This window comes from Brucella rhizosphaerae, assembly GCF_002252475.1.
GTDB lineage: Bacteria > Pseudomonadota > Alphaproteobacteria > Rhizobiales > Rhizobiaceae > Brucella > Brucella rhizosphaerae.
Window position 1 is genome coordinate 1 of record NZ_NNRK01000013.1, and the last position, 57,671, is coordinate 57,671.

The window sequence follows — 57,671 nt, forward strand, 5'->3', positions numbered from 1 at the left end:
GACATGAGTGTGAAGGTTGCGGGGACCACGTTCGGGACCGGTAATGACAAGACCTGGGGCGGGCTTGGAGCCGGTGGCACCTATGCCTGGGCGGATGACAAATACGCGCTTTATGGTGAAGGCTCCATCAACACCAGCCTCACCAACTTCGCCGACAGCTATGCCCTCAAAGCAACAATCGGCTTCAGAACAAAGTGGTGAGCGGATAGTCCCCAGAAATTGAGGCCCTGCGACTTCACCCGTCTCAGGGTCTTTAAATTGAAATAGCAGTCAGAACCGACATGAACGGAGAGGCGCAATACTCTGGTACTTCGCTGCGCACCGAGTTCTATTGCCTTTTTTAAATGGAGCACTACCCTTCAACTTTGTCTGATTATGACGCGGAGGGCAGTATGCAGTGGCTTCAGTCGATATTTCAGCAGGCACCGGAGATAGCGTTGTTTCTTTCTCTGGCTGGTGGTTACGCGCTTGGAAAAATACAATTTGGAAAATTTCAACTGGGCGGGGTCGCCGGCTCACTGCTCGTAGCGGTTCTGATTAGCCAGGTGGGCGTTCAGATAGACAATGGGGTGAAGGCAGTACTCTTCGCCCTTTTCATTTACGCCGTAGGTTTTGAGAGCGGCCCGCAATTCTTTCGGTCCCTTGGACGGCAATCTCTTCGAGAGATCGCAATGGCTGCAGTCCTTGCCATCAGTGGCTTGGTGACGGTTGTTGTTCTGGCGCGCATGTTCGGCCTTGATAAAGGACTTGCAGCGGGAATCGCCGCAGGCGGACTAACGCAATCTGCGATTATTGGAACCGCCAGCTCGGCCATTTCAAAACTGGGTCTTGCTGCTGATGAAGTTCAACGGCTGCAGGCTAATGTCGCCGTAGGTTATGCGGTTACCTATATCTTTGGATCGTTTGGCGCAATCATCGTTTGCGTTAATCTGCTGCCGAAGCTCATGGGACGCAGCATACGCGACGACGCAATAAAAGCAGAAGCAGAGCTTCTTGCCGGTATTCGATTGCTCGGGCCGAATGAACAAGAGGCCGCGCCTGATCTGGTCGGCCGCATCTATCGGATAGACAAGGCGGCTGGAAAAACCATTGCAGAAATCGAAGCGAAGACATCCGTCGATAATGCAATCACGATTGAACGTGTCAAACGTGCGAATGAGATTATTGGCGTTGCACGAGATTTGAGGCTCGAGGCCGACGACATCGTTTTGATCGCCGGGCGCCGCAAAGGCGTCGTAGCAATTGGAGGTGATATCGGGGTCGAATTGCAATCATCCGATGGCATGGAGGTCGTTGTCGCAATCCGTGACGTAACGATTACAGCCCCTGAGTTTGCAGGAAAAACAGTTGCGGCTATAAAACAGCATATCAGTTCAGACCTTAGGCATGGTATCTATGTGGTAGGTGTGAAGCGTGCCGATAAGCCGCTCCCGCTAGATCCCGACACTGTTATCAAGGCTGGCGATGTGGTCTCTCTTTACGGAACGGATCAAGATCTGCAGCGTGTTGCACAGTCGATCGGTCCTGTAATCGTCGCCAGCGACAAGACGGACTTTGTCTTCCATGGACTTGGAATTGCTATAGGTCTTCTGATCGGTCTTGCCGTTGTTCGGGTCGGCTCAATTCCACTTACTTTGGGAAGTGGAGGGGGCGCACTTTTATCTGGCTTGTTGTTTGGCTGGTACCGAAGCCGAAACATGACAATCGGTAATATGCCGACCGGAGCCTCGACTCTTTTAAGGGATCTCGGCCTTGCCGGGTTCGTAGCCGTTGTTGGCCTTCAGTCAGGATTACAGGCCGTTCAGACGATAGCCAGCAGTGGCTTGTCTATCTTCCTGATTGGTGTCGTTGTGACCATTCTTCCCCTCATCATCACGATGTTGTTTGGGCGCTATGTTCTCAAATACGACAATGTTGCTGTTTTTGCCGGAGCTTTATCCGGTTCGCGCAGTGCGAATCCGGCCTTTGGTGAGATTCTTGATAAAGCCGGAAATTCCATACCGACCACCCCATTCGCAATCACTTACGCTCTTGCCAATGTGTTCCTGACCTTGCTCGGGCCATTGGTCGTTGCTTTTTCCTGAGGATGAGATCATGGCGAAAAATGATTATAATAAATATGCGAAACTGAGCCCGTTTGAGCTCAAAGACGCGCTTATAAGTCTCGCCTCCAGCAAAGCAAATCATGCGATGCTCAATGCAGGTCGCGGTAATCCCAATTTTCTGGCCACACTTCCACGTCGGGCCTTTTTACGGTTGGGTCTTTTTGCAGTCTCCGAAGCAGAACTTTCCTATTCATACCTGTCCACAGGTGTCGGCGGACTTCCCAAGATTGAAGGAATTGAAGGACGGTTCCAGCGCTTTATTTCCGACAACAGTGACCAGCCTGGTGTGCAGTTCCTCGGGCGCTCACTGTCCTATGTACGTGATCAGTTGGGGCTTTCTCCATCTGAGTATCTCCATGAAATGGTGGAAGGTATTCTCGGTTGCAATTATCCCGTGCCCCCGCGAATGCTGAAAATCAGCGAAGAGATTGTAAAGCATTATCTCGTGCGAGAAATGATCGGCGGCTACATGAGCTCCGACCAAATCGATCTATTCGCAGTCGAAGGCGGAACCGCCGCCATGACATATATTTTTGATACATTGAAGCAGAACAAAATTCTTACTGAAGGCGATACTGTTGCAATTGGCATGCCTGCCTTCACACCCTATATCGAAATTCCTGAGTTGAATAATTATCGGCTGAAAGAAGTGCACATAAATGCCGATCCAAAACAGGGCTGGCAATATCCCGAAGCAGAGCTCGACAAACTGCTTGATAAGTCTGTGAAAGTCTTCTTTCTGATCAATCCGAGTAATCCCCCATCTGTAAAAATGGATCAACGCGGATTGGAGCAGATTGCCAAAATCGTCAAGGAAAAACGCCCTGATCTCATTATTCTGACAGACGATGTATATGGTACCTTTGCCGATGATTTTAAATCTATCTTCGCGATATGTCCGTATAATACGATGCTAGTATACTCATTCTCAAAATACTTTGGTGCAACGGGTTGGCGCTTGGGTGCAATCGCTATGCATAAAGAAAACGTTCTTGATACAAAGCTGAAGGACCTTCCGTCGTCGGCAAAAAAAGAATTGGATGAGCGCTACTCGTCTCTGGTACCGAAAGTTTCCAAACTTAAATTCATCGACAGACTTGTAGCGGACAGCCGCACTATCGCTCTTAACCACACTGCAGGTCTTTCTACGCCGCAACAGGTACAAATGGTTCTGTTTTCCCTTTTCAGCCTTATGGATGAACAGGATGCCTATAAATCAGAGTTGAAGAAGTTGATCCGCCATCGCGAGGCAGCTCTTTATCGGGAGCTCGGTTTGCCGCCGCAGTCAGACGTAAATGACGTAGATTATTACACATTGCTTGATCTGGAAGACATTGCGCGTCGCCTTTACGGCGATGATTTCGCTGCCTGGGTTAAGAAGAATATATCGCCAACGGAGCTATTGTTCAGGATTGCCGATGAAACGGGTATAGTTTTATTGCCGGGTACAGGGTTTGGAACGCAGCAACCAGCAGGCAGAGCCTCTCTCGCTAATCTCAATGAGTATGAATATGCAGCAATCGGACGCGCGCTACGGCGAATGGCCGATGAAGTCTATCAAAAGGAATTTAAATCTCGTAAGTGATTAGATCGATGCATATGGTGATGGGCGAGGGCAATGATTGCTTCAATTGGACCATCACCAAATCAATATGTGCGTAGGTGTATTCCATGACGAGTTCCTTGCATTGGATAACCCATTGTTATCATTTGCAAGTCGCACTTCAACCCGGAATCCACCCGGCTACACACGTAAGTCACATAATCTATCTTATGGAACCATCTCTCAAATGACGACTACTCGAGCGGGAAAAGGCGCACATGACAGATGTGCGCACGTAAATTGTCCCAAATTGGCCATGCGAGACATCAGAAAGCCTACTTCGATTTCAGATAATAGCCTCTGCTCTATCAGAGGTTACGCTTAGATCGTACATACTGCTTACGATGCTTCTAATTGTCGAATTTCGCGAGCATCGTTTTCAGCTTTTCATTTTCAGACCGCAATTTAGCAATCATCAAGTTCTTCAAATGGATATTTTCAGCATGGAGCGATTGTAGAACGGCCGCATCTGGACGAGAAGTACTTGAAGGTAATGGTAAATCTATACGCTGTTGGCGTGCAATCTTTTTCACCCCTCGGTTGCCGGAAGGCTTCTTCTGAGAACGCAGATTTAAAGGCTTGTTTGGCTTATCAACATGATCAACCGGCTTCTCATCTTCTGCACTTAAACTTTCAGCCGAAGCTGATTGTTCTAATTCCAAATCGACTGGTTCTTCTGCTTTCACCTGATCAACACTTAGAGAACTACTGGACTGCTTGTCCACGTTTTGAGCCTCGGAGGCTCCAAGTTCGCTATCATCCTCAATCTGACGTGCAATGGATTTGAGATCCAAATTCCCCCACATAGAATTCGAATTTGTTCGAGCGCGTCGCCCCTTGTACTCGACAATCACGTTTCGAGTTGGGTGTTTCATTGATATCCATAATCCTTAGTGAGGTTGAAATTCCATGCCATCGATAGTTACTTTGGTTCGTTATAACATAGTAACAAAAGTTTCAATCTTTGCGTTATATAGTGCCGTAGACTTCACTGAATATCAAGTTATTGCGCAGTCCCTCATTGACTAACGATAACCCGTAATCAAAAATACCAAGCGACCAATTAAAGGAGAGATAATCGATGGCTATTGAAGATACCAACGAAATCGTGGAAACAGCTTCGCAAGATAGCATTGCTCCGGCTAAGCGAGCTAAATCCAAAACGCGGGCACGTAAAAGCGTACCAGCTCAAGAGGCCGCTTCTGCTAACACTGCAGCAAAATTGACGCGTAAGAAATACACCCTTGCCGAGCGCGCCAAATTACTGGCCTCAATCTCCAAAGATCTGAAGAATAGCGATACCACTGTTAAGACGGCCTTGACGAAAGTTGGCATCAGCGAACAGACATATTATAATTGGAAGAAAGCTTCCGAAACGAAGGACCATGTTGAACCCGTTCAGCAGAGTGACGAACTCAAAGCTTTGGTTGAACTGGAAGCTGAGAACCAGCGTTTGCGTAAGGCTTTAGCGACAAAGCTTCGGAATGAGAATGCGGAACTCCGTAAGCGCCTTGGATTATAAAGCGGAGTTTTGAGCGCTCACTTCCCAAATTGAAATGAGCCGCAATGACGACAGATAGTTCGTGTATCCGTCTTCGGGCGGAAATGCGAACTACCAGCCTCTTTATCGCCTTTATATACATTGTCTGCTAACTTGTTTCTATAAGCCCTATGATGACATTCTTGAGGAACAAGATTGTATTTTGAAATAATCACTGTCGTGCTGCTCACGCTTCTGAACGGCGTCCTTGCCATGTCGGAACTTGCAGTCGTTTCTTCGCGCCCCGCAAAGTTGCGAGTTCTTGCAGACAAGGGCAGCCGAGGAGCTCAGATGGCCATAACTCTGGCCGAAAATCCAGGGCGCTTCCTGTCGACGGTGCAAATTGGTATCACCCTGGTCGGCGTTTTGTCGGGAGCATTTTCGGGCGCCACTCTCGGTGCACGTCTCACAGGCTGGCTCATAACTCAAGGTGTGTCCCCATCTGTCGCTGACGCTTTTGGCGTAGGCTCGGTCGTGGTGGCCATTACTTATCTCTCGTTGATCGTAGGGGAACTGGTTCCCAAACAGATTGCACTTCGCGAACCTGAACTTATGGCGAGCCGCGTAGCCCCCAGTATGGCGATCCTTTCGAAGTTTGCCGCGCCGCTGGTATGGCTCCTGGATACATCTGGTCGGCTTGTGTTGAGATTGCTTGGCCAGTCGGGAAAATCGAGTGACGGTGTCACGGACGAAGAAATCAAAACCGTACTTGCCGAAGCCCACAACGCGGGTGTGATCGAGACTGAAGAATCTCGGATGATCGCAGGTGTTATGCGCCTTGCTGATCGTACTGCACGCGGACTCATGACGCCACGTCTTGATGTGGAAATGATAGACATTGAGGACGATATTGAAGATATTCGGGATCAGCTGCAAAAGTCCAATCGATCTCGTCTCCCCGTTAGGGGTAAGAATTCGGACGAAATAATCGGCGTATTGCAAGCTCGGGATTTTTTCAATCAGCTTTCATTGCAAGGGAGAGTTGACCTTCGCAACCTCCTCAAGGAAGTGCCAGTTGTCTCTGACTTTTCCGATGCGCTCGATGTTGTCGAAGCTATCCGTGGCACACCAACCCATATGGTGCTCGTTTATGACGAATACGGTCATTTTGAAGGGGTTATTACGGCTGGCGATGTGATGGAGGCCATCATTGGCGCCATGCAAGAAGATCATATTGAGGAGCAAGCCATCGTTCGTAGGGCTGATGGCTCTTATTTGGTCTCGGGCTGGATGCCGATTGATGAGTTTTCGGAATTCATGCGCTTTCCGATCGAAGATGATGTCGAATACAATACGATCGCTGGCTTTGTGCTTGAAGAGTTGAAGCATCTGCCCGATGTCGGTGAAACTTTCAGCAGAAATGGCTGGGTTTTTGAGATTGTCGATCTTGACGGTCGACGAATAGATAAGCTGCTTATTAAATCTGAAGAGCCACAGACCGAGTAGTTCTTCGCGCGTGCTCAATAAACACGCGCGAATGCAATGAGCTATTTGGTATGGTGGACTGCCTGCAATTGATAGACAGGCGTTTCTATTCCCTCCATACGGGCTTTGAGCTGTAGCGACAGGTATTGGGAATAGTGGCGCGACTGATGCAGGTTACCCCCATGAAACCACAATGCTTCCTGTTGGGTGGGCTTCCACATGTTGCGTTGCTCTCCTTCCCAAGGGCCAGGGTCTTTTGGCGTTTCGGATCCCAATCCCCAGACTTTGCCAATCTTGTCCGCGGTCTCCCGGTCAATGATATCTTCGACCCAGCCGTTCATTGAGCCATAACCTGTCGCATAAACGATGAGATCGGCAGGTAACTCAGTGCCATTGGTGAGCTTGACCGCGCTTTCGGTAATCTCTTCTATCTGTCCGGATGCAAGCTTGATTTTACCGTCAATAATCAACTGCGAGGCGCCAATGTCGATGTAGTAACCTGATCCCCGCCGCAGATATTTAAGAAACAATCCCGATCCGTCGGCGCCGAAATCCAATTGAAAACCGACTTTTTCGAGTGCTGCATAAAAATCAGCATCGATCTCGCGGATCTTGTCATAGATGGGTTTCTGGAACTCATGCATAATGCGATAGGGAAGTGAAGCAAATATCAGATCAGCTTTGGCAGTAGTGACGCCGTTTTGCAAAGCCTCTTCGGAATAAAGCGCGCCGAGCCCGTGCTTCATCAGTGGCTCAGACCGGACGATATGGGTCGATGATCTTTGAACCATCGTTACATCTACGCCAGCTTCGCAAAGTGCGGCGCAGATATCATGAGCCGAATTGTTAGAGCCCACGACAACAACCTTTTTACCCTTATAACCATCGGGGCCCGGATGCCGGGAGGAATGCTGTTGCTCCCCCCTGAAGCGGTCTTGGCCTTTCATGCCTGGAATGTTCGGCTTGCCGGACATACCAGTTGCAAACACAAGCTGTTTAGGACGCAGAATGACCGTCTCGCCATCGCGATCAATGACGACAGACCATTCCTTTTTCGCTTCGTCCCATCGCGCAGACTTGACAGTGGAGCGTGTCCAGTAGTTCAGTTCCATCACTTTGGTGTAGAATTCCAGCCAATCGCCGATCTTGTCCTTCGGCGCAAAAACCGGCCAGTTTTTTGGAAAATCAATATATGGCAAATGATCATACCAGACCGGATCATGCAGGCAGAGTGACTTGTAGCGTTTGCGCCAAGAGTCCCCCGCGTTTTCGTTGCGCTCAACGATGATCGTCGGCACACCGAGCTGACGCAGACGCGCTCCCAGTGCAATGCCGCCCTGCCCTCCGCCTATAACCAGCACATAGGGCTGCTTCTCGTAACCAAGTGTTCGAGCTTCCTCTTCGCGCTCTTCCTTCCATGTCTTGGCTCCCAGGTCCTGACCGTGCTTTGCCCCAAGTGGTCGTGTAAAGCCAGATTTTTCCTCATGTCCTTTCAACTCCGACATGACCGTAAGAAGGGTCCATATCTTGCCACCCTTCAAGCGAATAAGACCATATCCGCGTGCAACATCAGTCTCGAAAGTTATCCAGCTTTCCGTAACGCCATCGGCCTCCGTTGCGGCTTCGCCAGCGGCCACGAGCCACTTGGTTGGCTTAACCAGCTGCAACTGTGATTGCAGCATGTCACGCACCTCATCGTGCCCTTCTACAGTCTTGATGTTCCAGGTAAAGGCGACGAGATCGCGCCAGTAGCAATCATCAGCGAACATCAAAACGGCGTCATCGACCCGCCCCTCTTCAAGTGCTGCGCCGAACTTATCAAGAAAGGTCTGAACCAGCACGGTTGGTGTTTTCTCAAGCATTATAATTTCCTCCCATGGAAGTTGGTGTCAGGCTCTCCCAAGCCCGACAGTGAAATAATGTTATCTTTTCAGATCGATCAGGATTTTCAGCTGGGTACCCGCTGGATCAAGCAACCGGTCAAAGCCTTCAAAAACTGCATCCTCCAACGCGATTGTTTTGGTCACGATCTTGCTTGCTGGTATCTGACCGCTTGCAATCAGTCGGGCTACACGCGGCCAGTAATGGGTGGGATAAGCCCACGAGCCTCGAATATCGATGTCCTTGAATGTAACATCGAACCAGTTGAGTGGGTTCTCATGAGGGTGCAAGCCCGTCTGGACCACAACGCCTTGTTTACGGACGGCATCAGTGCAATTCTTCAATGCGTGCTCATTGCCGACGCACTCAATAGCAACGTCACAACCGACATTACCTTCGGTTTCCGCGCGAACCACCTCACCTACATTTTCTGATTTTGGATTAATGGTGCGAACATCACCAAGTTTTTCACGTGCCAGCTGCAAACGTGTGTCGTTCAGGTCGGAGAGGAATATTTGTGATGCACCTGCGGCGCGCGCTGCCATTGCTACCAAAAAACCAATTGGCCCAGCACCAGTGACAAGGACGCTGTTACCAGCCGTAACGCCGCCTCGATCACAGGCATATACCGCCACTGCGGTTGGCTCAATGAGCGCTGCTTCTTCGTCACTAAGATCGTCAGGGATTGGCTGAACATTGTAAGCGTTCAACAACGCCATTTCAGCCATGCCGCCCGAGTGCCACGAAAGACCCGCCAGTGCCAGACTGGTACTGAGGTGATAAAGGCCACGATCAGCAAAATAGTCGCCCGCGCGAGGCATGATGAGTGGCTGTACTGATACACGGTCGCCAACTTTTACGTGCGTTACATCACTTCCCACGGCTTTAACCACGCCGCCAAATTCATGCCCCAGAATTTGTGGGGCGACCGCCTTGGTGAACGGATGTGGTTCGGTTGGAATAAAAATTGGGCCATAAGCATATTCGTGCAGATCGGTCCCACATATCCCACAGAAGCGATTTTCGATCAGTACCTGATCGGGCTCGATATCGGAACCGGCTGGCGCCGACACGTTTTCAACACGCAGATCCTTGGCAGCATAAAAGCGCAAAGCACGCATACATAACTCCTCCATTTGCATCATTAAATGAGAGAGCAAGCTGCGTGCCAAATGCGAGATAAGGCATATGTGTATGATTATTAATGCTTTTAATTAAAGTGAAGCTTATGAAGGGAGTAACTGCAACAGTCTTAGTGCAACACATGTTGCAACTGTTGCATTCTCAGTGCGAGAGTTTCAAACGGCGATGGATCGTTGACCGATTGACCCCGAGTTTTCGCGCAAGCGCGGAAATATTGTTGCCGCATTCATCAAGCTGGCGACGCAAGATGTCCGCATCGCTGCGGAAATTTAAAGCAGCACTATTGACTTGAAAATGATCTGGCAGACAGTCCGTCGTGATTATTGCATCTGTTGCAATCGCTGCTGCGACACGCAAGGTATTATCAAGTTCACGTAGATTCCCGGGCCAGCTATAGGTCGCCAAGGCCTTTCGTGCGATACGATCAATCGTGATTGTTTCGCCTTCTTCCTCGCCGATGCGTCGTAGAAGATGATCAACAACAGGGTCGAAATCCTGCCTTTGGCGCAACGGCGGCAATTGCAGTTTTGCAGCATTAAGCCGATAGAGCAGATCTTCGCGGAAACGGCCTTCTGCGACCAGTCCCGCAAGGTCGCGATGCGATGCCGAGAGAAGCCGGAATTTGACTGGCTTCGGCTTCAATGCGCCAACAGGCTGTATTTCATTTTCCGAAAGAACGCGTAACAGGCGGCTTTGAAGTGTGAGTGGCATATCACCGATTTCGTCCAGAAACAGAGTGCCGCCGTTAGCTGCTTCAATAAGGCCGATCTTGCCCTTCTGCATAGCGCCGGTAAAAGCACCGGGCACATAACCAAACAGTTCCGATTCAATCAACTGTTCGGGAATTGCCGCGCAATTCACCGCAATGAAAGGTCCGGGCTTAGCGCTGCTGTCATGAATGGCGCGTGCCAGATATTCTTTGCCGCTGCCGGTTTCACCTTTGATAAGGATCGGCAGATGACGATCCGCCAATTTCGCAGCCCGAGCCTGAAGAGCTTCCATTGCGGAATCTCCGAAACTCAAATGGCGCAAAGCTGCTGGTAGCCGCACCGATGCTACGACCGGTGACGTCCTGAAACTGCTGACAGGAGCGATGGCGCTTGCAAACAATGCAAGACCATTACGCGCACGAACCAGACGTTCGCCGTTTGGGCGTCCACGCATCAGGTCGGGGAGCTTGTCAATGTCGATATCAAAAACATCTGAAATCGACTGACCAACAAGGTCTTTTGTCGAGACGTTGTTTAGGCCCATTCCTCGCGCAACGACGCCAAAGCCACCATGCGTCATTCCTGTAATCAAGCCGTTACCGTTTATCGTAACTGCGGCGTCGGGATCAACATCAAGAAAATCTGGCAGCTTCGCCAACCGCAATACCCAGTCCTCATGTGCTCTGGTCATCAAATTGGCAAGCTCAATGCGCCGTGCCGTAGAAGCGACCAGATGAAGCGCGAGTTGCTGGCTCGCCTTCGCGGTTGGTGACCGCAATTGCGAGATATCGAGAACCGCCGACAAATCACCAAATGTATCGAAGATTGGTGCGGCTGTGCAGGTCAAGCCGATATGACATGCATCGAAGTGGTCATCCTGGTGAATGATGACGGGTTTTCCAGACACCATGCAGGCTCCCACCGCGCAAGTTCCAGCCCGGTCTTCCGACCATTCAGATCCAAGATACAGTCCAGCCTTTCGAAGCTGATTGTCGAATGTCGGATCGCCCATAAACTCGACGGTGACGCCACGCGCATCCGATAGCAACAATACATAGCTTTGATCGGCTACTTGTCTGAAAAGCGTTTCGAGCCCCGTTCGTCCGATCCGGATGAGTTCTTCCGACTGTTCGCGATGTTCCCGCAAAAGAGTGTCAGGCACGATATAGGCTTCCTGCGTCTGGGCAGGATTGAGCTGATAATCGTTGAGACACCGCAGCCAGGATTGGATAACAGGACGATCACGATCGGACGCCCCGCCCATAGCGACGCGCTCAATCTCCTTGATGTGCGACAGTGTCGACACCATGATTGTCCTCCTCTGTCCGAATGCTCGCATAAGAAATATAAAGACTCAAGACGTCATGTGAAGTTTCAAATACCCCTGTTTCTCTACATCGTAACCATCATCGACAGCCGTGTATTCACGGCTTGCCATCTGACATGAAGATGAGTAATTTAATCATCTTTAATATGTTCATTCGGCGACGCCGAAAGGCGATTTTTGTTGGGACGGTCAAAACGTTGAGCTTCTGGCACTCTATGATTTGGAACGCCGACGGCATTCGTGTCACCGCTCCGGTAAAATGGCGTGTTCTGGATGGATTGGTGAGCGTCTATTGGGAAGCTGAGAGCCCTTCTGGCGCCTCCGGATATTTTTTATCCCACGATCCTCGTATTATGATCTTTTTTCAGGATGTGTCGTCGAAGATACGTATATCAAACAAAAGCGGATCGCAGTATCTGCACCAGCGTCCTATGACGCGAGCAATCTACATTCCCGCAGGCGTTCCTCTTTGGACGAATACAATCGCCTCGCATAGTTTCTCTCATCTGAATTTGCACTTCCATAAGGATCGCCTGCTTAAGTATCTGCGGCCCTCACTCGGGATATCGCTCGCGATGACAACTGTGCGCAGTCCTGTGGAATTACAAGATATCGGTGCGCTCGAAATCCTCGCGCGTCTTCTTGAAGAAGAAGTTTCCAATCCCTCCCAGCATTCGCTTTATGTTGAAAACCTGATCGGCACCATTTTGGCACGCTTGCTTGTGGCACCTCGGATTGAAGACAAACAGGGCAATGGCCGGCTCACTCAGGCGCAAATCAACAAACTCAATGCGCGTATTGGTGTTTCCAATGACGGGCGGCTCAGTGTTTCCGAGATGGCTGCGACTGTTGGGCTGTCGGAGAGTTGGTTTTCTAATGTCTTCAAACAAACAACGGGTCAAACTCCACTCCAATGGCAACTTACAAAGCGCATTGATCGTGCTCAGGAGTTGTTGTGCCTCGGTGATGCGACAGTCGCAGGTGTCGCTGCTCAGTTGGGTTTTACCGATCAAGCTCACTTGACCAAGGCGTTCAGACAGATTGTCGGCGAAACACCTGCAGCTTGGCGCAGACTGCAACAAAACAGGCAGTAGTCTTTACGGGGCATAGAGCCTATGGTCAGGCAATCGCCAATTTGAAACGACGGCATCACCCTGCCCGTATAGGCGGACAGGGTGATTTTCTTTTACCAGGTACGACGCAAAGTTGCAGTGATTTCGCGGCCAGGGTTATAGAAATCAGCACCAAAGCCGCCATAAGCAACATATTTTTTGTCAAACAAATTGCTGACATTCACTTCGAGCGTGGAATTGTCCAGGAATTCGTAACTGAAAGCAGCATCGAAAACGACGTTGCCGCCTGCACCAGACGTGTTCGCGGCGGTGAAATAATAGGCGCCGGTATAACGGCCGCCCAATCCGAATGTCATATCGCCAATTTTATCGCTGCCGGGCAATGTATAGTTTGCCCATAAGGAAGCGATGTGCTGTGACACAAATTGGGGTCGATTGCCCTCGGTTCCATCCCCACCATTTTCGACAATTTCCGGGTCAAGATAGGAATATGCTGCGGTCAGACTAAGATTATTTGTAAGTTCCGCCTTGGCCTCGATATCGATCCCGCGAATTCGCACTTCGCCAATTGTGCTTGATTGTGCCGTAATCGGATCAGTGACCGAGATGTTGTTTTTTGTGAGATCATACACTGCGAGGCTGAACAAAGCCGGAAATGCGTCTGGTCTGTATTTAACACCGACTTCAATCTGATCACCACGTTCCGGATCAAGACCAATCGCCGGAGGTGCGACTGACTCGGCGTAGCTTGCATAAACCGCCCATTCGTCGGTGACCTTATAAGTCAGACCAAAGCGACTGGTGAATTCGTTGAAGTCAGCTCCTGTGGTACTGTTGTTCAAGTTGTTGGTCTGTGTCAGATCAAGCCAGTCATTGCGCAAGCCAACGGTTGCAATCCACTGATCCGCAATGGTTAAATCCTGCTGTAAATAGATAGCCCTGGTCTTCTGCTTGCTTCCCGTGTTGCTCAGAAGCGGAACATTAACGGGCGCTCCGGTATAGACCGGATTGGTCCAGTCAATGCTTGGTGCGCTGCCCCACCAGGTCGCATTGTTCCCGGAATAATTATTATACTGGAACCCGAGCATCGTGCGGCTTTTAACATTCGCAAAATCGGTTTCGTATTGCACATTGGCGTCACCGATGAAGTTTTCTGCCGATGCTTCGTTTCCAAAAAAGGAACGTCCGGCAAGTGTTGATCCGTCCGTTGGAGTCGAGGAAATATACGCATAACCGAAATCGGTCTTCTGCTTGCTGTAACGTCCATTGACGCTCACGCTAAAGCCATTTCCGAAATCATGGTCGAACATCGCGCTAACCGTGTTTCGGTCAGTGCCGCGATAATTGTAATCGGGTTCACCGAAGAAGCGGCTTCTTTTAAAATCAGTACCAACTGGGTGGCCACCACTACCGGGAACGCCATTTTTATACAGATGATCAAAAACAATCGTCAGATTGGTAGCATCATCTGGACGCCAGGTCAGACCTCCCATGATGAACTTCTCGTCATCGCGCGAGTAATCATATTCGGCATCGGCATCTCTGAACTTGCCCGTCAGTCGATAAGATAATGTATCGTCCGACGTCAGGTTGTCACCAAAATCAAACCCGATTTCCTTGTGGCTGAATGAGCCGCCCGTCACATAGGCCTCTCCGAAACGCTCACTCCTTGGACGCTTGGTGACGTAGTTGACTGATCCGCCCGGATCCGACACGCCAAATACTGTGGAATTGCCGCCCTTTAATACCTCGACGCGTTCAAATGCGTATGGTTCCTCGCGGATACCGCCAAACGGACGGCCGAGAGGCAGGCCATCACGATAGGTCGTTGCATCAAAGCCACGAATTTTGAAGAAATCAAATCTATCGTCTGAACCATAAAAATCAGTCGAAACGCCTGCAGTATATTGCAGAACCTGCTCAACATTCTGAGCGCCGCGTTGCTGAATTTCCTTGGCTGTAATCACAGATACGGATGCTGGAGTATCAAGGATGTCAGTCGGCATTTTGCTGCCGCTTGTGATTTTTGTGGCTACGATAGAGTTTCTATCATCATCGTCCCCGGCCTTACCATCGACAGTAATTGTTTGCAGCACCACGGGTGCTGCGGAAACTTCCGCCTGCTGTGCAGCGGAAATGGTTGGCATGAACATCACCAGGGCAGAGCAACTCAATAGAACCGCTTTCCGCGCCCGTATCTCAGTTTGCCGATAGCTAACAGAAGTGGTGGTGATGTCCATTATTTGGTCCCGGATTCTCTTTTTCAGTTACATGCGGCCAACATCACCAGCATCGTTGGAATGTTGAGAGGTCAATCCTGGATACATCCCGGTACAGATCGTCCGAACGGCTGTGTTCAAAACTGCGTGCCCGTTTGTATCGCAATTGCTTAAATGCGCCACTAACTTGAGATTGATTGTCCAGTATTGTAAAAATCGGCATTATTGTAAAAAACCACGGTTATTTCGCCGCAAAATTGACATGGTTTAACCACCGGCCTTGACGGCCTTCGGTTAACCTGAGACTGAGTGGCAACTTTTAAACAATGGGGGGTCTACCCATGCCACGCTTTATCCGCTCTTTGTTCATACTGCTGATAATTTGCCTGTTCACAGGGCGAACAGGAGCCGCTCTTGCAGATGATACTCAGACCTATCCGATTGTAATAAAACACGCTTTTGGCACAACAATCATTGAAAAAAAGCCGCAGCGTATTGCCACTGTGGCTTGGGCAAACCACGAAGTGCCGTTGGCGCTGGGCATCGTCCCTGTCGGAATGGCGTCAGCCAATTTCGGTGACGATGACGGTGATGGCCTGTTGCCGTGGGTTGCAGAGCGATTGAAGGAGCTCGGGGCAGACAAGCCGGTACTCTTTGATGAGGGTGATGGCATTGACTTCGAGGCAGTAGCAGCAACCAACCCAGATGTCATTCTGGCAGCTTATTCCGGTCTGAGCCAATCAGATTACGAGACTTTGAGCCAGATCGCTCCAGTTGTTGCCTATCCACAGGCAGCCTGGTCAACGGACTGGCGCGAGATGATTCATCTCAACAGCGCTGGAATGGGCATGTCTGCGGAAGGTGACGCGCTTATCAGCAAAATCGACGCAGACATTGCGCGAACGGTCAGTGAATACCCGCACCTCAAGGGTAAGACGGCTATGTTCGTCACACATCTTGATGCGACTGATCTCAGCACAATCAATTTCTACACGACCAATGATACAAGGGTGAAATTCTTTCAGGACCTCGGTCTGGTATCACCAAAAGGCGTTGTCGGTGCGTCCAGGCCCGGACAGTTTTCAGGTTCCATCAGCGCTGAACGCATAGATTTGTTCGATGATGTCGACATCGTCGTGACATATGGAGGAGAGCAGCTCTTCTCCGCGATGCGCGCCAACCCCCTTCTCTCCAAATTGCCTGTAGTGACCAATGACGCCGTAGTCATGTTGGGGAGAAACCCGTTGGGTACCGCAGCCAATCCGACACCGCTTTCAATTTCGTGGGTGCTTAAGGATTATGTTTCCCTCCTTGCGAGCGCTGCGGAAAAGACGAAATGACTTCCGGCAGTCTTCATCAGCCCGATGCATCGGCCTATCTGCGTTCTTCTAATAGTATCAGGTCCTTGTGGCTGCTGTTGCTCATAGTTGTACTCATCATCTCATGCTTTCTTTCTGTCGCACTCGGTACACGCGATGTGTCCTGGACAGAAATTCTATCTGCTCTTAGCGGCCATGACGACACTATCGGGCAAGCTGCCGTTGCCATGCGCATACCTCGAACTTTGCTGGCATTGTTGGCTGGCGCAGCTCTCGGCCTTGCCGGTACCGTTATGCAGGGCATAACACGCAATCCACTTGCTGATCCCGGTATACTTGGCGTCAATATGGGCGCGTCACTTGCAATAGTGATTGCTATAGCCTGGTTCAACATTGCTTCCGCACATGCCTATATCTGGGTTGCAATCGGAGGTGCGGCCGCAGCTGCAATCTTTGTCTACACGATCGGCTCGCTAGGCCGGGGAGGTGCCACACCTCTTAAACTGGCTCTTGCGGGTGCTGCCACATCCGTTGCTTTTTCATCGCTTGTAATAGCTATAATATTGCCACGCGCCGATCTGGCAGGGGGTATACGCTCATGGCAAATCGGCGGTGTAGGCGGAGCGACGTTTGATCGTATTTCCTATGTATTGCCCTTCCTTCTCGCAGGTTTCGTAATCAGTTTGCTATCAGCAAGAAAACTCAACTCACTTGCATTGGGGGACGAGCTGGCAGCCGGGCTGGGTGAAAATGTTGCGATAGCCCGTATAATTGCCGCTGTTGGGGCGATCCTCCTTTGCGGAGCCACGACAGCCATATGCGGACCAATCGGCTTCGTCGGACTAATCGTTCCTCATCTTTGCCGTCTTCTGGTTGGCGTTGATCACCGCTGGCTCCTGCCCTTTTCTGCAATAAGCGGAGCATGCCTGTTGGTATCATCCGACATAGTCGGTCGTCTCATTGCCCGCCCTGCGGAAATCGATGTCGGCATCATCACAGCTTTCATTGGAGCGCCGTTTTTCATCTGGATCGTCAGACGCCAACGCGTGCGGGAGTTATGAACTTGTACTCCCCATTGATTGAAGAGCTGACGCGTAGTCGTAAGCGTAATCATCGCAGCCGATGGCTGCTGATTGCCGGCCTTACAACCATTTTGGCGGCATTCTTTGCCTTAACGCTCACTCTTGGACAATCGTTCACGCCACCAGGCGATGTAATGCGTGTCCTGCTGGGGGAGAATGTACCTGGCGCCAATTTTACGGTCGGTCAATTACGTCTGCCACGAGCGATAATGTCTGTGTTGGCAGGTCTGTGTTTCGGTCTAGGCGGCGTGGCGTTTCAGACCATGTTGCGTAATCCGTTGGCGAGTCCTGATATTATCGGAATTAGTTCCGGGGCGAGTGCGGCGGCAGTCTTCGCGATTGTTGTATTGTCTATGAGTGGCCCAGCCGTCTCCATTTTCGCTGTCTTGAGCGGATTGGGGATTGCTCTGCTCGTTTATGCCTTGTCGTTTCGAAATGGCGTTGCCGGAACACGTCTGATCCTGGTTGGAATCGGTGTGTCAGCAATGCTCGAAAGTTTCATTGCCTATATTCTTTCCAGTGCACCGGCGTGGAATCTTCAGGAAGCGATGCGCTGGCTGACAGGCAGCGTTAACGGCGCCAGATTGGATCAGGTCGCACCGCTGTTTTTTGCACTGATCGTTTTCGGCGGACTGCTTTTGAGCCGAACGCGTGATCTGGAGTCATTGCGTCTGGGTGACGATACCGCGGCCGCACTCGGAACGAAAGTCGCTCAAACGCGCATAATTATCATTATAGCAGCAGTCGGAATGATCTCATTTGCAACAGCTGTTGCCGGACCAATATCCTTTGTTGCCTTTTTGTCAGGCCCTATCGCTGCGCGAATATTGCGCAATAACGGATCATTACTCTTACCCTCAGCACTGATCGGAGCAATTCTTGTTCTGGCCGGTGATTATATTGGTCAGTTCATGCTGCCCGGTCGATATCCGGTTGGCGTCGTCACGGGCGCGCTGGGTGCGCCTTATCTCATCTATCTCATTGTTCGCGTCAATCGAGCCGGAGGTTCGCTATGACAAGCCATACTCTCAAAGTCAGTCAATTATCGTGCGGTTATGGTGATACACTAATACTTGAAGGATTGGATCTCGACGTCCCGACCGGGAAAATAACCGTCATTGTCGGTGCCAATGCATGTGGAAAATCAACGCTCTTGCGCAGTATGTCACGCCTTCTTACCCCTCATCGTGGGAATGTGCTACTGGACGGAAAATCAATTCACAAAATACCGTCGCGCGCACTCGCTCAGTCTTTGGGATTGCTTCCTCAGTCTCCGGTAGCGCCAGAAGGCATCACGGTCGCTGATCTGGTGAGCCGCGGCAGACACCCCTATCAAGGCATTTTCTCTCGCTGGACACGAGAAGACAATGAAGCTGTAGCCGCTGCATTGTCAGCAACAAAAACTGCAGAACTCGCCGAAAAGCCGATTGATGAACTGTCTGGGGGGCAAAAGCAGCGCGTCTGGATTGCAATGGCGTTGGCACAACAGACAGATATTTTGCTGCTCGACGAACCAACCACATTTCTCGATATCAGTCATCAGATCGAAGTTCTTGATCTCCTCACAGATCTCAATCGGACACGGGGCACCACCATTGTCATGGTGCTGCATGATCTCAACCTTGCGGCAAGATATGCCGACCATCTTGTCGCTATGGCGGGCGGGCGCCTTCATGTCGAAGGTTCGCCCGAAACGGTTCTGACCGAAAAGAACGTTCAGGAAGTTTTCAATCTTGAAAGCCGCATCATCACTGATCCCACGTCAGGGAGACCAATGATGCTCCCGATTGGCCGAAACCGGATGTGCTGAAGGGCGCGTCAGAATAGCGAATACCCTTGCCCAACGCGGTCATTTTGATTATTCCCAAGACGGGAATTCATCAAAACCCGGAACGCACACAAAGGGCATCAGGAAGATTAGAAGCACAATGGAAGAGGCAATCATTCGTGTCGCTGATCTCTCCGTCACTTACGAAGGCGCCTCGGCGTTAGCAACCGTCAATGTATCGGTCGCGCCAGGGAAAATCACCGTTATTTGTGGCGCAAATGGTTCGGGAAAAAGCACCCTGCTGCGCAGCATGGCGCGCCTTCAAGCTCCCTCACAGGGCAAGGTGTTCTTTGAAGGGACCGATATAAGCCATTTACGGCGACTTGATCTTGCTCGAAAGCTTGCAGTGCTTGGCCAAATGCCTGAAGTTCCAGCGGGATTGACCGTCGAGGAACTGGTTGAAAATGGTCGACATCCGCATCGCCGTTTGTTTTCGCGCCTCGGACCTGAAGACCGCGCATTTATTGCAGGCGCGATTGCTCAGGTTGGATTACAGGACTTGCGTCACAGACATGTCGCATCGCTTTCGGGAGGCGAGCGACAACGGGCCTGGGTTGCACTCGCTCTCGCGCAAAACCCGTCTGTACTGTTTCTTGATGAACCAACTAATTTTTTGGACATTCGCCATCAGGCCGAACTCCTCACTCTGTTGAAAATGCTCAATCGCGAACAACACTTGACCATCGTTGCAGTGCTTCATGATCTCAATCAGGTGATTGAACTTGCCGATGATGTGATCCTGATGCGCAAAGGCCGCGTCATGGCATCTGGCGAACCCGTAGCGGTTTTCACCAAGCAGCATCTCAAAGAGGCCTTTGATTTTGACATCGACATAACGCAACATCCGGTTTTGCCGATCCCCTTCTGCCTGCCGCGTTGGGTCAACCCTGCCGATAAGCAGTCGAAAAATTGAACATGCAATCTGCTCCACATGTAAAATCTGGTTCTTTCGTACTTCCTGCGAGCCTGATCCTCCTTGGACTGATTTTATTGCTTCTTCTCACATTCGCGGAGCTTGTTGTCGGCAGCGCCAATGTCACAATGCAGGATGTATTGCTGGCCCCCTCCCGTCCGCAATCTGTTGCACAGATTATTATTGAAACTATTCGTCTCCCGCGCGCATTGGCAGCCATACTCGTCGGCGCGGCACTCGCGGCGGCAGGTACAGTTATGCAGACGATCCTGCGCAACCCACTGGCCGCACCCGATATATTAGCCGTTACAAGCGGCGCACAACTTGCGCTCGTCATCTCGAGCTTGTTGTTACCCTTCGCTTTTCCGGGTTTTGCCGCAACCATTCTGGGTGGGGCAATCGGCGGCTTGGTTTGCTTATCAGTCGGTGGAGGCTTGCAAGCACAAACTGTCAGACTTGCGCTTGCAGGAGTGGCGGTTTCGTTGGCGTTTTCAGCCATTTCCTCGGCTATTATTCTGACTGCGGACGATCGGGCTTCGGGGATTATTCTCTGGTCTGCAGGGATTCTGGATCAGACGGGCTGGAGCAAGATCGCACCACTCGCTCCGATAGTTTTTGCGGGTATTTTGCTTCTGATCTTGCTGGGCAGACAGTTTGATATCATGGCACTTGGCAGTGATATCGCGTCGAGCCTGGGTCTTGGAAAAACTGTGGCCATCATTGGTTTGATGATTACAGTTATTTTGTCAGGGGCGGCTGTGTCCATCGCCGGGCCTATAGGTTTCATCGGTCTTGCCGTTCCTAATTTTTTACGTGCGAGCGGCTTGGTCAGGCATCGCGTGCTTTTGCCTTCTGCATGTCTTTGGGGGGCGGTCGCATTATTGAGCGCTGATGTCCTTGCTCAATTTTTGAGTAGTGAAGGCAGGATAATACCCACCGGAATTCTCGCCGCATGTCTTGCTGCTCCCGCTTTGATTTTTATCCTTCGAAAGGTAAAAAGCGAAGCGAGCACACGTGCCAGCATACTTTTGGGAAAAATGCTGTTTACGCGAAAGCTGACGCTTTACATCGTTCTCTTCTTAACCCTTTCCGCATCTGTGTTTGCAGGTTTCATCTTTGGTGATGGTATTGCTGGCAAACAAGTCGACTGGAGCACGGTCTATTCGTTGCGAATGCCCCGAGTGTTTATAGCGATGGGTGCCGGCGCATTGTTGGCAATCGCAGGCCTGTTGCTTCAAGCCGTTACGCGGAATCCTTTGTCAGGGCCCGAAACTCTCGGACTTGCTCAAGGGGCCGCCCTTGCAAGCCTTTTGGCACTCCTGATCGGCTTTGTGCCGGGAAGCCCGCTCTTTGCTTTGCTTGCAGCTGCAGGTGCGGGTAGCGTTGTTCTCTTGATATCCTTGCTCGGGCTTCGCCTCTCGCCAGCGAGCATCGCATTGACCGGGCTTGCAATCGCCGCCAGTCTTTCGGCCTTCAGCACAATCGTCGTCATTGAAGCCAGGCTACAGGTTGCAGAAGCACTTTCCTGGCTCGCGGGCTCCACGCATGGCCGCAGTTGGCATGATGTTGAAGCACTCGCCCCCTGGCTCATTCTTCTTATTGCAGCAATGGCCTTTGCAAAGCGGCTCGATATACTCGCACTTGGTCATGATGGAGCGCAGTCTCTCGGGGTAGATCCAGCATCAACGCGGATATGGGCGATGCTGATAGCCGCCCTATCAGTCGCGGGTGCAGTGGCAGCCGTTGGTGCGATAGGATTTGTCGGGTTGATCGCACCACATGCAGCACGCCTTTGCTGCGGTGCACGCTATCGCCATCTGTTGCCTGTGACGGCACTTATAGGCGCAATCCTGACTGTAATAGCAGATATGGTAGGGCGCTCGATAATAGCACCAAACGAAATTCCAGCTGGAATAGTGACAGCCTTTATCGGGACCCCATTGTTTATTCTTCTGATGCGCAAGCAATCGCGTTAGAACGCTGATATTATTCAGACAATTCACACATTGCTTTGATCAAATTGACAGAGCGTTTGTGGTTCTTTCAACAAGACGCAACATTGATCGCGTTGATCCGAAAGGCCAGATCTTTCCGCCAATCGTATAGACCTGGTTTGCAGTCACCATTGGCAAAACCGGCCAGATCGCACTATCACGCAACTCACCCGGCACAGTCTCGTCAAGAATGAACAGTTTCGTATCAGAACTCAGCGTTGCCAGTTCTTCCAATCCGAACGTCGTAAAGCCAAAGGGTTGATTGCCGCGATCAACGCCTGCGGAAAACCCGGCTTTTGCCAGCGTCTTCATGATCAGAGAATTGGATGTGAAAATGCGGAGCCGTGCAACACCGGGCAATGGCTGTGCAACAACCACATTGATGGGATTGAGGTTCTTTTTTTGAACTGCAGACAGCCGTTCCTCGAAGGTCTGCCACTCAGCGTGGCCGGCAGCGTCCCGGTCCGTGGCTTTTGCTACATTTAAAAGACTGAGCTTTGTGGCCTCATAAAAATCAGAAGTACTGGAGGCTCCATCTGATAAGATGGTTGGAGCAATTTCGTTTAATCGAGAAGCAATCGTACCATGACGCAGGGCTGACGTAACTATGAGATCGGGCTTAAGACGCATCAGCGCCTCAAGGCTTGGTTGCTGGCGTCCGCCCACATCAATAGCGTCGGCCAGCTTATCATTTTCAACGCCGACCCACTCGCGATAACCAGAGAGATCGGCCACTCCGGAGGGTATAAGTCCCAGCGACAGAACGATTTCTGTTTCTGCCCATTCAAGTGTAACGATTTTACGCGGCGTGTACGCAACCGCGGAACGCGTGAGAGCGGCCAAAGCCGCTCCCACCAAAATCTCACGTCGTGAAAACCCAATTACCATCGAACACTCGTTGTTGCGACAACGGACCGGCCTTGGCCAAAGTAACACTGGCTCGTTGAGTTACACCCTGCCACATACTTCTTGTCTCCAAGATTATAAGCATTGACCTGCAAGCGATAGTTTCCAAGATCATAACGCAGAAATGCGTCAACAAGAGTATAGGACGGAACGTAGAAAGTGTTGAGCGTATCGCCGGCTGTTTTACCGATGCGACGTACACCACCACCGACAACCAGATTCCCCTTCATGCTGTCTGGCAAAGGCATGTCATAGCTCAGGAACAATGACTGCTGGTTCTTCGGAACCGTATAAGGCAACTTACCGATCTGCGCCGGATTTTGGCTTTCGCTGACTTCCGGGTCCTGGAAGCTCAAGCCGCCAGTCACATTCAGACGGTTCCACAAGCGTGCCGTTCCCTCAAGCTCCACACCGCGAACACGAACTTCATCGGTCTGATAATATACGCCGGAGATACGATTGACGACATTCTGCTGTTCGGCTTCAAATGCAGAGAGCGTGACCGAATAATCTTCACCTTCCGGCGCGTATTTCAGACCCACTTCCTTCAGCGTGCCGGTTGTCGGCTTGAGAGGAGTGTCTGCAAGCGTGAGCGTTGGCAAGAAAGATGTCGAATACTGCGCATAAGGCACAAAGCCTGAATCGAAAACATACGCCACACCAACGCGACCCGTAAATTTGTCGGGGTTCTGATCGTAATCCACGGTGCGCCCGGTGGAGAGTGTCGTCTGCTCGGAATCAATGCGCGTAAAGTCCTTACGGCCACCAAGCGTTATCCGAAGATTGCCTGCTTCGATCTGATCCTGAACATAAATGCCAGTTTGATACTGTTTTTGCAAAAGCCGTGTCGTCGGTGAAAGCTTGGAAATGGACTTATCGTAGGTCGGGTTGAAGAGGTCCTGCGAAGGGCCGCTCGCCGAAGCAGTGTAATTGTCCAAGCGCTGCCATTGCTGATCAACACCAAAAAGCAAGGTGTGAGACAACGGGCCAGTATAGAACCGGGATTCCAGCTGCGTGTCGAACGCAATTGCATCAAGTTCAGGCTGTGCAAGATAATTGGTACGGGGAATTGTATGCCCATTCCAACCGCTTGTCGGTAAAACGCCTGTAAACAGATTTTGATAATCGGTTTTCATGTGCGAATAGCGGAAATTCTGGCGCAGCGTGAAGGTATCGTTGAAACGATGTTCAAACGCATATCCTACGTAGCCAATTTCCTTTTTATAAATGGCGTTGCGTGGATCACCATCCGAGAAATCACGCGAAATGCTTTGTCCCGACGGGCTCGGCAAAACACTGCCGTAAGCCGGAATGATAACACCAGCCTGCCCCATGTCGTCTTTGAGATAACCGCCCGATACTATCAGGCTTGTGTCTGCATCAGGACGCCATGCGAAGCTTGGATTGATCGCAAATCGATTATTCTTGCCAAAATCATAGGAAGTATCGCTGTCGCGGAACATACCGTTGAGACGGTATGTAAAGCGCGGGTCATTATTGATCGCGCCGGTGGTGTCGAAGCCCAGTTCCTTGCGCCCAAAGCTTCCGCCGCGCAAATAAACCTCGTGGGCTGCTTCAGCCTGCGGCTGTTTGCTAACCATATTGACGATGCCGCCAACATTGCTCTGGCCGAAAAGAGCCGAACTTGGGCCACGCAGAATTTCTACGCTTTCAAGCGAATAGGGTTCGACAACAAACCCGGAATAGCCGCCGGACTGGCTGGCAATCTGGGGAATACGCAGACCGTCGAGATAGAGATCTGCCGGAAAGCCTCGAACTGTAAAATAATCAGAACGAACATCGGCGCCATAACGTTGCGCATTCACATTGGCGCTGTAAAGCATCGCTTCACTGACCGACTGAACCGCTCTGTCATTCATATTATCGCGGGTCACAACAGAAATTGCTTGCGGAGCCTCGCGAATGGCAATGTCACTCTTGGTGGCTGCTCGGCTATAATCGGCAATGTATCCATTAACCGGAGCGAGCGGCCCCTTCCCGCCAGATGTCTGAACTTCGATAGTTTGCAATTGGATGGAGCCCGCATCCTGCGCCAGCGTTGGCGCGGAAAAAGCGATGGTAGCCACTCCAGCCAAAAGTGCTGCCTTGAGTAAGGGATGTGCACCGTAACACACTGTCTCGTTCTTAGCGTTCGGTTCGCGGGCAGCGGTGCTACTCGTATTCAATTCGGCTCTCCTGGTCGTTCATCACGTGAACGAGATATTTCCCGCTGGCGATAACGACCGCAGGTTTTGGCTGTCAAATTTGATGTTGCGTAATCCTAGAATTCAGAATAATTCTAAATTACACCCGCATATCAATGCGTTGCGAAGCAGAATATATTCATCATCACTTGTTGAGTCAGGCCAAACTCGGTTGCAATCGGGTCAAAATTCTGCGATTTCCATCAAATATGACTTTTTCAGTCAAATTGGGCCAAATGGAAGACTGAATGCGACCGAAGCATGCAATTGATTATCAGGACATCAAACGACCTCTGGCCGTGATGCGCCGTGAATATACAGTCAGTATGAACTTCGGCTGGCACAGTCATCGACGTGGACAGCTTCTTTACGGCAATAGCGGCTATATGACGGCAATGACCGAAGAAGGAGCATTCATGCTCCCTAGCGGCTACGCAATTCTTATAGCACCTGACCTGCCGCACGCGGTGCAGACCTTTGGCGAAACAAAAATGCATTCCGTCTACTTAGAGGAAAGTGTTTTGCGTGGATTTTGGGAGCCTACACGGATTTTGAAAGTTTCGGCGCTGCTTGATGCCAGTATACAGGCACTGGCAAACGAACCCGTGCTTTATGATGAAACTGGCAGGGGCAAACACCTCTCAGCTCTTATCCTTGATGAAATTCGCAATGCGGACCAACAACCTTATACCGTTCCGTTGCCTGCTGAGAAGCAACTGCGCAAACTCTGCCGCGATTTACTCGACAATCCGGGAAACGATCTGACCATCGATGACTGGGCTGATAAGGTCGGCATGAGCCGCCGTACAATGACCCGCAAATTTCGCCAGGAAACAGGTATGAGTTTTATCGAATGGCGCCAGCGATTAAGGGTCTCACATGTCATGCGCCGGCGAGCAGAAGGTGTGCCCTTGGCCGCCGCCGGTTTGGAGGCAGGGTATCAGAGCCTGTCCACTTTGCGAAAAGTATTGAAAACGTGGGCTCCGCACTCTGAGCTTTTATCGGGAAACTAAAACATCCGAAAAGGGCGTCCCCATTTCCGATAAGATACGCATCAACACAGATAATTCGAGCAGCGATCGGATTGCATTTTGTTTAAGCGCATATAATGACGCGTTTTTATACACTTGCCTATTTTGTAAGCAATAATCAGAGGCCATTATGCCTATGAATTGCTCTTAGCTCACTCTCCTCCACTGCTAGCTAAACCAAAAAGCGCCTTAAGTTCACTTATGACCGCAGAAGCACCAGTTGTCGCTTAGAGATTCCAATTGGCACGGCACTTGCTTCTAATAAATCAAACGCATTGTGGGCATATGACGAATAGGCCGCGGTGCAACGAACCGGTTTAATACGCAGAACAAAAGAGACTAGGCGATGACAAAATATAAGCTCGAATACATCTGGTTGGATGGCTACACCCCTACCCCAAACCTGCGTGGCAAAACCCAGGTCAAGGAGTTCGAAGCATTTCCAACTCTTGATCAGCTTCCTTATTGGGGCTTTGATGGTTCTTCTACGATGCAGGCAGAAGGCCGCAGCTCGGATTGCGTATTGAAGCCTGTTGCAATTTATCCGGATCCGGCCCGTACCAATGGTGCGCTTGTCATGTGCGAAGTCATGATGCCTGATGGTGTTACACCGCATCCATCCAACAGCCGTGCGACCGTTCTTGATGACGAAGATGCCTGGTTTGGTTTCGAGCAGGAATATTTCTTTTACGATAACGGCCGCCCACTCGGTTTCCCAGAGCAGGGTTTTCCTGCACCACAGGGCCCTTATTACACCGGTGTTGGTTATAAGAATGTCGGATCGATCGCACGTAAGATTGTTGAAGAACATCTCGATCTCTGCCTTGCAGCTGGCATCAATCACGAAGGCATTAATGCTGAAGTGGCCAAGGGCCAGTGGGAATTCCAGGTATTCGGTAAAGGTTCAAGAAGCGCTGCCGACCAGATCTGGATTGCTCGCTATCTCCTTCTGCGTCTTTGTGAACAGTATTCCATCGATATCGAATTTCACTGCAAGCCTCTCGGCGATACCGATTGGAATGGCTCGGGAATGCATTGTAATTTCTCGACCAAATTCATGCGCGAAGTTGGTGGAAAAGCCTATTTCGAAGCTCTGATGGCTCAGTTCGACAAAAACTTACAGGACCACATCGAAGTCTATGGTCCTGATAATCATATGCGCCTGACCGGCAAACATGAAACCGCGCCTTGGAACAAGTTCTCTTATGGTGTTGGTGATCGCGGAGCTTCGATCCGCGTACCGCACTCGTTCATCCAGAACAATTATAAGGGTTATCTGGAAGACCGTCGCCCTAACTCACAGGGCTGTCCTTATCAGATCGCCTCTCAGGTTCTTAAGACAATTTCTGAAGTGCCAACGACAGCTGACGAAGCACTCGCAGCTTAAACAGCTCGATAGTACGCAGATCAAGGTCGGCCGGGGTTTCATCCGGTCGGCCTTTTCTTTTCGGTTTTCAAGTGGCTTTTACCTCAGTGGCAAGTTGAGCAAGATAACTGCGACACCAATGGAACACATCATTCGTTTCAACGGCTCTCATCATCGATTGATATCGTTCAATCCGCTGTTCCAGCGGCATTGAGGCGGCGCGAGCAATAGCGTCGGCAATTGCTTCCACGTCATATGGATTAACCAGAAGCGCACCTTCACCAAGCTCATGAGCTGCACCTGCAAAGCGCGAAAGAACGAGCACACCGGGATCCTGAGGATCTTGTGCGGCCACAAATTCCTTTGCTACGAGGTTCATCCCGTCTCTGAGTGGTGTAACAAGGGCTACCTTTGCCATTCTGTAAACGGCAGCAAGTAATTGTTGGCCAAAAGCACGGTTCACATATCGCACCGGCGTCCAGTCAAGACGACCCATGGTGCCGTTAATCTGCCCGGCAATTTCGGCTACTTCATGTTGCAAGGCATCGTATTCCGCCACGCCAGAGCGGCTCTTGGGTGTTATTTGAAGTAAAGTTATACGCCCATGCCATGCCGGGTTCACTTCAAGAAACCTGCGGAAGCCTTTTAATCGTTCAGGTAGTCCTTTGGTGTAATCAAGGCGATCAACGCCTACGATCAGATCCCGCCCTTCCAGGGACTGCTTAAATCGCTGGATTGTGGGGTTATTGATTGCTGACTGAGCCGTGTGGGAAAAGGAGCTGACGTCAATTCCAATCGGGAACGCACCTATTCGAAACTCCCGGCTAGGATTGCGGAACAATCCCGGGTCACCTGCAACAGGTTGTGCTACTCCGCCGCGGCGAAGGCAAAGAGCGAAATTTTCCGCATCATCCTCTGTCTGAAATCCGATGAGGTCAAAAGCCGTCATCGCATTTAGTAATGCTCCCTGTACGGGTAATGTCAGATACACATCCGGCGATGGCCAGGGGATATGCATGAAAAAGCCAATACGGTTCTTGATTCCCATTTGGCGGAGTTCTGCGGCCAAGGGCAGAAGATGATAGTCGTGAATCCAGATAAGGTCGTCTTGCTCAATTAATGGCAGTAACCTTTCCGCAAACAAGCGGTTGACCCTGAGATACCCTGCCATATCCCGGCGCGTATAGTCAGTAAGATCGATACGGTAATGACAGAGGGGCCATAATACGCTGTTGGCAAGGCCTTCATAATATTCAGACAAATCCTGATCTGAGAGATCAGTTAAGGCATAAGTGATTTCGCCTTCTTCCCTTATCGTAAGCGGACCGGGTTCTTTCCCACCACTTGATTTTCCAGACCACCCCATCCAAATACCACCGTTCTCCTTAAGTGCGGACTGAACGGCCACCGCAAGTCCGCCAGATGGCGGACGGTCCGGATTAGGCACGCGGTTGGAAACGACGATAAGGCGACTCACGAAATATCCTCCGGCAGATTCAAATGCGGTATCGAAATTGCGTTTTCTAATTCATCCTTGAACTGCTTCACTTACAAAGCCTCCCTATCCAGCACCTGAACTGTTCTGGAGATTGAGTAACTATCGAAGCGTTGGTTTTGTTTCCAACGCCATGCATGCCCACCCGAATACTGGCGCCTCCCATCGAATTGGCCTCAAGAAACATCGCTTCATCGGTGAGATCATCTCCCGCAGCGACCGGAAACCTGCTCTGGAAAGGAGCTACTCGCATGAACCGACGCAACGCCTGAGCTTTGTCACTGCCAGCCGGTTTAAGTTCAAAAACAAACTTCCCCCCTTGAAGCGAGTACGCCGCCCCGGCACTTTCCGCAGCTGCCGTCATGATATGACGCACAGCTTCTTCCTTGTCTGGTGCCAACCTATAATGAAGGGCAAAGGCTCCGCCTTTGTCTTCGAAAATGACACCTTCAAGGTGATCCGCCTCTCCTTTGGCCATATCGCGGGCTGTCAAATACCATTCGTCGTGGCGCTCGGCGTTCGAGTGAGCCATTTCATATGTCGAAGATTTTTCTGACCCGAAGCGAAACTCGGCACCGTGAAGACCGGCCACGAAAAAGGAATGCCGAGGAAATAGTTGATCAACAAACCTGATCGAACGACCGGTTACAATGGCGACCGCACCTGATGTGCGCTTAGACAAGAGTTCCAGATTCTCTTGCAGGCCTGCTTCTACTCGAACAGCATCCGGCGTGGGTGCGAGGTCAAGAAGGGTGCCATCAAGATCAAAAAAGAAAGACAATCTTGTCAGATCAGAGAAATCTGCCCAATTCGTAGACACATCGGTCTTTAAATAGTGAAACCCGGGAAATGAAAATAGCGACGGCGCAGTCCGTGCCATCGGCTCTTTGGATTCTTTATACTTTGGCATGCAAAGGAGAATAGGGCACGAACCCGCGAAAACAACCGTGTCGCCATGCCACAAATGAAATGTTCGTTGGGCAGCAAGCATTAAGGCGCTGATTTTGATCAGCGCCTTAATGCATATTCATTACGTGGTGACGCCCCTTCAGGAGCTCACACCGCCAGATAATTTTTCAGGAATGTGCGTGTGCGATCCTGCTGAGGGTTACGCAAGAGTGCATCAGGTGTACCTTCTTCAACGACCACGCCGCCATCCATGAACAAGATCTTGTCGGCAACTTCGCCAGCAAAACGCATTTCGTGCGTGACAATCAGCATGGTCATGTGTTCGGCAGCAAGCTGCTTCATGACAAGATTCACCTCATCAACCAGCTCGGGGTCGAGTGCTGAGGTTGCTTCATCGAACAGCATGACCTTGGGCTGCATTGCTAATGCACGAGCAATCGCCACGCGCTGCTTCTGACCGCCCGAGAGGCGGGAAGGATAGACATCTGCCTTACTGGCCAATCCAACCTTGGCAAGCAGCTCTAGCGCCAGCTCACGTGCCTGCGACCTGGCCATGCTCTTAAGCTTGATCGGACCAAGCGTGATATTCTCCAGAACAGTCAAATGTGGGAAAAGATTAAAATGCTGGAAAACCATTCCCATTTGCTGGCGCACAGAGTTGATGTGCTTTTCAAAGGCCTGTCCTTTGAGCGGTTGATTGACTTGTGTCCCATCGAGCCAGACTTCGCCACCATTTAGCGTTTCAAGATGGTTGATGGAACGCAGAAGCGTACTCTTTCCTGAACCGCTTGGACCTATAATTGCTATGATCTGTCCGCGCGATACCGAAAGATCAATTCCCTTCAGAACTTCCAGTTCGCCATAGGCTTTGCGGGCACCTTTAACTTCAACCATTGGCTTCAGCGTGCTCATCGCGTTACCTCCACTTTTCTTTCAATATGTCGCAGCCCTGCTTCCATAACGAGGTTTACCAGATAATAGAGTGCAGCTGCGGTGAGATAAAACTCAAATGGACTATAGGTTTCGCTGATGGCTATCTGTGCACTATTGACCAGTTCAGCAATTCCGATAATCGAAACAAGCGATGTATCTTTGAGCAAAACGATCATGTTGTTGCCGATAGGCGGAATAGTGTTCCGGATCGCCTGGGGAATGATGACATAACGTAGTGCTTGTCCGCGGCTCAGGCCGATTGAACGGGCACCCTCTGTTTGTCCGGGATCAACCGAAACAATACCTGCACGAATGACATCCGCATTATAGACTGCAAAATGCAGGCTCAGACCGATAATTCCTGCAAAAAGTGCCGGAATATCGATGCCGATTTGCACAAGCCCATAATAGATGAGGTAGAGCTGCAAAAGCAGAGGCGTTCCCATAAAAAGCCACATGAAGAAGCGTACGGGATATGCAAGTACAGACGGCGCGTAAAGAACGACCAGAGCAAACAGAATACCGAAAACAAAGCTGAGAATGCTGGATGCAACGGCTAGAACAACCGTCCACCAAAGTCCGACCAAAAGAAGGTCGGTATAAGGAACAACGATACTGAAATCGAGTGTTGGCATGATGTGTTCTCCCTCAACGCGGCGCAAAGCGCTTGTCGAGCAGATCGACAATCATGACGACGACATAAACAATGATCATGTAAAGAACAGCTGCGACTGCAAATATCTCGAAAGGCTTGTATGTTGAACTGATAAAGCGCTGCGCTGTATAGGTGAGTTCCACGACCGATATTGTTGAAACCAATGCCGATCCTTTGACAAGAGCTACAGCGTTTACGCCCAATGGCCGGATCATGAGACGGGCAGCTTGTGGCAAGATGATCAAGCGTAATGTTTTTTCCCGATCAAAGCCTATGGAGCGTGCTGCCTCCATTTGTCCGCGGTCCACACTTGCGATTGCTCCGCGAATGGATTCAGCCATATAGGCACCGATGTTCAGTCCGAGCCCAATAACTCCTGCGGAGTAAGGCTCCAGTTCCAGACCAATCTGCGGGCCACCAAAATACAGGACAAACAATTGAACCAGACATGGAGTGCCGCGAAACACACTAACATATGCACCGGATAAAAAACGCAGTATGGCGCTGTTCGACAGACGGGCGATCACCAGTATGCCTGCGACGACGAATCCCAGCAAAAGAGCCAGCACAGAAATCTGTACGGTGACCCATGCAGCCTCCAGGAAAAATGGGAGGACGCGCTGCATTAACGCAAGATCCATAAAGATACTCCGGAAAGCCATGTGAACCGGCCCGGTTGTTCCGGGCCGGACTTAAAATCGATTAGCGAATGTCGCTACCGATCCACTGCATCGAGATCTTTTCGTAATCACCATTAGCGAGCATCTCGTCGAGGGTCTTCTGCATCGCAGCTTTAAGTTCAGGATTGTTTTTGCGAATTGCGATACCGAGCGCAACGCGACCGCCCTCAATGTTTGGTGTGTCCAGAATACGGACCTTCTGGCCTGTTTCCTTCACAGCAATCATTACAGGAATACTATCCATGACAAGCGCGTTGATGCGACCTGCCTCCAGGTCGATCAGCATTTCAGGCAGGCCTTTATAGGTGCGAACCGTCAGATCACCCTGCGCTTTTGCCCATTTTTCATGGGCGTCGCCCATTGTGACGCCAACGGTCTTGCCATTCAGGTCTTCGAGTTTCTGAATGTCTGAGCTGTCTTTTACAACGATAGTACGTCCAGCATGATAGTAAGGACCGACAAAGTCGACGGCCTTTTCACGCTCTGGCGTGATTGTCATGGACGCAACAACAGCATCGTATTTCTTTGCGAGAAGACCCGCAATAATGCCATCAAACGGTGTGGTCATAATCTTTGGTTTGAGCCCCATTTTTTCTGCAATTGCAGAACCGATCGATGCGTCAAAACCAACCACTTCGTTTTGTTCGTTCGTGAAACTGAACGGTGGATACTGACCGCTCATAGCAATGCGCATCTCACCGGATTCTTTGAGCTTTTCCAGCTCATCAGCCTGCGCTGGTACACTCGAAAAACTTGCGGTAATAGCAACCGCTGCGATTGCAATGAGGCTCTTAAGCTTGGAACTCATGACTTTCCGTTTCCTCTGGATTTGTCTTTTTGTTTTAGGGTTATGGTTTGCCACTAACCTTCATTTGTGAGCTTGGCACAGGCTTAGTTTGCAAGCATCCTGCAATATGTCTGCGCGCCCGACACATTGCCGGAATCTACCGGCATATTGTCGGCTTAAGACACGAGCGCTTCCACGGCGTTTACCAGATCTCCGCTCAGGTTATTCCGCGGGCATTGAAGTGAACAGGTTAAGCAAAAAGGCCGAATTCCCGCCGGGCTATCCGGGCGGAAATACGGCCTTTAGTGTGAAGCCGTTCAGACGTTTTACCGCAGAGCAGCCACAAAACTATCGTTCAGGACGCTGAGCAGATGATCGGCATTGTCGCGACTGAAAACCATAGATGGGCGCATCTTCAACACGTTATCATGTGGGCCTTCAGTGCCCATCAAAATGCCCCGCTGTCTTGCACCATCATTGATGCGTTTTGCGAGAGCGGTCGCGGGTGCCTTGGTCTTCCGATCCGTGACGAGTTCAATTCCGAGAAACAGACCCTGGCCACGAACATCGCCGATGATGTCAAAACGCGTTTGCATTTCGCGAAAGCCATCAAGCAGATAATTGCCGACATCGAGCGCATTTTTACGCAAGCCATCACGTTCGATAACATTGAGTACAGCAAGGCCTGCAGCACAAGAAACCGGATTGCCGCCAAATGTATTGAAATACTCCATACCATTGTTAAAGCTGTCAGCCACTTCCCGCGTTGTGACAACCGCCGACATCGGATGACCGTTTCCAATGGGTTTGCCCATGGTGACGATGTCAGGGACAACGTCTTGCAATTCGAAAGCCCACCAATGACTCCCCACACGACCAAAGCCGACCTGCACTTCATCGGCAATACACACACCGCCCGCAGCGCGAACCATAGCGTAGACTTCTTTGAGATAGCCTTCCGGCAGGAACACCTGACCGGCTACACTTGGAATGGATTCAGCCAGGAAGTATGCGGGTGTCCGGCCCTGATTGCGCATTGTATCGATATGCTCGGCAATGTTGCTGGCAAAGCGCTTGGCATGTTCTTCAACAGGCCAATCTTCCGGAGCATGATAGCTATCAGGAATGACGCCTTCAAACACATGTGCAGGGCGACCCTTTCCACCTTTGCGCTTATATTTATAAGGGCTGAGCTCGATGAGTTCCTGTGTCGTGCCGTGATAAGCCCAATCAAGCACAATCGCTTCATCGCAACCGGTATGATTGCGCGCCATTCTCAAGGCTAGGCTGTTCGCCTCGCTGCCCGAACAGGCAAATGATGCGACGGTGAGCCCTTCTGGCAAAGTTGCTGTCAGTCGCTCCGCATATTCCACAATGTTGTCATGCAGATAACGGGTGTTGGTATTCAACACTGCCGCTTGTCGGGCAATGGCCTCAACCACTTCGGGATGCGCGTGGCCAATGTGACAGACATTGTTAAAGCAATCGAGATAGGCACGCCCATGGTTATCGATAAGCCATGCGCCCTCCCCACGAACAAACTTGATCGGTTCGGAATAGGAAATCGACAGGTTTGGCAGCAGGATTTCTTTGCGCTTCTCGATGATTTCGGCACGCGTACGGCCATCCTGATGGAACGTTTCTGGTGGAATGCCAGCAAGTTCAGCGACATCCGGGAATAAATCTGCCCATACATCAAGATATGCAGATTCGCCGACGCCCAAAATCTCGGTTGCCGTCAGATTGACGTCTGTCGTCATTCCAAAATGCAGATGTGGTGTCCACCCGCCGTTCTCATGAATATCGCCCATATGACCGACGAGGTCACCAGCCTGAAGTTTCTGATCAGGCCGCAGACGCTCCAGCGCCTCGTGAGCCATGTGCCCCCAAAGCGTCACAAAAGGCGGGCAGCCTTCTGGGCGGTGTTCAAGTTTGACCAGGCCGCCATATCCAAGCGGCTCGTGTTCAATTTCAACGCTTATAACGGTTGCCGCCAGTGGCGTGTAAAGCGGAGTACCTGCTGGCATGAACAAATCCACACCAAGGTGATGAATGCGGCGCTGACCGCCGATGAAGCGTGATTCAAATGCCTTGTCTGTATAGACAGTTCGTTTTTCGCCCCAGGAACCTATGCCCAGATCAATGCTATTCTTTACACAAAAATCGTCCCACCACTTCGTGGCCTCTGTTGCACGCTGCTCGGCGGAAGCAACTGTCATGAAATGAGATGCATCCCCATAAGGTACAATCGCTTTGGTCATGGTCGCAGGCGCGGGACGCACGATTGAGGCAAAGGTTTTGGCGTTATCAGATACCCATTTGCGGACAGCGCCAGCACCATCGATGGCGTCAAAGCCGCAAGCTTTACGCAAAATGGCTGTCGCAAAGCGTGGGTTCATCGCATCCATTTTCTCCAGGAGACGCCAAGCTGGCGCCTCGCTGATGGCGAGATAAGGATTGTCGTCAGTCTTTTCCCGGCGTGAGGCTGAAACTGTGACGCTCGTTACGAGCCGCATCGCAATGAGGTCGAACAGCAGATCAACTTCTTCCGCTTTGAGCGGATATTTTTCATGGAACCCCGAAGCAAGTGTCGCCGCCGCGCCAATAGGGTCTTCCATGTCGAGCGCTGAGTAAGCACATGCAATCGCAACTTCCGCGATCAGCACTGTATGAACGGCATCACCAAAATCGATGAGACCAGCAATCTTTTCGTTGTCTTGGTTATCGACCAGAACATTCCAGTCATTTGCATCATTATGAATAACCTGTGCACGCAGACCTGCAAGCTTGGGTTCGATCAGAGTTTCAAAGCGAATGATAAAGCGCTCAAGCAGTGCTCTTTTGTCTGCATCGTCAATGAAGTGCAGGCGTGTACGCGCACGACCTGCATGACGAAGGTCCCAATCCAGGTCCCGGAGCGCACCGGGATGAATGAACCCCTGTAACGCGTGATCCAGTTCACCCAATGAACGGCCCAGATTGCGCATCAGATCGAATGTTCTGGTTACTTGCGCCAGCGGTGTTCCAGGGAGCCAGCCAACCAAACGCAGCGCATGCTTTTCGCCGCCTTCAGCAACGGCTTGGGCGAGGACGTCACCGGAAAGACTTGCTTTGAGATGCGGTACGGCCAATCTGGATTTTGCATTGGAAAGATGATGCAGCAGAGCCGTCTGAAACTCGCTCTCAACTTTCGGTTCGCTGGCATTAACGATCTTTAAGATCCAATCAGATTCCGTTCCGGTTTTCAGACGGAAATTACAATCACGCTCACTATCGAGCTCAGACGCGCTGGCACTTACGCCAAAAAATTCTTTGGCAAGCCTTTCGGCATCAATCGCTGAAAACTGTGGTGCGGGATGGGAGAGATCGGTCATAGCCAGTATTTTTCCAGGTTACATTTCTTAGCCGCAGCTTGGCATGCAAAGGATTTTCGGGCATCAAGTATCCTGTCGGGATAACCGGCACATTGTCGGAATAGACCGGCATATGTCCGGCCATGTGAATAGGGTGATAATGCGCGAACTTGATGCGAAAGATCGTGAAATACTGGCAATCCTGTCGAAGGAAGCACGTATTGCGTTGAAAACGCTTGCGGGGCGTATTGGGTTGTCGCGTAGTGCTACGAGTGAACGCGTCACTAATCTTGAGCGCAGCGGAGTCATAAGAGGATACCGCGCCGATATCGGTGAAATTGACGCAAATGTCATTCGCGCAGCGTTTTTAATCAATCTGCGACGGACCCCCGCACATGATCTGCTGGATATCCTCGCACGACACCCGGAAGTGCGCCGGGTATCATCAGTGAGCGGCCAGCTTGATCTGATCGTCGAACTGGAGACTGGTTCAATCGACGGTCTTAATCGGGTACGCGATTTGATTGCAGGGCATGATATGGTCGAAGATCTTACAACGGCCATTGTCCTGAGACGCGATATTGATCGCGAGTTAAATTAAAGTCAGTACGCGACCTTGAATGCCACTTATTATGACGCTATATTACGTCATAATAAGTGGCTTTTTTGGTAAGGAGACGATATCATGGGTCTCGCACAATATTCAGATAACGGTCTGTTCGCACCACGGAAAATCGCTGATGCGTTACGTACGACAAGCGATGAAGTTGCCCGTTCGGCAGGATTGGGACGCGATGCCGTACAGCGGAAAGACCGCGTACAATCTGACAAGACGCAGAAGCGGCTACGCGAGATGGTCGAGATTTTAAACAAGGTCGAGCCACGTTTTGGTTCAGCTCTTATGGCTTATGCGTGGTATCGTTCCGAACCATTGGCGGGCTTTTCAGGCCAGACAGCTATGCAACTGGTGCTCAATGGCAGGGCCAGTGAGGTTCTTGATTATATAGATGCTGTTGATGCCGGGGTTTATGCCTGACCGTGCCAATCAGCTATCAAGACAAACTTTATCGAGCCTTGAATCCTGTTTTTGCGCAGGAGCCTCTTTCCGGGCGGGGTGCTGAACTTTACGGCGGGCGCTTCAATCCCAAAGGGGTTTTGGCGCTTTACGCGTCCCTCAGCATCATGACCGCACTTCGCGAGGCCAATCAGGTTGGCAACCTGCAACCAACGACAATTGTGTCTTATGATGCAGAGGTCGAAACCATTTTCGACTGCAGGGATGAGCTTGCATTAGAAGAAATGGGAATGGACGCAGCAATGCTTGCGCATGATGGCTGGCGAGAGCAAATGCGATTGAAAGGTGAAGCCACGACGCAGATTTTTGCGAGACACTTAATCGCAGCTGGTTATAGTGGCTTGCTGGTGCGCAGTTTTGCAAAAGGTGCAAACAAGGATGATCTTAATCTCGTTCTTTGGCGGTGGGGCCCATCGCCCCCTTCCCGCCTCACCTTGATTGATGATGAAAACAGGCTCTCCCGCTAAAAAACGTCGAAAGCAGTTTCATAGTTTTTGAGGCGTAGCTCTAGTTAGCAAAGACACTTCCCGGATTCATTCGTCCGTTGGGATCCAACACACTACGCAATGATCGCATGAGTTCCATACGAACGGGGTCAGAACGCGTGGCAAGCTCGGAGACCAGCTTGCGCCCGATCCCATGCTCAGCAGAAAAAGTGCCGCCGAGTTCGTCAACAACGTCATGAACCTGCTTCATGACGTTAGCTGTCACGTCTGCTGGATCAGTAAATGCCGCCCATTCATCATGTGTGAAATGTGCAATGAAATGAATATTTCCATCACCAATATGAGACACAATCAGGATCGTTGCCTGAGGATAGATTGTATGGACAGCTGCAGTAGCACGTTTGATCATCAACGGTACGAGTGCTGGACGCACAGCAATGTCATGTGACAAGCTATGTCCATGCAGTTTATTGGCTTCCGACACCGAGTGCCTTAAGTGCCAGATGTCTTGCGCATGTGCTTCGCTTTGAGCAATGAAGGCATCTTCAACGAATCCGGCCTCAAACTGCTCTGCCAACCATTCTTCGAGAGCGACATGAAGCTCTGTCGTCGCGTCTGTACTACCCAGTTCGACAAGCAAGGACCAATCCGGTCGGCTTTCAAGCGGATGCCTCGAACGCGGTATATGTTGCAGAACCAGATCAACCTGTTCACCAGACAAAAGCTCCGCGGCCTGGACCGCAGTATCAAACCGGTCCTGCAAGCCCATCAGAATGGTTACCGCAGCATCGAGATTTGGCAAAGCAATCCAAGCATGTCCTGATGACCGCAGCACTGGCTGTAAACGCAGAGCCGCCGCCGTGATGATCCCCAGCGTGCCTTCAGCTCCGATGAAGAGGTTCTTTAAATCATACCCGGTGTTGTTTTTGCGCAATGCCTTCAAATCGTTCAATACGCGACCATCCGGCAGCACCACTTCGATGCCGCAGATCAGGTCACGAATAGGACCGTAACGAAGAGCACTGGTTCCTCCAGCATTGGTTGATGCCAGCCCCCCGATCTGTGCGCTGCCTTCGCTGCCAAGATGCAATGGAATACGACGATCAACGGAACCTGCGGCATCATGAGCTGCCGTCAGGGTCAATCCGGCTTCAACCACGATTACATTCGACGCTTTGTCAATTTCACGAACTGCATCCAAACGACGTAGACCCAGAACAATGGTACGTCCCAGACTTAGAGGGACTGCGCCCTGACACAATCCGGTATTGCCCCCTTGAGGAACGATCGTGCTGCCATGCTCACTGGCAATGCGCATTACGGAAGAAACCTGTTCAGTGGTTGCTGGCAAAACAACAGCGATTGCCTGTCCGGTCTCATAGCCACGCCAGTCAGTCAGGAACGGCTCTTTATCATGAGCATCAGTCAACACATACTGGCTGCCAACGGCCTGACGAAGGTCGTGCAGGAAAGCATCATTGGAGCTGGACTTAGACAACATTTTATTACCTGTGAAATTGAAAGCTCGTCTTTTGGGAAGTGGCGGTCAACCAACCCATTCGGATTGGCGAAGTGCAGAAATATCCTGGGCGCCGGCAAAGCCGAGAAACAAACGCAGTTCGTCCCTTAACTGTTCAACCATACGCACAACGCCGTCTGTTCCCCCTGCTGCAAGACCATAGAGAGGCGCGCGCCCAAGAAACACGCCATCAGCACCAGCCGCCAGTAGTTTTGCTGCATCAGACCCGCGTCTCACGCCACTATCGGCAAAAAGCGTTTTGTGAGGGCCCGCAGCATCCCGTATCCTTGGCAGAACGTCCAATGGCAGAGCCGCACTATCGAGATTGCGGCCGCCATGCGCCGATACCACCACGCCATCGCAACCTAAATCGAAAACCTCAATTGCGTCAGCTGCAGACAAAACTCCTTTGATCAGAAGTTTATGCGGCCAGCGGTGACGAAGCTCTCTGACGAAATCTCTATCAAGCACAGTGTCGAGAGCGAAGCGCGGATCACGGATGGAATCTGTCACTGCTTTCGCAACGTCCCCGGGATAATGCGCATAGGACGGGAATCCTTTGCGCAATAGATATCGTCCCATGACTCCAAGTGTCCAATGCGGATGAAGCATCAAGTCCACTGCCAGCGTGGCTGAAAATTGTAGTGGCACCCCAAAACCATTGCGTCGGTTATGGATCTTTTTAGGTGATGCTGGCGTATCAACCGTCAATACCAAAGTATCAACACCACATGCTTTTGCACGCTCAAGCAGTTTCCATGTTTCTGAACGATCACGCCAGACATAGAGCTGAAACCATAAGTCGCTATTGGGAGCTCCGGCCGCAATCTGCTCAATACTGGTCGATGACTGCGTTGCCACAACAAAAGGCAGCCCGGCTGCTTTTGCTGCGCGCGCCATGAGAACTTCCCCATCATAGCGGACCATTCCTGCCAGAGCGGTAGGAGCAATCACAAACGGACAGTTGTGTGTGCTCCCAAGGTATTGTGCAGACAGATCAGGCGTGGTGACTGGACGCAGGACGTGTGGAACAACACGGCGCTTGGCGAAACCATTATGAAGCGCCGTAAGGGCGGTTTCTGCTTCGGTTCCCCGATCAATATATTCAAACAAAGCGCGGGGGAGAAAGGCCTTTGCTTGTTCCCGCGCTTCTGCAAAATCCAGAAATTCCGCCCCGCCTGTCATGGACTATGCGATCCCTTCGGCGCGCAAACCTTCAACAGCCTTGAGTATTAGTGCCTGGGTTGCATCATTGGGTGTCTTCAAAGGCAAAGAGACAGGCCCCACTGGCAGGCTCAGCTGAGCCATCATTGCTTTCAACGGACCAGGATTAACTTCGTTGAACAGAGCTGCGAATGTTGGAAGGAGCTTCCGATGCAGCGCAATCCCTTCCGCATAATTCCCATCAACAAGCGTATCATGGATCTGTGTCCAGTAAGCTGGCAACATCGGAGCGCTGGCAAGAATGCCGCCCTTAGCACCATACATGATATGGATAGCGTACATCATGTCGTCGCCGGACAACAACGCGATACGATCACCAATCGCCGCAGACAAGCGGTTGAAATAATAAGCATCGGTATTGCAAATTTTTGCACCGATGATCGTACCATCTTCACCCAGCGTCTTCAGCGTTTCGACCGTGGTTACAAAGCTGGTTCGCGCAGGAACATCATAATAGACAAGTGGTAGATCAACAGTCTTTCGATAAGCGCGGAAATAGTCGATCACGCCCTGCTGGCTCGGAATAACGTAAAATGGGGTTACCAGCAGCAGCGCATCAGCGCCTGCTTCTTTAAACGTATTGCCATGATCTACAGCTTCAGCCCAGCCCGGCGAGACGACGCCGGCGACAACCGGAACGCGGCCATTCACAATCCGTACCGTTTCCTGCACGACTTCGAGCCTGACAGTGGCGGAAAGCGCGGTAAATTCGCCCGTGCCACCCACAGGCGCAAGCCCCTTCGCACCGCCAGCCAGATTTGCCTCAATAAGGACTTCCAGCTTTGCAACATCGAGTTGTCCGGCTTCAGTCAGTGGTGTTGGAATTGCGGGATACATTCCATGCAGATCATAGTGCTTCATTGTCGAATATCCGCTTCTGTCTGGTACTTTGATTAGTGCTCAACTTTGGAAAGGAAGCTCTTCAGGCGGTCCGTTTTAGGCTGGCGCAGTACTTCTTCCGGTGCGCCTGTCTCAACAACATGCCCGGCTTCCATGAAAATGACTTTTGACGCGACATTGCGTGCGAAACTCATTTCATGCGTGACGACAATCATTGTTGTTCCGTCAGCAGCCAACCCTTGCATGACATCAAGAACCTCACCCACCAGCTCTGGATCGAGCGCTGATGTTGGTTCGTCAAACAGCATAACTTCCGGCTCCAGCGCCAAGGCACGTGCGATAGCCACACGCTGCGCCTGACCACCAGAAATCTGATGCGGATAGAGACTGATTTTGTCAGACAGCCCAACTCGCTGAAGGAGTTTCATGGCCAGTTCTTGCGCTTGAGGCTTCGTCTTCAGCTTGTTCAGCAGTGGACCGGACATCACATTTTGCAGAACAGTCATGTGTGGGAAGAGATGGAAACCCTGAAAAACCATGCCAGTTTTGGCGCGAAATTCGGCTTTAACTCGCTCCGAGAACTTGCTCTTTGCGTGAAAATCCAGGCTGTTGCCTGCAATCTCAATAAGACCTTCCGTTGGCTGCTCGAGCAAATCAAGACAACGAAGTAATGTCGACTTACCACAGCCTGATGGCCCAATAAGAACGGCCACATCGCCACGATCTACTGAAAGATCTATCCCCTTGAGAACTTCATGCGTACCAAATGTTTTACGCAGGCTTTTGACGTTAATCATCGCATGACCCTCAATGTTTGATTTCGAAACGGTTCGCAATCAGCGTCACGGGAGTGAGGATCGCCAGATACAGCAATGCTGCAAACGTATAGACCTCAAGTGGTCTGTACGTTTCCATCGTCAAACTGCCAGCCGCATACATAAGATCAGGAACCGCCACCACTGAAAGAAGCGATGTGTTCTTAAGTTGCAGAATCGTCTGACTGACAATTGGCGGGATCATGCGTCGCGTTGCCTGTGGCAGAATGATATGTCGCATTTTCGTAAAATAGGAGAACCCCAAAACGGTCGATGCTTCCCATTGTCCGCGATCAATTGAGATCACGCCGGCCCGGAAAATTTCAGCTGCAAACGCACCCATGTAAAGTGTCAGGCCCAGTCCAGCTGCGAACCAATCTGGCAATGTGTAGCCGGTGAGCATCGGCAATGCATAGAAGAACCAGACGATCTGCACGAGTAGTGGTGTGCAGCGAAAGAGATGTATGTAGGCATTGATGACCCAGGTCAGAACAGGAATGCGGGATACTAAGGCGAGCCCTAATACGACACCGATGAGAAGACCTGCCAGCGACGTAACGAAGGCATAGGCCACCGTTACACCCATAGCATTGAGCCACAATTTTCCGTCCAGAATAACGGACCAGTCAAATTGGTACATCCGAATGCACTCCCATTTTTGCGGCCACACTGAATCCGGAACAGGCAGCCTTTTTTTCGCAGCTAGCTTGATTCGAAGTTGAAGAAAAGTAATTTCGCGTAAATAATTACTAATTAATCGTATTGTGATTAATTATAATCTATATACGATTACTTATGTTGATATGATGCTTAATTCCAATTTTAAATGATGGATTTTCGCGAAGAAATGATTTTTCGCTTGTCGTAGATATTGAGAAGATCACAAGGTGCAACCGGGCAATTTAAAGCTCTCTATAGAAGGGCACTTGAAGGGAAAATGATAATGATGAAGACGGTTGCAGCTGCGCTTTTGGCTTGTGCAAGCATTACAATGAGTGCGCCAGCAATGGCTGAATCGGTATGGGACAAGATCGAACGTACCGGTGAAGTTGTATGCGGCGGAGTCAGAAACTATCCACCGACATCGTTTCATGTGGGTGGAGAACTCGAATATGCCGGTTACGGACCACGGGTCTGCCGCAAGATGGCCGCGGATCTGGGTACGGCCATGGGTAAAGAGCTCAAGCTGAAATGGCGTGAAGTGACATGGCAGAGCGTTGTGCTCGATTTGCAGTCTGGTCGCCTTGATATTTTTCCAGGTATGACGGCAACGGAAGAGCGCAAAAAGGCTTTGGCCATGGCTGGCCCCGTTTGGCAGATGTCGGATTGTGTCATTGGCGCCAAGGGCAAAGAGCCTATGGCGACATGGGAAGAATACAATTCGCCCAATGTTACATTCGCCATGGTCACAGGCGCAGCACAAACTGCTTTCATCAAGCAGGACATGCCAAACGCCAAGGTCATGAATCTTAAGGAAATGAGCGAGGCGATCATGGCTGTGCAGTCTGGCCGTGCTGATTACATGCTGCAGGAACTGCCGATCTGCATAAAAACTTTTGAAAGCGCACGTGGCATTTTCTCAAGCTACAAAGTGCCAGAACCAGTCCACGGCATTCCTGTTTCAGCTGCGACCCGTAAGGATGAAGACAGCCGAGTTCAGGAATTCCTCCAGAAATGGGCAGACGAAAACCGCTCGAACCAGGCAATTGTTCCGTTACTCCTTGAAGGCTTCAAGGACGCTGGCATGGATACTTCCGCCCTGCCTGAAGGCATTCGTTTCTAAAGCAACCGGGAAAGGTGTCGGTATCGACACCTTTCTTCCTCCTGTCTCGTGGTGTGCAGCATTCAGTTAGCAACGATCAGGAGAATCTTTAAGCTATCTGAGAATAAGTAATAATTATTGACTAGATGATGGTATCGGGAATGCCATGTCAGAGGAGAGGTTGAGCTAATCATGGCAAAGAACGATGAAGAACATGACGACCCTATGATGGTCAGAGCGGTTGAAAAAGCTTTTCGTGTTCTTGAGACATTCGACCCGGTTCATTCTCGCCAAACTCTGACGCAACTGGCTCAACGCGCCGGTATCGACCGCTCAGCGGCACAGCGTTTTGCCCATACATTGCTACATCTTGGCTATATTCAGAAAGTGCCGGGTAGCAAGACCTATGAGCTGGCGGCCAAGTCTCTTAACATGGCTTACCGCTATACACGCTCCAGTTTACTCGTGCAGAGAGCACATCCCTATTTACTCCATCTCAATCGCAGCACAGGAGAGACAATTTCCCTCACCTTGCTCGACGACACCGACATTATCTATCTCGCACGTTATCTTTCCTCAAACACGCTTGATAATGATGTCATTGTTGGCAGCAGATTGCCGGCATATTGCTCTGCAGCCGGATTGGTATTCCTGGCTGGTCTTGATGATAGCAAAATCCACGACATTCTGGCGCGCAGCGACTTACGAGCCTATACGCCTAAAACGGTTTTTGATCCGGAGAAAATCTGGCGGCGGATATATGAAACGCGTCAGCGCGGTTTCGCTATCGCAGAAGAGCAGGTCTATACCAACGATATTGCATTGGCTGCGCCAATTTACTTGCCGGATGGGCATACAACCGCTGCCGCCGTCCTTGCCGCATCAAACCTGCGCTACAACGAAGACACTTTGATAAGGCAATTTGTTCCTATGATGATTTCAGCGACGCGCTCGGTTACGCAAATTTTGACGTAAGCGTCTAATGAACACTATGAAGACGCAGTTTCAACACGGTTCTTTCCGTGTGATTTCGCTTCATAAAGTGCCATGTCGGCTTTACGCAGAATGCTGTCGAATGATGACGATGAATTTTTCTGCTTAGCCACACCGATCGATACAGTCACTTTTATTTCGACATTACCGATGAAAAACACATCTTTTTCAATTTTCTTTCGGATCGCTTCTGTCGCTGTTATGGCCAGCTGACTGTTGGCTTCACCGAAAATTATCACGAACTCTTCCCCGCCAGAGCGCGCGACGAAATCTCCGTTCTCCATTGACGCCTGTAAGCGAAAGGCAACATGTTTGAGAACCCTGTCGCCAACATCATGGCCATGGCTGTCGTTGATCAGCTTAAAATTATCGATATCAAGGACCGCCACCGCGTGATGAACTTCACACGCGCTGGTGGCTTCAAATCTGTCGGCACCGACTTCATTCAAAGTTCTGCGATTGGGCAGTCCAGTTAAATAATCCTTGGAGGCGGCCCGCTCCCATCGGCGCCTTATCTGGTCGGTGCACATCAATATAAAGGCGGTTGTTCCAATGATGGGAAGAACGGCAAGGAACAGCGGCGTGACCGCGTTCATCCAGTTGGTATTGTCTGCAATGTCCAAGGCAGCACTGGGACTGATGCCCACGTAAAAAAGTGCACGGGCGGCGGTAGCGCTCAGAGCGGCAATGTATAGAGATAGCAACATCACACGGCTGCGCGATCCATCGCTATAACGCCGGTTGGCGAGGATACGAATACTGGCTGCCATCAACCAAATCCATACAATGGAGACGATAACAATACGCGCCAGTGTATTGGGCATAACAATCACAAAATACGTGAAAGGTATCATTGCGAGGATGGAAACCACCCAGGGGAACAGAATGCTTTTCAGGTTATGAAACTGTCTTATCGCCGTATAATACAGGCACAGACCCGCGAAGAGGCAGGCGTTTGCTATGGTTACCGTCACGGCGGGCGGCGCAATTTTACTGGCCGCAAAAATAGCGCACCCGAACGCGACGAGCAAAGTCGCCCACATCCAGTTCATTGCAGCAGGTCGCAGTGACACCGGAAAATCGCGATTGATGGCGCTCAGCATAGCGCCGTTGGCAAGGATAATCAAAGTGACGGTTAGAAAAACCGATTTGGCGTCCACCTCTCCCTACCCCCAATCAATTCGATCTGCCTATACTCAATGCAGTCAGCTTAAGAATTCTCTCAACACGTCGAAAGTGTGATCACCATGATATGTTGTTTCGCCTGCACACACTGCGTCATATGAACTGCCACCCGAACCTCCAAACGAATGCACCTCTTCAAACCAATTGGAACTTCATAGTTCGATGATCAATGTATCTCAAAATATATTAGCGCGCTGATATTCAGCAAAGGTTCATAAACTTTCAGCTAACGATTTCGTGATGTCGCCGAACTTTGCTCTAAATCGACCAATAATGATGACGACACAAAAAGCCATATTTGATCGGGCTTGATGAAATAAGGCGTGTGCAATTTCTGCCTTCAAGGAGAGGGATAATGACTATTCGTTCCAAGCTTCTCGCAACGGTTGTCGTACCGGCGCTTTCAGCATCCATAATGATGCAGCCGGTTCAGGCCGAAACATCGGCTGCATCAATCATCCTCGCGCAGGATAGCAGCGAGCAACCCTCCGATGATCAATCATTGCGTCAGCAACAGGCAGAAGAAATGGAACGGGCGGCAGAAGAAGCCCGCCGTCAAGCCGATGAACAGCAGCGCGCAGCAGAAGAAGAAAACCGTCGGATAGCGGAAGAGCAGCAGCGCGCAGCTCAGGAAGAAGCCGACCGTCAGGCAGCGGAGCAGCAACGTGCGGCCGAACAGGCGCAGCGCGAAGCCGCCGAACAGCAACGGCAAGCCGATGAGCAGAATGCAATCGCAGAGGAAACGCGTCGAAAAGAAGCTGAGGATGCTGCCCGACAAGCTGCCGAGCAACAGAAAGCAGCAGAAGAAGAAGCCAGACGCGCAGCGGATCAGCAGCAAAAAGCAGCTCAAGAAGAGGCTGATCGACAAGCAGAAGAACAAAAACGTGCGTCCGAACAAGCCCAACGGGAAGCTGCAGAACAGCAGATGAGTGCCGAGCAGCAGAAGGCAATCGACGACGAAGCAAAAAGGCAGGCGAGAGAGGCTGCAGAGCAGTCCAAGCCAACCGAAAAGCCAGATCAGCCATCGGAGCCAACTCAATCTGAAGAAGCGCCCGCGGCACCCACTGATCAGGAACCTGTAAAGCAGCCGGAAGAGCCAACCGCCCCTCAGGTGCAGCCTGAACAACCTGCCCCAAAGACGCCTGCCTCAGATGAAAAGCCTCAGGACGCTGAACCGGCTCCAGCGGAACAACCAGATCAACAGCAACCGCAGCCGGAGCCGCAGCCCGAACAAGAAGCACAACAGCCTGCGAACAATTTGCCAGCAGAACCTAAGGCTGAAATTGTTGACGAACGGACAACCGAGCAAAATCAGGAGATCGCGAAAGATCCCGCCAGCACGGATGAAACCGTCGTTTTACCAGTTGAAAACGGCGCTGCAATTCTTGATAGCGACAAGGACGCGGACAATTCCGGTGGTAATCAGTCTCGGGAAGAGCGTCGCAAACAACGTGAACAACAACGCGCGGCTGACGAACAAAAAATGCCACCACCTACCGATGATGCCGCAGCTCAGGTAGAAATCCCCGCAGATTTGAAGGCTGCTCTGCCTCAGAAAATCGAAGCCAATCTCAAGGAAGAAGGTACGCGCATCAAGGATGCGCCAGCGTTCGTCGTTCCCGACACTACTAATATCTTCAACAACACGGTTATAAATAATACCGTCATTAACAACACAACCGTCAACAATGTGACGAATGTAAAGGTTATCGAGCAGATCGATAACCGCGTCATACTGGAGACAGGCGACCGTATATTCGTCCGCGGAGATGATCGCCCTCGCCTGCGCCGCGACGCTGAACGCACTTACTATGATGAGTTGCCGCGTGGTCGCTTGCGCGAAACCATTGTGCGTCCCGGTGGATACGAGATCGTGACGGTCTATGACCGCTACGGCGATATTTTACAGCGCTCGCGTATTGATCGTGATGGAAATGAATATTTGATGATCTATGCGCCAGAGTATGACGATAATCCCCGTGCAGCGATCTTCGATGTCGGGTATGATCTGCCTCCTATGCGGCTGACCATTCCGGTCAACGATTATATCATTGACGTTGCAGCAGACCCTGAACGTGACTTCTATGATTTCCTCGCTTTGCCACCTGTCGAACGTGTTGAACGCGTCTATACCATCGATGAGGTTCGCCACTCCGCTCGCTTGCGTGACAAGGTGCGCCGTATCGATCTGGACACCATTCATTTTGCTACCGGTAGCGCAGAGGTTTCGTTGTCACAGGCTAAAACCCTTCGCAAAGTTGCAAGCGCGATGCAAAAAGTGCTGGCCAAGGATCCAGGCGAAACTTTCTTCATCGAAGGTCATACAGATGCCGTGGGTTCTGATCGTTCAAATCTTGTGCTTTCCGACCAACGGGCGGAATCTGTCGCAAGTCTGCTGACGGAAGTTTATGATATCCCAGCAGAAAATCTTGTAACGCAAGGGTATGGCGAACGGTTTCTGAAAATCCGTACGCAAACAGCCGAACAGGAAAACCGCCGCGTAACAATCAGGCGCGTAACACCATTGGTCCGTCCTGTGGCGCAGCGTTAGAGCGTTTCCCTGACTGATTGGATCGGATGGCTTTGCAAATCAGTGACTTTCTGATTCAAGCTATCTGCCGATGGAGGTCGGCAGATATGTCGCGAGCCCTTTCCATTGATCTTCGCATACGTGTAGTTGCCGCCGTTGACGGCGGCGCATCGCATCGAGATGCTGCTGAGCGTTTCGGTGTGAGCGCAGCCAGCGTTAGCCGTTGGCGTAACCTGCAACTCCAGCAGGGAAATGTTCGCCCCGGTCCACTGGGCGGTGACCGCAATTCCTACAAAACAGAAGCTCATGCCGATCTGATCATGACCTGGCTCGGCACGCACCGGGATGGCACCCTTTTCGAACTCCGCAATGACTTGGCTGCCCAAGGCATCGTAATCAGCAAGTCGGCATTGCATCGCTTTCTTGTCCGGCACGAACAAACGCGCAAAAAAAGACTGGTCATGCGATAGAGCAAAGCCGACCGGACGTTCTGGAAAAGCGGCAATGCTGGTTCGAGGATTAACTCGATCTCGATCCAGAGCGGCTCGTGTTCATCGATGAGACCTGGACGGCGACCAATATGGCTCGTAGTCATGGGCGATGCCGCAAAGGTGAGCGGTTGCGGATGGGGTTTCCTCACGGTCATCGCAAGACGACCACATTGGTTGCGGGGCTGCGCAACACGGGAATGGTCGCGCCACTTGTCATCGACGGCCCCATCAACGGTGATTGGTTCGAGGCGTATGTCGCTCAGGTTTTGGCTCCTACATTGAAACCAGGTGACGTTGTCATCCTCGATAATCTGTCCAGCCACAAACGGCCCGCAGCAAGGGAGTTGATCGAGGCGGTCGGCGCGACAATGATGTTCCTTCCGCCCTACAGCCCAGACTTCAACCCCATTGAAAAAGCCTTCTCTAAGCTGAAGGCGCTTTTACGAAAGGCTGCCGAGAGAACAGTCACTGGGCTTTGGGATCGCATCGGCAAGTTGATTGATCTGGTCGAACCGCAAGAGGCGCAGAATTACTTCAACTCGTGCGGATACGATCCAACTTGAAAGGGAAACGCTCTAAGTCGACTTGAGTTAGTTCGGTCAGGCACAAACACTGACCGAACTAATCTGAGCTAGAGTGGCTCAAGCGGGGACGAATTGCACCTTCATCGTGGCAGGGTCGCCACTTTGCTTTGTAAAAAATGGCAGCATTTCTTCAATCGGCAGGCGATGCGATACCAGACGTGCCATGTGGCCTTGATCGTTCTGAAGAATTGACAATGCTTGCGGAATATTACGGTTTAGCGAGTGCGAACCAGCAATGCGTATCTGACGGCGGAAAATCTCAAACGGTGCCACTGAAATACGCGCGTCAGGTGCACATACGCCAAACACCAGTACCGTTCCACCATCTGCCGTAAAGCCAACCATACCTTCCGCAACCTTGGCAATTCCAGTTGCATCAGCGACAAAATCGAAGCCTTTCTTCCGCGCTTCAAGTTCATCTGAGCCAGAAATAACTGGCTCAAGCCCAAGGCTCTCAGTGAATGCAAGCCGGTGTTCGTTAATATCGGCAACAGCAACGTTCGCTACACCTTGTGCTTTGAGCGACAGCGCAAGCAGCAAGCCAATCGGCCCGGCGCCAAATACCAGTGCTGTCTCAGCTCCTTGCGGACCGGGTTTCAGTTCGGCTGCTCCAAGTCCATTGAGCACACAAGCCAGCGGTTCTGCCAGAGCGGCAACATCGAAAGGCAGATCACCGATGAGATGCAGATGTCGCGCGTTCACAAGGCTCTTGTCCGCGAAACCACCATTATGCGTCACGCCATAAGCCTTCAGGTCCGAGCAAAGATTTGTCAGACCCTTCTGGCAGGCACGGCAATGCCCACAGGGTATATTCGGATCGACCGCGACGCGATCCCCGGGCTTAACGTTGGTTACGTCCTCAGCAACAGCAAGTACAACACCAACATATTCATGTCCCGGCACGAGCGGAAATGCACTGGAGCCATAGCGTCCATGCAACACGTCGATGTCGGTATGACACAGACCCGACGCTTTGACATCGATCAAGGCATGACCGGGCTTTAGCTCGGGGTCGGGCAATTGGGCGAGCTCCGCAACGCCATGCCCGGTAAAATATATGGCTTTCATTTCTGCACCTTGGAGCACATTGCGAAAGCCACAAACGGCTTTCGACAAAAATTCGCGTTAGAACAAACGGCTAGAACACGGATCTGATTCAATCGTGCTCTAAGAGATGGTTCAAGCCATCCAGTTGCCACCATCGACACCAAAAGTCTGTGCGAGGATGTAGTCGCTGTCAGATGAAGCAAGGAATAAGGCCATGCCTGTGATATCTTCGGGCGTGGCAAAGCGACCAATTGGCACCGATTTAGCAACAGCCGCTTTCTTCTCGCCGGGCTTTAGTCCTTCCCACTTGGCAAAATTTGCATCGACCACTTCCCAATGTTCCCCATCGACAACGCCCGGTGCGATCGCATTGACCTGGATGTTGTGCTTGACGAGAGCAAGTGCTGCCGACTGGGTGGCCGAGATAATCGCAGCTTTAGACAGGCAATAAAGCGTCACCAATGCTTCACCACGACGGCCGGCCTGGCTCGCCATGTTGATGATTTTACCACCGCGCCCGCGCTCTATCATCACATTCGACACCGCTTTCATCATGAAAAGCGGACCTTTGAGATTGATGCCGAGTACGCGTTCGTAACTGTCTTCGGTGATCGCATTGATCGGTGCCATATCGAAGATAGCCGCGTTGTTGACCAGAATGTCTATGCCACCATATTCCTTATCGATATCGGCCACGACTTTCTCGATATCTGCAAGGTTAGTCACATCGAGCTTAACCGCCTTCACAGCACTGCCCAGACTGCGCGCCGCCTCTTCTGCGCGCTCAATATTGATGTCGGCGATGATGACTTTCGCGCCCTCACGCGCATAGGCTTCTGCAAAGCCAAGACCGATACCACGTGCGGCACCGGTGATAAGGGCAACCTTGTCTTTTAGTCTCGTGGACATGCTCATGGGAAGTCTCCGGGAGAGTTATTCACTGCACTCAACGGTGCGTTTTCTTTTCAGAAAGCAGAAGTGGATGACGCTCACGCCGTTCAAGCGCCAATCCATCAGATTTGAAGAGATGTGCGTCAGCCGGGTTAAAGCCAAGCTTGGCGACTTCATGGGTGCGTGCAGTGCTGCCACCGCCAGCTTCAGCGACGATCAGGTCTTTCGCAGCCGAATTCTGTACATAAAGATACGTTTCACCGCCCAGACGTTCGACGACCATAATCTCACCATCCAGAGTGCCATCACTTGCCGGATGAAGATGTTCAGGACGAACACCAAGAACCAGTGATGCACCGATATCGACTCCGTTGCTCTTAACTGGCACCGTCACGCTATTGCCGTTGGCAAGTGCGACGGTAACGCCATTTGCATCCACTGTTTTCACCTTAACATCGATGAAGTTCATGGTTGGCGAACCGATGAAGCCCGCTACGAATTGATTGACGGGGTGATGATAGAGCTCAAGCGGTGAACCAAGCTGCTCAACCTTGCCATCACGCAGAACGACAATCTTATCAGCAAGCGTCATCGCTTCGACCTGATCGTGTGTCACGTAGATCATGGTTGCATTCAGGCGATCATGAAGACGAGCAAGTTCAATACGCATCTGCACGCGCAGCGCTGCATCAAGGTTCGACAGCGGTTCATCAAAGAGGAAAATCTTCGGCTCACGAACCATGGCGCGACCAATGGCAACACGCTGGCGTTGACCACCTGAAAGCTGACCTGGCTTGCGATCTAAAAGCTGATCGAGCTGAAGTGTCTTCGCCACCTCTTCGACTTTCCGGTCACGCTCTGACTTGGGAATTTTTGCGAGTTTGAGTGCGAAGCCCATATTGTCACGCACATTCATATGCGGATAAAGCGCATATGTCTGGAAGACCATCGCCAAACCGCGTTCATCCGGCGGCACATCATTACATTGCTGGCCATCAATGGTGAGATCACCCCCGGTGATTTCTTCAAGCCCGGCAATCATCCGCAATAGCGTGGACTTACCTGATCCAGATGGACCGACAAAAACCACAAACTCACGGTCTTCAATATTAAGATCAACGCCTTTGATGACATCAACATTGCCGTAGGATTTGGTCGCATTATGGAAAGAAAGCGTGGCCATGGGGTTCCCTTTATTTCACGGCGCCGAAGGTGAGACCGCGCACCAGCTGGCGCTGGGTGATCCAACCAAAGACAAGAATTGGCGCGATGGCGAGCGTGGAAGCCGCCGAGAGTTTTGCCCAGAACAGCCCTTCCGGCGATGAGAAGGACGCGATGAAGGCGGTTAACGGACCGGCCTTGGATGCCGTCAGATTGAGGCTCCAGAATGCTTCGTTCCAGCAAAGAATAATCGAGAGAAGTGCGGTGGAGGCGATGCCTGGCAAGCTGAGCGGCAGTAGCAGATAACGGATCTGCTGGCCTACTTTTGCACCATCCATGCGACTGGCTTCAAGAATTTCATGCGGCACTTCCTTGAAGAAAGAATAGAGCATCCAGACCACAATAGGCAGATTGGACAATGTGAAGATGATAATGAGGCCGGTGCGAGTGTCGAGCATTCCACTGTCGCGGGCGAGCAGATAGATCGGGACCAAAACGCCCACAGCTGGAAGCATCTTGGTTGAAAGCATCCAAAGCAAAAGATCCTTGGTACGCTTACCCGGGAAAAATGCTGCTGCATAAGCCGCGGGCACCGCGATGATGAGTGAGAGGATCGTTGCCCCCACGCTTTCAACGACACTATTCATCGCATAGCGGAAGTAATCCGCTCGCTGATTGACCGCCTCGAAGTTCTCAAGAGTTGGAGAAAATAAAAGCTTTGGCGGTGCCACAGCGTCGATTTCAGTTTTGAATGCTGCGAGCAACATCCAAAGGATCGGAAAAAACATCAGGAGCGCCACAATCCAGCCAATGATACCGGCGGAGACTGTGGCCTTGTTGAATTTACGTTTTGCAGCCATCTCAGCCTCCTAATTATCCAGATTGCGCGCGACTGTGCGGATGAGGAAAAAGGCGACAATATTGGCAAGGACGATAGCAATAACGCCCGCAGCCGATGCGCCGCCGATATCCCATTGCAGCAGCGCTTTGAGATAGATGAAATAGGTGAGCGTAGTGGTGGCGATACCAGGACCGCCCGAAGTGGTCACAAGAATTTCTGCAAAGATCGATAGAAGGAAGATGGTCTCAATCATGATGACGACCGAGATCGGCCGCAACAAGTGAGGCAGAATGATGTAGTAAAACATCGCCGGCCCCTTGGCTCCGTCAAGGCGGGCTGCTTCCATCTGCTCGCGATCCAGCGACTGCATCGCCGTCATCAGAATAAGTGTCGCAAACGGTACCCATTGCCATGAAACAATCATGATGATTGAAGTCATTGGGAATTGCGAAAACCAGTCGATAACCGGCAGGCCAAAACTGCGCGAAATAAAAGCAAAGAAGCCGTTCACCGGATGCATCAGCAGGTTTTTCCAGATCAGCGCAGACACTGTTGGCATGACAAAAAATGGCGCAATGACCAGAAGCCGCGCTACGTTTTTGCCGAAGAAATCCTGATCGAAAATAACGGCGAATAAAACGCCCAGTACAATAGATATGGCAAGGACAGATCCAAGCAGGATCAATGTATTAGCAATGGCAGACCATAGTCCTGGGTCCGAAAGAAGAAACGAATAGTTCGATACGCCCGCAAAGCCCGTCACAAATGGATTGATCAGATTATAATACTGGAATGAAAACCACAGCGTCATCGCCAGCGGCACAATCATCCACAAAAGCAGTACAATCACAGCTGGCGCGAGCAGAGGACCGGTACGGATACTACGGCGCGATCTGGATGCAAAACGAGATTTGGTGCCGGTGACGGCAACGTTGTCAGATGGCATTGAATGCCCCTCCCTTCCCGCTCATGCTCTCACTCCACTAAGAGCCTGCGAAAATTACAGCGGTTCCGATTGAGATTAAATCGACGGAACCGCTCTAACTCTTCGTTTCGACGCATTATCCCAAACAAAGCCGTTTCACGATTTTGTTTGGAACACTCCAAACTTGCTGCCCTTTTGCAATCGGACAGCAAGCATTGGCTTCCTGACTACTTGATGTAGCCGGCCTGCGTCATCATTTGCTCAGCCTGTCGCTGTGCGCCATCAAGAGCCGCATCAACACTTTGCTGGCCAGCAACAGCTGAAGAAATCGCCTGACCAACAATCGTACCGATTGCCTGGAATTCAGGAATCGCTACAAACTGAATACCTGTGTAAGGAACAGGGTCCTTGGTAGGCTTCGTTGGGTCAGCAGACTCGATCGCCTTGAGAACAGTTGCAGCAAAAGGCGCGGCCTTCTTGTAGTTCTCATTAGCATATGTCGATTGACGAGTGCCCGGAGGAACAGCGACCCAACCTTCCTTCTCACCAACCAGCTCCACGTATTTCTTGGAGGTAGCCCATTTGAGGAACGACTTTGCGGCTTCCGCCTTGCTGGTTGAGGCCGGGATTGCAAGGTTCCATGACCATGCCCATGCCGAGCCATTCGGCGTCACCTCAACAGGCGCCTTGGTAAAAGCGACTTTATCGGCTACCTGGCTCTGTGTCTTGTCGTAGATGCGCCCTGCTGCGGATGTCGCATCGATCCACATAGCGCAATGGCCAGTCGAGAAGAGGGCCTGATTTTCGTTGAAGCCATTGGACGTGATTCCGGGAGGGCCTGCTTCTTTCATCAGATCGACGTAGAAGCTAATTGCCTTCTTCCATTCGTCCGAATTGATTTGCGGTTTCCACTGCTCATCGAACCAACGTCCGCCATATGTGTTTACGAGCGTGCCAAGATAGGCCATGTTTTCGCCCCAGCCCGGTTTGCCTCGCAGGCAGAGACCGTACTGCTCTTTGGACTTATCGGTGAGCTTGGTCGCAAATTCCTTGATCTGCTCATAGGTCGGCTCATCCGGCATTTTGAGGCCGGCTGCTTCAAACAGATCCTTGCGATATAGGGTAAACGAGCTTTCTGCATAGAAAGGTACGGCGTAGAGCTTGTCCTCTACTGTCAGGCCCGCACGAACAGGCTTGATCAGATCGTCATAATCATAATCGTCGCCGAGATCATCCACCTCAAGCAGCCATCCTGCTTTACCCCAGATTGGCGCTTCATAACCACCGATGGTCATGATGTCGAACTGGCCGCTTTTGGTTGCAATGTCGGTGGTAACACGCTGGCGCAGAACGTTTTCTTCAAGAACTACCCAGTTAAGCTTGTTGCCGGTTTCCTTTTCCCATTCCGTCGAAAGCTTCTGCATGATGATCATGTCAGCGTTGTTCACGGTGGCAATGGTCAATTCTTCAGCTGAAGCAGCCCCCGAAAGAATGGCTAGCCCCGCAACTGACGCAATTAGCCCAGCTACATAAGATTTGGTTCGCATCTCGTCTCCTCCTTTACGAATGCATAGCAAAATTCTTACATGTGTAAAATTTATGAACAGTAGTTTGCTTCTTGTCAAGCGAGGCTTTTATGCAAGTTCAGAAGACTGATATGCTATCAGCAAAAGCTCATTTACGATAAGAAATATTCTGCTTTTTTGCCCGCACATGCACGGTATTCGCGCTCGCCCATCTCCGGGCAAATGAGATTATTAGTTTTACTTCAAATAGTTATATGGAATACATCGCATTCAAAATTTTAGATAATAAGTGATGAGGTTCAAAGACCATCATCGCGACTTTCGCACATCGGGAAGCCAGGCATCAATCAGCGACCTTGATCATGCGATATACGACTTTGGTGGTAATCTCTCTGCAAACTAACGATCTGAATTCAGCATCAGGCTGAACCGCGCATGATAAGGTGACTATCAAGCCGGCGCACTTCCGTTTCAATGGCCGCACCGCTTTCTTGGGCATTGATACGTGAGAACAGCATATCAAGCCCCAGCTGAGCAATATTGCGATAATCCTGCGCTACAGTTGTCAACGGCGGACAAGTGAAGCGACTAAGAGGGTGATCATCGTGACCAGCCACGCGGAAATCACAACCTTCTTCGCGTCCGACATGGCGTCTGCGTTCAAATGCAGCGGAGATCACGCCGAAGGCAAGGCGATCATTCGCACAAAGTACAGTTCGGGTTGGAAAGCCGCCGCGATCAAGAATTCGCCCTGCTTCCTGATATCCGAGCTCTTCAAAATTCCAGTTCTTGGCAGTCATTGGCAGAACAATGGGTTCAGTTCCAAGTCGTTCCATAGTTGCGATATAAGCCGCACGACGGTCGAGTGCATTCTGATTAACGGCAGGCATCTCCAAAAAACATGGATGCTCTCCCGTACGACACAAATATTCGGTTATATTGCCGATGCTTTGACGATTATCAGTGCCGACAAAAGGCTGATCTTCGCTGATGCGATTATCGAGGAAGACTACCGGCATTGAATTCGAAAGGCTGGCCAGCAGTTTGGCGTCCGTATCAAAACCGAGCGGCGCCATAAGAACGCCCGCAATCTTGAGCGACATCAACGTGCGCATAGCGCGTGCTTCCAGCTTTCTGTCACCATGCGAGGACAACACAATTGTCCAATAGCCTTCAGCCAGACAACGCATTTCGATCTGACGGATTATTTCCGCGTAAAAGGGGTCAGAAATATGCGGAACAATGACGCCAATGTTTTTTGGCTTCTTCCTGTTAAGGCTGACAGCAAAGATATTGGGTTGATAATTGTAGTCTTTAAGCGCCCTTTCAATACGG

Annotated in this window: 47 protein-coding genes and 1 pseudogene (1 of these 48 running past the window's edge); 21 read left to right on the plus strand and 27 right to left on the minus strand. The window is 51.0% G+C overall.

Features of this window, described 5'->3' with window-relative positions; genetic code table 11:
* From CEV32_RS01705 to CEV32_RS01715, 3 genes are all read left to right on the plus strand, one after another.
* Positions 1-201, plus strand: a 201-nt coding sequence (locus CEV32_RS01705; RefSeq protein WP_143128775.1) for an autotransporter outer membrane beta-barrel domain-containing protein, incomplete at its 5' end; no start/stop codon positions are given.
* A gap of 191 nt (positions 202-392) precedes the next feature.
* Entirely contained in the window at positions 393-2,084 is a 1,692-nt protein-coding gene (gene aspT / locus CEV32_RS01710; protein ID WP_094573722.1) for an aspartate-alanine antiporter, read from the plus strand.
* Between the two features lie 10 nt (positions 2,085-2,094).
* Positions 2,095-3,690 (plus strand): bifunctional aspartate transaminase/aspartate 4-decarboxylase, encoded by a 1,596-nt coding sequence (locus CEV32_RS01715; protein WP_094573723.1) that lies wholly within the window; start codon positions 2,095-2,097, stop codon positions 3,688-3,690.
* Positions 3,691-4,058: 368 nt separating this feature from the next.
* Here the strand turns inward: CEV32_RS01715 and CEV32_RS01720 are convergent, their stop codons facing one another.
* Complete coding sequence (locus CEV32_RS01720; RefSeq protein ID WP_143128776.1) at positions 4,059-4,583, minus strand: hypothetical protein; 525 nt, start codon at positions 4,581-4,583, stop codon at positions 4,059-4,061.
* 206 nt (positions 4,584-4,789) lie between these two features.
* Here CEV32_RS01720 and CEV32_RS01725 point away from each other — a divergent pair, with 206 nt between their 5' ends.
* Complete coding sequence (locus CEV32_RS01725; RefSeq protein WP_094573725.1) at positions 4,790-5,230, plus strand: transposase; 441 nt, start codon at positions 4,790-4,792, stop codon at positions 5,228-5,230.
* A 174-nt stretch (positions 5,231-5,404) separates the two neighbouring features.
* Positions 5,405-6,694 (plus strand): hemolysin family protein, encoded by a 1,290-nt coding sequence (locus CEV32_RS01730; RefSeq protein WP_094573726.1) that lies wholly within the window; start codon positions 5,405-5,407, stop codon positions 6,692-6,694.
* Positions 6,695-6,735: 41 nt separating this feature from the next.
* Here CEV32_RS01730 and CEV32_RS01735 read toward each other — a convergent pair whose 3' ends face one another.
* The 3 genes from CEV32_RS01735 to CEV32_RS01745 form a co-directional block, all read right to left on the minus strand.
* Positions 6,736-8,535, minus strand: coding sequence for an NAD(P)/FAD-dependent oxidoreductase (locus CEV32_RS01735; RefSeq protein ID WP_167382720.1), 1,800 nt, complete (start codon positions 8,533-8,535; stop codon positions 6,736-6,738).
* A gap of 60 nt (positions 8,536-8,595) precedes the next feature.
* Positions 8,596-9,675, minus strand: a complete 1,080-nt coding sequence (locus CEV32_RS01740) for a 2,3-butanediol dehydrogenase (RefSeq protein WP_094573728.1) — start codon at positions 9,673-9,675, stop codon at positions 8,596-8,598.
* A gap of 163 nt (positions 9,676-9,838) precedes the next feature.
* Positions 9,839-11,716: a sigma-54-dependent Fis family transcriptional regulator gene (locus tag CEV32_RS01745; protein WP_094573729.1), complete on the minus strand. Its 1,878-nt coding sequence runs from the start codon at positions 11,714-11,716 to the stop codon at positions 9,839-9,841.
* A gap of 215 nt (positions 11,717-11,931) precedes the next feature.
* Between CEV32_RS01745 and CEV32_RS01750 the strand changes: the two genes are divergently transcribed.
* Positions 11,932-12,828 carry a helix-turn-helix domain-containing protein gene (locus CEV32_RS01750; RefSeq protein WP_208620781.1) on the plus strand — a complete coding sequence of 299 codons (897 nt, stop codon included), beginning with the start codon at positions 11,932-11,934 and terminating at the stop codon, positions 12,826-12,828.
* A 92-nt stretch (positions 12,829-12,920) separates the two neighbouring features.
* Here CEV32_RS01750 and CEV32_RS01755 read toward each other — a convergent pair whose 3' ends face one another.
* Positions 12,921-15,047, minus strand: coding sequence for a TonB-dependent siderophore receptor (locus CEV32_RS01755; RefSeq protein WP_094573730.1), 2,127 nt, complete (start codon positions 15,045-15,047; stop codon positions 12,921-12,923).
* 320 nt (positions 15,048-15,367) lie between these two features.
* Between CEV32_RS01755 and CEV32_RS01760 the strand changes: the two genes are divergently transcribed.
* The 6 genes from CEV32_RS01760 to CEV32_RS01785 all read left to right on the plus strand — a co-directional run bounded on the left by CEV32_RS01760 (position 15,368) and on the right by CEV32_RS01785 (position 22,144).
* Positions 15,368-16,366, plus strand: coding sequence for an iron-siderophore ABC transporter substrate-binding protein (locus CEV32_RS01760; protein ID WP_094573731.1), 999 nt, complete (start codon positions 15,368-15,370; stop codon positions 16,364-16,366).
* Entirely contained in the window at positions 16,363-17,406 is a 1,044-nt protein-coding gene (locus tag CEV32_RS01765) for a FecCD family ABC transporter permease (RefSeq protein ID WP_094573732.1), read from the plus strand. The genes CEV32_RS01760 and CEV32_RS01765 overlap by 4 nt, the downstream gene beginning before the upstream one ends.
* On the plus strand, positions 17,403-18,443 hold the full coding sequence (locus tag CEV32_RS01770; protein WP_094573733.1) for a FecCD family ABC transporter permease: 1,041 nt from the start codon (positions 17,403-17,405) through the stop codon (positions 18,441-18,443). Before CEV32_RS01765 ends, CEV32_RS01770 begins: the two co-directional genes overlap by 4 nt.
* Entirely contained in the window at positions 18,440-19,237 is a 798-nt protein-coding gene (locus CEV32_RS01775; protein ID WP_094573734.1) for an ABC transporter ATP-binding protein, read from the plus strand. Before CEV32_RS01770 ends, CEV32_RS01775 begins: the two co-directional genes overlap by 4 nt.
* Before the next feature lie 118 nt (positions 19,238-19,355).
* Positions 19,356-20,168, plus strand: a complete 813-nt coding sequence (locus CEV32_RS01780) for an ABC transporter ATP-binding protein (RefSeq protein ID WP_094573735.1) — start codon at positions 19,356-19,358, stop codon at positions 20,166-20,168.
* Positions 20,169-20,170: 2 nt separating this feature from the next.
* On the plus strand, positions 20,171-22,144 hold the full coding sequence (locus CEV32_RS01785) for an iron ABC transporter permease (protein WP_094573736.1): 1,974 nt from the start codon (positions 20,171-20,173) through the stop codon (positions 22,142-22,144).
* Positions 22,145-22,183: 39 nt separating this feature from the next.
* Here CEV32_RS01785 and CEV32_RS01790 read toward each other — a convergent pair whose 3' ends face one another.
* The gene (locus CEV32_RS01790) at positions 22,184-23,050 is read right to left on the minus strand and encodes an ABC transporter substrate-binding protein (RefSeq protein WP_094573737.1); all 867 of its coding nucleotides are present in this window, start codon (positions 23,048-23,050) and stop codon (positions 22,184-22,186) included.
* Positions 23,044-25,254: a TonB-dependent siderophore receptor gene (locus tag CEV32_RS01795; RefSeq protein ID WP_094573738.1), complete on the minus strand. Its 2,211-nt coding sequence runs from the start codon at positions 25,252-25,254 to the stop codon at positions 23,044-23,046. The genes CEV32_RS01790 and CEV32_RS01795 overlap by 7 nt, the downstream gene beginning before the upstream one ends.
* 266 nt (positions 25,255-25,520) lie before the next feature.
* On the opposite strand from CEV32_RS01795, the gene CEV32_RS01800 reads away from it, so the two are divergent.
* Complete coding sequence (locus CEV32_RS01800; RefSeq protein WP_094573739.1) at positions 25,521-26,285, plus strand: AraC family transcriptional regulator; 765 nt, start codon at positions 25,521-25,523, stop codon at positions 26,283-26,285.
* 364 nt (positions 26,286-26,649) lie between these two features.
* Positions 26,650-27,690, plus strand: a complete 1,041-nt coding sequence (locus CEV32_RS01805) for a glutamine synthetase beta-grasp domain-containing protein (RefSeq protein ID WP_094573740.1) — start codon at positions 26,650-26,652, stop codon at positions 27,688-27,690.
* Between the two features lie 67 nt (positions 27,691-27,757).
* On the opposite strand, the gene otsA is transcribed toward CEV32_RS01805, so the two are convergent.
* From otsA to CEV32_RS01840, 7 genes are all read right to left on the minus strand, one after another.
* Positions 27,758-29,146 carry an alpha,alpha-trehalose-phosphate synthase (UDP-forming) gene (otsA, locus tag CEV32_RS01810; RefSeq protein WP_094573741.1) on the minus strand — a complete coding sequence of 463 codons (1,389 nt, stop codon included), beginning with the start codon at positions 29,144-29,146 and terminating at the stop codon, positions 27,758-27,760.
* Between the two features lie 67 nt (positions 29,147-29,213).
* Entirely contained in the window at positions 29,214-30,155 is a 942-nt protein-coding gene (gene otsB, locus CEV32_RS01815) for a trehalose-phosphatase (protein ID WP_094573742.1), read from the minus strand.
* Positions 30,156-30,220: 65 nt separating this feature from the next.
* Complete coding sequence (locus tag CEV32_RS01820) at positions 30,221-30,985, minus strand: amino acid ABC transporter ATP-binding protein (RefSeq protein WP_094573743.1); 765 nt, start codon at positions 30,983-30,985, stop codon at positions 30,221-30,223.
* Complete coding sequence (locus tag CEV32_RS01825; protein WP_094573744.1) at positions 30,982-31,641, minus strand: amino acid ABC transporter permease; 660 nt, start codon at positions 31,639-31,641, stop codon at positions 30,982-30,984. The genes CEV32_RS01820 and CEV32_RS01825 overlap by 4 nt, the downstream gene beginning before the upstream one ends.
* Before the next feature lie 13 nt (positions 31,642-31,654).
* Positions 31,655-32,302, minus strand: coding sequence for an amino acid ABC transporter permease (locus CEV32_RS01830; protein WP_094573745.1), 648 nt, complete (start codon positions 32,300-32,302; stop codon positions 31,655-31,657).
* 61 nt (positions 32,303-32,363) lie between these two features.
* On the minus strand, positions 32,364-33,149 hold the full coding sequence (locus tag CEV32_RS01835; RefSeq protein WP_094573746.1) for an ABC transporter substrate-binding protein: 786 nt from the start codon (positions 33,147-33,149) through the stop codon (positions 32,364-32,366).
* Between the two features lie 305 nt (positions 33,150-33,454).
* Complete coding sequence (locus CEV32_RS01840; protein ID WP_094573747.1) at positions 33,455-36,502, minus strand: aminotransferase class III-fold pyridoxal phosphate-dependent enzyme; 3,048 nt, start codon at positions 36,500-36,502, stop codon at positions 33,455-33,457.
* A gap of 139 nt (positions 36,503-36,641) precedes the next feature.
* Between CEV32_RS01840 and CEV32_RS01845 the strand changes: the two genes are divergently transcribed.
* The 3 genes from CEV32_RS01845 to CEV32_RS01855 all read left to right on the plus strand — a co-directional run bounded on the left by CEV32_RS01845 (position 36,642) and on the right by CEV32_RS01855 (position 38,023).
* The gene (locus CEV32_RS01845) at positions 36,642-37,082 is read left to right on the plus strand and encodes an Lrp/AsnC family transcriptional regulator (RefSeq protein ID WP_094573748.1); all 441 of its coding nucleotides are present in this window, start codon (positions 36,642-36,644) and stop codon (positions 37,080-37,082) included.
* A gap of 84 nt (positions 37,083-37,166) precedes the next feature.
* Positions 37,167-37,517, plus strand: a complete 351-nt coding sequence (locus CEV32_RS01850) for an antitoxin Xre/MbcA/ParS toxin-binding domain-containing protein (RefSeq protein WP_094573749.1) — start codon at positions 37,167-37,169, stop codon at positions 37,515-37,517.
* A gap of 8 nt (positions 37,518-37,525) precedes the next feature.
* Positions 37,526-38,023: an RES family NAD+ phosphorylase gene (locus tag CEV32_RS01855; protein WP_094573769.1), complete on the plus strand. Its 498-nt coding sequence runs from the start codon at positions 37,526-37,528 to the stop codon at positions 38,021-38,023.
* 40 nt (positions 38,024-38,063) lie between these two features.
* Here CEV32_RS01855 and CEV32_RS01860 read toward each other — a convergent pair whose 3' ends face one another.
* From CEV32_RS01860 to CEV32_RS01880, 5 genes are read right to left on the minus strand one after another with little or no spacing between them, the layout of a single operon-like run.
* Positions 38,064-39,503: an FAD-binding oxidoreductase gene (locus CEV32_RS01860; RefSeq protein WP_094573750.1), complete on the minus strand. Its 1,440-nt coding sequence runs from the start codon at positions 39,501-39,503 to the stop codon at positions 38,064-38,066.
* A 45-nt stretch (positions 39,504-39,548) separates the two neighbouring features.
* The gene (locus tag CEV32_RS01865) at positions 39,549-40,706 is read right to left on the minus strand and encodes an alpha-hydroxy acid oxidase (protein WP_094573751.1); all 1,158 of its coding nucleotides are present in this window, start codon (positions 40,704-40,706) and stop codon (positions 39,549-39,551) included.
* A 3-nt stretch (positions 40,707-40,709) separates the two neighbouring features.
* The gene (locus CEV32_RS01870) at positions 40,710-41,606 is read right to left on the minus strand and encodes a dihydrodipicolinate synthase family protein (RefSeq protein WP_094573752.1); all 897 of its coding nucleotides are present in this window, start codon (positions 41,604-41,606) and stop codon (positions 40,710-40,712) included.
* Between the two features lie 32 nt (positions 41,607-41,638).
* The gene (locus CEV32_RS01875; RefSeq protein ID WP_094573753.1) at positions 41,639-42,382 is read right to left on the minus strand and encodes an amino acid ABC transporter ATP-binding protein; all 744 of its coding nucleotides are present in this window, start codon (positions 42,380-42,382) and stop codon (positions 41,639-41,641) included.
* Between the two features lie 10 nt (positions 42,383-42,392).
* The gene (locus CEV32_RS01880) at positions 42,393-43,040 is read right to left on the minus strand and encodes an amino acid ABC transporter permease (protein WP_094573754.1); all 648 of its coding nucleotides are present in this window, start codon (positions 43,038-43,040) and stop codon (positions 42,393-42,395) included.
* Between the two features lie 303 nt (positions 43,041-43,343).
* Between CEV32_RS01880 and CEV32_RS01885 the strand changes: the two genes are divergently transcribed.
* Together CEV32_RS01885 and CEV32_RS01890 are read left to right on the plus strand one after the other, a co-directional pair.
* Positions 43,344-44,183: a transporter substrate-binding domain-containing protein gene (locus CEV32_RS01885; protein WP_167382721.1), complete on the plus strand. Its 840-nt coding sequence runs from the start codon at positions 43,344-43,346 to the stop codon at positions 44,181-44,183.
* 171 nt (positions 44,184-44,354) lie between these two features.
* Entirely contained in the window at positions 44,355-45,137 is a 783-nt protein-coding gene (locus CEV32_RS01890) for an IclR family transcriptional regulator (protein WP_094573756.1), read from the plus strand.
* A gap of 14 nt (positions 45,138-45,151) precedes the next feature.
* Here CEV32_RS01890 and CEV32_RS01895 read toward each other — a convergent pair whose 3' ends face one another.
* Positions 45,152-46,315: a GGDEF domain-containing protein gene (locus tag CEV32_RS01895; RefSeq protein WP_094573757.1), complete on the minus strand. Its 1,164-nt coding sequence runs from the start codon at positions 46,313-46,315 to the stop codon at positions 45,152-45,154.
* Positions 46,316-46,695: 380 nt separating this feature from the next.
* Here CEV32_RS01895 and CEV32_RS01900 point away from each other — a divergent pair, with 380 nt between their 5' ends.
* Both CEV32_RS01900 and CEV32_RS01905 read left to right on the plus strand, forming a co-directional pair.
* A complete protein-coding gene (locus CEV32_RS01900) occupies positions 46,696-48,891 on the plus strand; it encodes an OmpA family protein (RefSeq protein WP_094573758.1) in 2,196 nt (731 codons plus the stop codon).
* An 86-nt stretch (positions 48,892-48,977) separates the two neighbouring features.
* A pseudogene (locus CEV32_RS01905) lies at positions 48,978-49,924 on the plus strand (IS630 family transposase).
* A gap of 78 nt (positions 49,925-50,002) precedes the next feature.
* On the opposite strand, the gene CEV32_RS01910 reads toward CEV32_RS01905, so the two are convergent.
* The 7 genes from CEV32_RS01910 to CEV32_RS01940 form a co-directional block, all read right to left on the minus strand.
* Entirely contained in the window at positions 50,003-51,013 is a 1,011-nt protein-coding gene (locus tag CEV32_RS01910) for a zinc-dependent alcohol dehydrogenase family protein (RefSeq protein ID WP_094573759.1), read from the minus strand.
* A gap of 111 nt (positions 51,014-51,124) precedes the next feature.
* A complete protein-coding gene (locus tag CEV32_RS01915) occupies positions 51,125-51,901 on the minus strand; it encodes an L-iditol 2-dehydrogenase (RefSeq protein ID WP_094573770.1) in 777 nt (258 codons plus the stop codon).
* 37 nt (positions 51,902-51,938) lie between these two features.
* A complete protein-coding gene (locus CEV32_RS01920; protein WP_094573760.1) occupies positions 51,939-53,066 on the minus strand; it encodes an ABC transporter ATP-binding protein in 1,128 nt (375 codons plus the stop codon).
* Between the two features lie 10 nt (positions 53,067-53,076).
* Complete coding sequence (locus CEV32_RS01925; RefSeq protein WP_094573761.1) at positions 53,077-53,904, minus strand: carbohydrate ABC transporter permease; 828 nt, start codon at positions 53,902-53,904, stop codon at positions 53,077-53,079.
* A 9-nt stretch (positions 53,905-53,913) separates the two neighbouring features.
* Entirely contained in the window at positions 53,914-54,831 is a 918-nt protein-coding gene (locus CEV32_RS01930; RefSeq protein WP_094573762.1) for a carbohydrate ABC transporter permease, read from the minus strand.
* Between the two features lie 206 nt (positions 54,832-55,037).
* Entirely contained in the window at positions 55,038-56,357 is a 1,320-nt protein-coding gene (locus CEV32_RS01935) for an ABC transporter substrate-binding protein (RefSeq protein WP_094573763.1), read from the minus strand.
* A gap of 398 nt (positions 56,358-56,755) precedes the next feature.
* Positions 56,756-57,671: the 3' portion of a LacI family DNA-binding transcriptional regulator gene (locus CEV32_RS01940; RefSeq protein ID WP_094573764.1), read on the minus strand. 116 nt of this gene lie beyond the right edge of the window; only the last 916 of its 1,032 coding nucleotides appear in the window; the start codon falls outside the window, past its right edge; its stop codon occupies positions 56,756-56,758.

Bases quoted from the DNA above. Each gene is read 5' to 3' on its own strand.
- aspT (WP_094573722.1), top strand. From the start codon at position 393: ATGCAGTGGCTTCAGTCGATATTTCAGCAGGCACCGGAGATAGCGTTG.
- CEV32_RS01715 (WP_094573723.1), top strand. From the start codon at position 2,095: ATGGCGAAAAATGATTATAATAAATATGCGAAACTGAGCCCGTTTGAG.
- CEV32_RS01720 (WP_143128776.1), bottom strand. From the start codon at position 4,583: ATGAAACACCCAACTCGAAACGTGATTGTCGAGTACAAGGGGCGACGC.
- CEV32_RS01725 (WP_094573725.1), top strand. From the start codon at position 4,790: ATGGCTATTGAAGATACCAACGAAATCGTGGAAACAGCTTCGCAAGAT.
- CEV32_RS01735 (WP_167382720.1), bottom strand. From the start codon at position 8,535: ATGCTTGAGAAAACACCAACCGTGCTGGTTCAGACCTTTCTTGATAAG.
- CEV32_RS01740 (WP_094573728.1), bottom strand. From the start codon at position 9,675: ATGCGTGCTTTGCGCTTTTATGCTGCCAAGGATCTGCGTGTTGAAAAC.
- CEV32_RS01745 (WP_094573729.1), bottom strand. From the start codon at position 11,716: ATGGTGTCGACACTGTCGCACATCAAGGAGATTGAGCGCGTCGCTATG.
- CEV32_RS01755 (WP_094573730.1), bottom strand. From the start codon at position 15,047: ATGGACATCACCACCACTTCTGTTAGCTATCGGCAAACTGAGATACGG.
- CEV32_RS01760 (WP_094573731.1), top strand. From the start codon at position 15,368: ATGCCACGCTTTATCCGCTCTTTGTTCATACTGCTGATAATTTGCCTG.
- CEV32_RS01765 (WP_094573732.1), top strand. From the start codon at position 16,363: ATGACTTCCGGCAGTCTTCATCAGCCCGATGCATCGGCCTATCTGCGT.
- CEV32_RS01770 (WP_094573733.1), top strand. From the start codon at position 17,403: ATGAACTTGTACTCCCCATTGATTGAAGAGCTGACGCGTAGTCGTAAG.
- CEV32_RS01775 (WP_094573734.1), top strand. From the start codon at position 18,440: ATGACAAGCCATACTCTCAAAGTCAGTCAATTATCGTGCGGTTATGGT.
- CEV32_RS01780 (WP_094573735.1), top strand. From the start codon at position 19,356: ATGGAAGAGGCAATCATTCGTGTCGCTGATCTCTCCGTCACTTACGAA.
- CEV32_RS01785 (WP_094573736.1), top strand. From the start codon at position 20,171: ATGCAATCTGCTCCACATGTAAAATCTGGTTCTTTCGTACTTCCTGCG.
- CEV32_RS01790 (WP_094573737.1), bottom strand. From the start codon at position 23,050: ATGGTAATTGGGTTTTCACGACGTGAGATTTTGGTGGGAGCGGCTTTG.
- CEV32_RS01800 (WP_094573739.1), top strand. From the start codon at position 25,521: ATGCGACCGAAGCATGCAATTGATTATCAGGACATCAAACGACCTCTG.
- CEV32_RS01805 (WP_094573740.1), top strand. From the start codon at position 26,650: ATGACAAAATATAAGCTCGAATACATCTGGTTGGATGGCTACACCCCT.
- otsB (WP_094573742.1), bottom strand. From the start codon at position 30,155: ATGCTTGCTGCCCAACGAACATTTCATTTGTGGCATGGCGACACGGTT.
- CEV32_RS01820 (WP_094573743.1), bottom strand. From the start codon at position 30,985: ATGAGCACGCTGAAGCCAATGGTTGAAGTTAAAGGTGCCCGCAAAGCC.
- CEV32_RS01825 (WP_094573744.1), bottom strand. From the start codon at position 31,641: ATGCCAACACTCGATTTCAGTATCGTTGTTCCTTATACCGACCTTCTT.
- CEV32_RS01830 (WP_094573745.1), bottom strand. From the start codon at position 32,302: ATGGATCTTGCGTTAATGCAGCGCGTCCTCCCATTTTTCCTGGAGGCT.
- CEV32_RS01835 (WP_094573746.1), bottom strand. From the start codon at position 33,149: ATGAGTTCCAAGCTTAAGAGCCTCATTGCAATCGCAGCGGTTGCTATT.
- CEV32_RS01840 (WP_094573747.1), bottom strand. From the start codon at position 36,502: ATGACCGATCTCTCCCATCCCGCACCACAGTTTTCAGCGATTGATGCC.
- CEV32_RS01845 (WP_094573748.1), top strand. From the start codon at position 36,642: ATGCGCGAACTTGATGCGAAAGATCGTGAAATACTGGCAATCCTGTCG.
- CEV32_RS01850 (WP_094573749.1), top strand. From the start codon at position 37,167: ATGGGTCTCGCACAATATTCAGATAACGGTCTGTTCGCACCACGGAAA.
- CEV32_RS01860 (WP_094573750.1), bottom strand. From the start codon at position 39,503: ATGTTGTCTAAGTCCAGCTCCAATGATGCTTTCCTGCACGACCTTCGT.
- CEV32_RS01865 (WP_094573751.1), bottom strand. From the start codon at position 40,706: ATGACAGGCGGGGCGGAATTTCTGGATTTTGCAGAAGCGCGGGAACAA.
- CEV32_RS01870 (WP_094573752.1), bottom strand. From the start codon at position 41,606: ATGAAGCACTATGATCTGCATGGAATGTATCCCGCAATTCCAACACCA.
- CEV32_RS01875 (WP_094573753.1), bottom strand. From the start codon at position 42,382: ATGATTAACGTCAAAAGCCTGCGTAAAACATTTGGTACGCATGAAGTT.
- CEV32_RS01880 (WP_094573754.1), bottom strand. From the start codon at position 43,040: ATGTACCAATTTGACTGGTCCGTTATTCTGGACGGAAAATTGTGGCTC.
- CEV32_RS01885 (WP_167382721.1), top strand. From the start codon at position 43,344: ATGATGAAGACGGTTGCAGCTGCGCTTTTGGCTTGTGCAAGCATTACA.
- CEV32_RS01890 (WP_094573756.1), top strand. From the start codon at position 44,355: ATGGCAAAGAACGATGAAGAACATGACGACCCTATGATGGTCAGAGCG.
- CEV32_RS01900 (WP_094573758.1), top strand. From the start codon at position 46,696: ATGACTATTCGTTCCAAGCTTCTCGCAACGGTTGTCGTACCGGCGCTT.
- CEV32_RS01910 (WP_094573759.1), bottom strand. From the start codon at position 51,013: ATGAAAGCCATATATTTTACCGGGCATGGCGTTGCGGAGCTCGCCCAA.
- CEV32_RS01915 (WP_094573770.1), bottom strand. From the start codon at position 51,901: ATGTCCACGAGACTAAAAGACAAGGTTGCCCTTATCACCGGTGCCGCA.
- CEV32_RS01920 (WP_094573760.1), bottom strand. From the start codon at position 53,066: ATGGCCACGCTTTCTTTCCATAATGCGACCAAATCCTACGGCAATGTT.
- CEV32_RS01925 (WP_094573761.1), bottom strand. From the start codon at position 53,904: ATGGCTGCAAAACGTAAATTCAACAAGGCCACAGTCTCCGCCGGTATC.
- CEV32_RS01930 (WP_094573762.1), bottom strand. From the start codon at position 54,831: ATGCCATCTGACAACGTTGCCGTCACCGGCACCAAATCTCGTTTTGCA.
- CEV32_RS01935 (WP_094573763.1), bottom strand. From the start codon at position 56,357: ATGCGAACCAAATCTTATGTAGCTGGGCTAATTGCGTCAGTTGCGGGG.